Origin of the sequence: Streptococcus sp. (assembly GCF_041802885.1) — a bacterium.
GTDB lineage: Bacteria > Bacillota > Bacilli > Lactobacillales > Streptococcaceae > Streptococcus.
Map to the genome: position 1 here is coordinate 1 of NZ_JBHCHN010000040.1, position 51,365 is coordinate 51,365.

43 protein-coding genes and 1 pseudogene are annotated in these 51,365 nt (G+C 46.4%); 29 read left to right on the top strand and 15 right to left on the bottom strand.

The window, feature by feature from the left end:
* Positions 1 to 416: 416 nt before the first annotated feature.
* The 3 genes from ACEYCN_RS05490 to ACEYCN_RS05500 are packed head-to-tail and all read right to left on the bottom strand — an operon-like array spanning position 417 to position 1,390.
* Positions 417 to 608, bottom strand: a complete 192-nt coding sequence (locus tag ACEYCN_RS05490; RefSeq protein WP_373713294.1) for a hypothetical protein — start codon at positions 606 to 608, stop codon at positions 417 to 419.
* On the bottom strand, positions 601 to 819 hold the full coding sequence (locus tag ACEYCN_RS05495; RefSeq protein ID WP_029178733.1) for a helix-turn-helix transcriptional regulator: 219 nt from the start codon (positions 817 to 819) through the stop codon (positions 601 to 603). Before ACEYCN_RS05495 ends, ACEYCN_RS05490 begins: the two co-directional genes overlap by 8 nt.
* 1 nt (position 820) lies before the next feature.
* Positions 821 to 1,390, bottom strand: a complete 570-nt coding sequence (locus ACEYCN_RS05500; protein ID WP_373713295.1) for a DUF3796 domain-containing protein — start codon at positions 1,388 to 1,390, stop codon at positions 821 to 823.
* A gap of 189 nt (positions 1,391 to 1,579) precedes the next feature.
* On the opposite strand from ACEYCN_RS05500, the gene ACEYCN_RS05505 reads away from it, so the two are divergent.
* The 3 genes from ACEYCN_RS05505 to ACEYCN_RS05515 all read left to right on the top strand — a co-directional run bounded on the left by ACEYCN_RS05505 (position 1,580) and on the right by ACEYCN_RS05515 (position 7,698).
* Positions 1,580 to 3,463, top strand: coding sequence for a GBS Bsp-like repeat-containing protein (locus tag ACEYCN_RS05505; protein WP_373713296.1), 1,884 nt, complete (start codon positions 1,580 to 1,582; stop codon positions 3,461 to 3,463).
* Positions 3,464 to 3,545: 82 nt separating this feature from the next.
* Positions 3,546 to 4,298: a triose-phosphate isomerase gene (gene tpiA / locus ACEYCN_RS05510; RefSeq protein WP_373713297.1), complete on the top strand. Its 753-nt coding sequence runs from the start codon at positions 3,546 to 3,548 to the stop codon at positions 4,296 to 4,298.
* 76 nt (positions 4,299 to 4,374) lie between these two features.
* Entirely contained in the window at positions 4,375 to 7,698 is a 3,324-nt protein-coding gene (locus tag ACEYCN_RS05515; RefSeq protein ID WP_373713298.1) for a GBS Bsp-like repeat-containing protein, read from the top strand.
* A gap of 41 nt (positions 7,699 to 7,739) precedes the next feature.
* On the opposite strand, the gene ACEYCN_RS05520 is transcribed toward ACEYCN_RS05515, so the two are convergent.
* The 4 genes from ACEYCN_RS05520 to ACEYCN_RS05535 are packed head-to-tail and all read right to left on the bottom strand — an operon-like array spanning position 7,740 to position 12,298.
* Entirely contained in the window at positions 7,740 to 8,972 is a 1,233-nt protein-coding gene (locus tag ACEYCN_RS05520; protein ID WP_373713299.1) for an aminoacyltransferase, read from the bottom strand.
* Positions 8,969 to 10,186 carry an aminoacyltransferase gene (locus tag ACEYCN_RS05525; protein WP_373713300.1) on the bottom strand — a complete coding sequence of 406 codons (1,218 nt, stop codon included), beginning with the start codon at positions 10,184 to 10,186 and terminating at the stop codon, positions 8,969 to 8,971. The genes ACEYCN_RS05520 and ACEYCN_RS05525 overlap by 4 nt, the downstream gene beginning before the upstream one ends.
* Positions 10,186 to 10,995: a sugar-phosphatase gene (gene yidA, locus ACEYCN_RS05530; RefSeq protein ID WP_373713301.1), complete on the bottom strand. Its 810-nt coding sequence runs from the start codon at positions 10,993 to 10,995 to the stop codon at positions 10,186 to 10,188. The genes ACEYCN_RS05525 and yidA overlap by 1 nt, the downstream gene beginning before the upstream one ends.
* Positions 10,985 to 12,298 (bottom strand): HD domain-containing protein, encoded by a 1,314-nt coding sequence (locus ACEYCN_RS05535; protein WP_373713302.1) that lies wholly within the window; start codon positions 12,296 to 12,298, stop codon positions 10,985 to 10,987. Before ACEYCN_RS05535 ends, yidA begins: the two co-directional genes overlap by 11 nt.
* Before the next feature lie 107 nt (positions 12,299 to 12,405).
* Between ACEYCN_RS05535 and ACEYCN_RS05540 the strand changes: the two genes are divergently transcribed.
* Both ACEYCN_RS05540 and ACEYCN_RS05545 read left to right on the top strand, forming a co-directional pair.
* On the top strand, positions 12,406 to 12,792 hold the full coding sequence (locus ACEYCN_RS05540; protein ID WP_373713303.1) for a DUF1934 domain-containing protein: 387 nt from the start codon (positions 12,406 to 12,408) through the stop codon (positions 12,790 to 12,792).
* A gap of 285 nt (positions 12,793 to 13,077) precedes the next feature.
* On the top strand, positions 13,078 to 15,759 hold the full coding sequence (locus tag ACEYCN_RS05545) for a cation-translocating P-type ATPase (RefSeq protein ID WP_373713304.1): 2,682 nt from the start codon (positions 13,078 to 13,080) through the stop codon (positions 15,757 to 15,759).
* A gap of 48 nt (positions 15,760 to 15,807) precedes the next feature.
* Here the strand turns inward: ACEYCN_RS05545 and ACEYCN_RS05550 are convergent, their stop codons facing one another.
* Positions 15,808 to 16,209 carry a hypothetical protein gene (locus ACEYCN_RS05550; RefSeq protein WP_373713305.1) on the bottom strand — a complete coding sequence of 134 codons (402 nt, stop codon included), beginning with the start codon at positions 16,207 to 16,209 and terminating at the stop codon, positions 15,808 to 15,810.
* Between the two features lie 102 nt (positions 16,210 to 16,311).
* Between ACEYCN_RS05550 and ACEYCN_RS05555 the strand changes: the two genes are divergently transcribed.
* The 6 genes from ACEYCN_RS05555 (at position 16,312) to ftsX (ending at position 21,569) form a co-directional block, all read left to right on the top strand.
* Positions 16,312 to 17,040, top strand: coding sequence for a glycerophosphodiester phosphodiesterase family protein (locus ACEYCN_RS05555; protein WP_373713306.1), 729 nt, complete (start codon positions 16,312 to 16,314; stop codon positions 17,038 to 17,040).
* 70 nt (positions 17,041 to 17,110) lie between these two features.
* Positions 17,111 to 17,470 (top strand): TM2 domain-containing protein, encoded by a 360-nt coding sequence (locus ACEYCN_RS05560; RefSeq protein WP_373713307.1) that lies wholly within the window; start codon positions 17,111 to 17,113, stop codon positions 17,468 to 17,470.
* Positions 17,471 to 17,642: 172 nt separating this feature from the next.
* On the top strand, positions 17,643 to 18,764 hold the full coding sequence (gene queG, locus ACEYCN_RS05565) for a tRNA epoxyqueuosine(34) reductase QueG (protein WP_373713308.1): 1,122 nt from the start codon (positions 17,643 to 17,645) through the stop codon (positions 18,762 to 18,764).
* 58 nt (positions 18,765 to 18,822) lie between these two features.
* Positions 18,823 to 19,918 (top strand): peptide chain release factor 2 gene (prfB, locus tag ACEYCN_RS05570; RefSeq protein WP_373713309.1). Its coding sequence is split into 2 segments (ribosomal slippage): positions 18,823 to 18,894 and positions 18,896 to 19,918, totalling 1,095 coding nucleotides; the frame shifts between segments, so codons are not numbered across the junction.
* 36 nt (positions 19,919 to 19,954) lie between these two features.
* Entirely contained in the window at positions 19,955 to 20,647 is a 693-nt protein-coding gene (gene ftsE / locus ACEYCN_RS05575; protein WP_373713310.1) for a cell division ATP-binding protein FtsE, read from the top strand.
* On the top strand, positions 20,640 to 21,569 hold the full coding sequence (ftsX, locus tag ACEYCN_RS05580; RefSeq protein WP_373713311.1) for a permease-like cell division protein FtsX: 930 nt from the start codon (positions 20,640 to 20,642) through the stop codon (positions 21,567 to 21,569). The genes ftsE and ftsX overlap by 8 nt, the downstream gene beginning before the upstream one ends.
* A 31-nt stretch (positions 21,570 to 21,600) precedes the next feature.
* Here the strand turns inward: ftsX and ACEYCN_RS05585 are convergent.
* Positions 21,601 to 22,237, bottom strand: a pseudogene (locus tag ACEYCN_RS05585) (MBL fold metallo-hydrolase).
* Positions 22,238 to 22,352: 115 nt separating this feature from the next.
* Here ACEYCN_RS05585 and ACEYCN_RS05590 point away from each other — a divergent pair.
* The 5 genes from ACEYCN_RS05590 (at position 22,353) to proC (ending at position 28,751) form a co-directional block, all read left to right on the top strand.
* The gene (locus ACEYCN_RS05590) at positions 22,353 to 23,012 is read left to right on the top strand and encodes an endonuclease III domain-containing protein (protein WP_373713312.1); all 660 of its coding nucleotides are present in this window, start codon (positions 22,353 to 22,355) and stop codon (positions 23,010 to 23,012) included.
* A 33-nt stretch (positions 23,013 to 23,045) separates the two neighbouring features.
* Positions 23,046 to 25,538 carry a bifunctional DnaQ family exonuclease/ATP-dependent helicase gene (locus ACEYCN_RS05595; protein ID WP_373713313.1) on the top strand — a complete coding sequence of 831 codons (2,493 nt, stop codon included), beginning with the start codon at positions 23,046 to 23,048 and terminating at the stop codon, positions 25,536 to 25,538.
* A gap of 88 nt (positions 25,539 to 25,626) precedes the next feature.
* On the top strand, positions 25,627 to 26,703 hold the full coding sequence (proB, locus tag ACEYCN_RS05600) for a glutamate 5-kinase (protein ID WP_373713335.1): 1,077 nt from the start codon (positions 25,627 to 25,629) through the stop codon (positions 26,701 to 26,703).
* Positions 26,704 to 26,714: 11 nt separating this feature from the next.
* Positions 26,715 to 27,959: a glutamate-5-semialdehyde dehydrogenase gene (locus tag ACEYCN_RS05605; RefSeq protein WP_373713314.1), complete on the top strand. Its 1,245-nt coding sequence runs from the start codon at positions 26,715 to 26,717 to the stop codon at positions 27,957 to 27,959.
* A 9-nt stretch (positions 27,960 to 27,968) separates the two neighbouring features.
* Positions 27,969 to 28,751, top strand: coding sequence for a pyrroline-5-carboxylate reductase (gene proC / locus ACEYCN_RS05610; RefSeq protein WP_373713315.1), 783 nt, complete (start codon positions 27,969 to 27,971; stop codon positions 28,749 to 28,751).
* A gap of 37 nt (positions 28,752 to 28,788) precedes the next feature.
* Here proC and ACEYCN_RS05615 read toward each other — a convergent pair whose 3' ends face one another.
* Entirely contained in the window at positions 28,789 to 29,634 is an 846-nt protein-coding gene (locus tag ACEYCN_RS05615) for an AraC family ligand binding domain-containing protein (protein WP_373713316.1), read from the bottom strand.
* A 122-nt stretch (positions 29,635 to 29,756) separates the two neighbouring features.
* Here ACEYCN_RS05615 and ACEYCN_RS05620 point away from each other — a divergent pair, with 122 nt between their 5' ends.
* From ACEYCN_RS05620 to dexB, 6 genes are all read left to right on the top strand, one after another.
* Positions 29,757 to 31,922 (top strand): alpha-galactosidase, encoded by a 2,166-nt coding sequence (locus ACEYCN_RS05620; RefSeq protein WP_373713317.1) that lies wholly within the window; start codon positions 29,757 to 29,759, stop codon positions 31,920 to 31,922.
* A 9-nt stretch (positions 31,923 to 31,931) separates the two neighbouring features.
* Complete coding sequence (locus ACEYCN_RS05625) at positions 31,932 to 33,173, top strand: extracellular solute-binding protein (protein ID WP_373713318.1); 1,242 nt, start codon at positions 31,932 to 31,934, stop codon at positions 33,171 to 33,173.
* A gap of 84 nt (positions 33,174 to 33,257) precedes the next feature.
* Positions 33,258 to 34,130 carry a carbohydrate ABC transporter permease gene (locus ACEYCN_RS05630; RefSeq protein ID WP_373713319.1) on the top strand — a complete coding sequence of 291 codons (873 nt, stop codon included), beginning with the start codon at positions 33,258 to 33,260 and terminating at the stop codon, positions 34,128 to 34,130.
* Between the two features lie 10 nt (positions 34,131 to 34,140).
* Positions 34,141 to 34,971, top strand: coding sequence for a carbohydrate ABC transporter permease (locus ACEYCN_RS05635; protein ID WP_373713320.1), 831 nt, complete (start codon positions 34,141 to 34,143; stop codon positions 34,969 to 34,971).
* Between the two features lie 78 nt (positions 34,972 to 35,049).
* Entirely contained in the window at positions 35,050 to 36,495 is a 1,446-nt protein-coding gene (gene gtfA / locus ACEYCN_RS05640) for a sucrose phosphorylase (RefSeq protein WP_373713321.1), read from the top strand.
* A gap of 501 nt (positions 36,496 to 36,996) precedes the next feature.
* Positions 36,997 to 38,607 carry a glucan 1,6-alpha-glucosidase DexB gene (gene dexB / locus ACEYCN_RS05645; protein ID WP_373713322.1) on the top strand — a complete coding sequence of 537 codons (1,611 nt, stop codon included), beginning with the start codon at positions 36,997 to 36,999 and terminating at the stop codon, positions 38,605 to 38,607.
* A 48-nt stretch (positions 38,608 to 38,655) separates the two neighbouring features.
* Here dexB and ACEYCN_RS05650 read toward each other — a convergent pair whose 3' ends face one another.
* Positions 38,656 to 39,060 (bottom strand): TetR/AcrR family transcriptional regulator, encoded by a 405-nt coding sequence (locus ACEYCN_RS05650; protein ID WP_373713323.1) that lies wholly within the window; start codon positions 39,058 to 39,060, stop codon positions 38,656 to 38,658.
* Between the two features lie 165 nt (positions 39,061 to 39,225).
* Here ACEYCN_RS05650 and ACEYCN_RS05655 point away from each other — a divergent pair, with 165 nt between their 5' ends.
* The 3 genes from ACEYCN_RS05655 to ACEYCN_RS05665 all read left to right on the top strand — a co-directional run bounded on the left by ACEYCN_RS05655 (position 39,226) and on the right by ACEYCN_RS05665 (position 43,685).
* Positions 39,226 to 40,074 (top strand): DegV family protein, encoded by an 849-nt coding sequence (locus ACEYCN_RS05655; RefSeq protein WP_373713324.1) that lies wholly within the window; start codon positions 39,226 to 39,228, stop codon positions 40,072 to 40,074.
* A gap of 117 nt (positions 40,075 to 40,191) precedes the next feature.
* Positions 40,192 to 41,949, top strand: a complete 1,758-nt coding sequence (locus ACEYCN_RS05660; RefSeq protein WP_373713325.1) for an ABC transporter ATP-binding protein — start codon at positions 40,192 to 40,194, stop codon at positions 41,947 to 41,949.
* Positions 41,946 to 43,685, top strand: a complete 1,740-nt coding sequence (locus tag ACEYCN_RS05665; RefSeq protein WP_373713326.1) for an ABC transporter ATP-binding protein — start codon at positions 41,946 to 41,948, stop codon at positions 43,683 to 43,685. The genes ACEYCN_RS05660 and ACEYCN_RS05665 overlap by 4 nt, the downstream gene beginning before the upstream one ends.
* Positions 43,686 to 43,763: 78 nt before the next feature.
* Here the strand turns inward: ACEYCN_RS05665 and ACEYCN_RS05670 are convergent, their stop codons facing one another.
* The 4 genes from ACEYCN_RS05670 to ACEYCN_RS05685 form a co-directional block, all read right to left on the bottom strand.
* Complete coding sequence (locus ACEYCN_RS05670; protein WP_373713327.1) at positions 43,764 to 45,023, bottom strand: PLP-dependent aminotransferase family protein; 1,260 nt, start codon at positions 45,021 to 45,023, stop codon at positions 43,764 to 43,766.
* Positions 45,016 to 45,864 carry a Cof-type HAD-IIB family hydrolase gene (locus tag ACEYCN_RS05675; RefSeq protein ID WP_373713328.1) on the bottom strand — a complete coding sequence of 283 codons (849 nt, stop codon included), beginning with the start codon at positions 45,862 to 45,864 and terminating at the stop codon, positions 45,016 to 45,018. Before ACEYCN_RS05675 ends, ACEYCN_RS05670 begins: the two co-directional genes overlap by 8 nt.
* A 104-nt stretch (positions 45,865 to 45,968) precedes the next feature.
* A complete protein-coding gene (locus tag ACEYCN_RS05680; RefSeq protein WP_373713329.1) occupies positions 45,969 to 46,619 on the bottom strand; it encodes a hemolysin III family protein in 651 nt (216 codons plus the stop codon).
* A complete protein-coding gene (locus ACEYCN_RS05685; RefSeq protein WP_373713330.1) occupies positions 46,603 to 47,052 on the bottom strand; it encodes a DUF1836 domain-containing protein in 450 nt (149 codons plus the stop codon). Before ACEYCN_RS05685 ends, ACEYCN_RS05680 begins: the two co-directional genes overlap by 17 nt.
* 95 nt (positions 47,053 to 47,147) lie before the next feature.
* On the opposite strand from ACEYCN_RS05685, the gene yaaA reads away from it, so the two are divergent.
* The 4 genes from yaaA to ACEYCN_RS05705 all read left to right on the top strand — a co-directional run bounded on the left by yaaA (position 47,148) and on the right by ACEYCN_RS05705 (position 50,896).
* Positions 47,148 to 47,876, top strand: a complete 729-nt coding sequence (gene yaaA, locus ACEYCN_RS05690) for a peroxide stress protein YaaA (RefSeq protein WP_373713331.1) — start codon at positions 47,148 to 47,150, stop codon at positions 47,874 to 47,876.
* Between the two features lie 133 nt (positions 47,877 to 48,009).
* Positions 48,010 to 48,690 carry a response regulator transcription factor gene (locus tag ACEYCN_RS05695; RefSeq protein ID WP_373713332.1) on the top strand — a complete coding sequence of 227 codons (681 nt, stop codon included), beginning with the start codon at positions 48,010 to 48,012 and terminating at the stop codon, positions 48,688 to 48,690.
* Entirely contained in the window at positions 48,635 to 50,146 is a 1,512-nt protein-coding gene (locus ACEYCN_RS05700) for a sensor histidine kinase (RefSeq protein WP_373713333.1), read from the top strand. Before ACEYCN_RS05695 ends, ACEYCN_RS05700 begins: the two co-directional genes overlap by 56 nt.
* A 126-nt stretch (positions 50,147 to 50,272) precedes the next feature.
* Positions 50,273 to 50,896 carry a PepSY domain-containing protein gene (locus ACEYCN_RS05705; protein WP_373713334.1) on the top strand — a complete coding sequence of 208 codons (624 nt, stop codon included), beginning with the start codon at positions 50,273 to 50,275 and terminating at the stop codon, positions 50,894 to 50,896.
* The last annotated feature ends 469 nt before the right edge of the window (positions 50,897 to 51,365 follow it).

The window sequence follows — 51,365 nt, forward strand, 5'->3', positions numbered from 1 at the left end:
CGCAGCAGAACTTAGGGGCATTGATGCAGTTCGAACATTCGTGAGAACAGCGTACCTTGAAATCCTTAGTGATTGCAAGCCCATCGGGCGCAGCAGAACTTAGGGGCATTGATGCAGTTCGAACGTAGGTGAGAACTAGGTACCTTGAAACCCTTAGTGATTGCAAGCCCATCGGGCGCAGCAGAACTTAGGGGCATTGATGCAGTTCGAACGTAGGTGAGAACAGCGTTCCCTAAAAATAGAACGATTAGGCCCTTGAAAGGGCCGTAGAGTTTAGAGATGTTGATGCAGTTCGAACGCAGGTGAGAACTAGGTACCTTGAAACCCTTAGTGATTGCAAGCCCAGCGGGCGTAGCTGAATTAGATGATAAAGTAGAAAATCCCCAGAACTTCTGTTCTAGGGATTTTTGCCTTTTCTACAATTTTTCAGGTTCATTGATAAAGGAACGAACCACGGTGCCGCAATTTTTGCAGATTTCAAGGTAGAGAGTTTGACCGTTAAAGGCCATTTTTTTATCCGCAAGCGTTACGCTAGAATAGCCGTGTGGCTGTTTACACAGAATGGTGTCGGAAGCTCCGCAATAGGAGCAAGTCATGGATTTAGTCATTTTCTGCCTCCTTTTTAAGTTGAAAGAGTTCTTCGACATGGCAATCAAAAATTTCCGCAATTTTCAAGGCCATCTCGAGAGAGGGATTGTAGCGGTTATTTTCCAGATGGACGATGGTTTCCCGACGGACACCGACCAGTTGAGCCAGTTCCTGTTGGCTGATTTTTTTTGCTTTTCGGTATTCTTTGAGATTGGTGATGATATTGGCCATCTTAACCACCTCTCTTTTCAAAGAAGAAAAAGGCAAAGTCAAAGGCTAGAATCATGGCGGCGCTGAAAATCAGGATCATGCCAGCCTTGAGAGTGAATGGTTGGAAGAAGGTGATGATAGTGAGAATCATCAGGCTAAGAAGGACAAGGCCCAGGGTCAGGCAAGCGGCCTTGGCCAGATTGGTATAGAAGCGATCGTCTGGCTTCTCGTCCACCTTTTTAAAAGCAAAGTAGAGGAAGAAAGCCATCAACAAGAAGAGTCCAAATCCTAGGAAGACATCCTTGATCCAGCTAGGATTTGTAGCGGGAGTGATGACCCAGATGCCTTTACCATAGATTCCCATGGCACCAAGGAGTGTCACCGTATAGAGTTTTTCAGTCAAACCAAAATAGAATGTTTCTGGGTCTGGCTTGGGAAGTTTGGAGAAGAAGAGGAAGAGAAGGAGCAGGTAGATCAGAAAGCCAGTAAAGATGCTGTTTTTTATCCAAGTCGGCTCGGAAGCGGGCGTCAGAAACCAGATAGCCCCAGTTAAGATGAGGGAGGCCAGAGGCCAGACAAATTTTTTAAGCATGAGAATCATCCTTTATTATTTTTTTGAGCTAGTTTTAATTATTTTTTTAAAAATGTTATTTATTTCTAACTCTTTCTGTTATAAATATATCACACAGGAATCATTCTGTCAAGGAAAATGTTAATTTTTTATAACATCTTGTAAAAGCGCTCACTTTTGGTATAATAAAGGTATTAGGAGGTGATTGTGATGAAAACAGCAAGAAAATTTCTCTTCTTACTTAGCCTGAACTCAGTGGTTTTACTGAGCTTGGTTTCGGTGACTGTTGTCGCAGAGGATCTTTCAACAACTATGGAAACCAGTCAACGAACGGAGCAGACGGAACTATTGCCTGTGGATACAACAACCATTTCTGAGCAAACCTTGCCGAGTGAGGAAATGGTGTCAACTACATTGTCAGAACCGGCTACAACCAAGGAAGTTGAGACGGAACCACAAACAACAGAGGAGGCTGTGGAGGAAAATTCATCGTCTGAAACCAGGTTCCTTTATCGCCTTTACCACCCGGGATTACGTGTTCATCTCTATACCAAGGATCCCAATGAATACAATGTGCTTGGTGGGCGTGGCTGGCAACAAGAGGGCGTTGCCTGGAAGACATCCTTATCTCAAGGTGAAAAGGTTTACCGTCTTTTTCATCCTGGTTTACGAATCCATCTCTACACCAAGGATACCAATGAATACGCGCTCTTAGGCAATCGAGGTTGGCAGAAAGAAGGCGAAGCATTTCGTTCCTATGGTCAGCAGCCCATCTATCGTCTCTATCATGCAGGTTTACAGCGACATCTCTACACAACTGATACCAAAGAGTATCAGGTCTTAGGTTCCAGAGGGTGGCAGCAAGAGGGCATAGCTTTCTATGGCCTAGGAGCACCCGGTCAGCCACTTCCGCCAAATAATGGAAAACTATCGGGCAAAATAACGATTGAAAATGTTAATCATCAAAAAGGAAGTTTTGATGTTCGGATTTCAGGGATTTCCAGTCCAAAGGGGCTGAAATCTGTTTTGGTTCCTGTTTGGTCTGCGGAAAAGGGACAGGATGACTTGGCTTGGTATGAAGCCAAACCAGAAGCAAACGGAACTTACCGTGTGAGAGTAGAAGCACGGAATCATAAGTACAGCAGAGGAACTTATTACATCCACCTTTACTATAAAACTCTTGAAAACAGGGATGTTCTCATCACTTCTACCCAGCATACGGTGCAAATACGACAATCGATAGCCGAAGGGAAGGTCAGCGTCCAAAATATCAATAGCCAGCGTGGAACTTTTGAAGTGTATGTGACAGATATTTTCGCACCAAATGGCATCAAGGAAGTTTCCATTCCTGTATGGACAGAAACGAGGGGTCAGGATGATATCAGGTGGTATGCTGCCAAACGTCTGGCTAATGGTGTATATCAAGCCACCATTTACATCGCAGATCACCGGTATCAAAAGGGACTCTACCATGTTCATGCCTATATCAGGTCTGCGAACGGACAGCAGACGGGAATCGGTACTCAACGATTTAACATGCCTTTTGATGGTTTGCAGTATAATGGCAACTACTATCAAATTCACGGCAAATATGGTTACATACCTATCATCAATAAAAAGCATCCAATCAATGCGGCCTATAATCCCGGGGAAAATCCGACTGCCAAAGCCGCCTTTAATGCTTTGACCAATCAGATGCGTGCTTTGGGGTTTGGTATTTCTTATTCCTATAGCGGATTTAGGAGTTATTCGACCCAGCATGGACTTTACTGGAATTATGTTCGCCAATATGGACAAGCAGCAGCGGACCGCTTTTCAGCTAGACCAGGTTATAGTGAACACCAATCAGGTCTTGCCTTTGATGTGTTTGGTACGGGTGGCGGTCTTCTGGCCCAGCCAAATGCTGTACACTGGTTAGCTCACAATGCCCACAGATATGGCTTTATTGTTCGCTACCAGGCGGGTAAGGAATGGATTACAGGTTATATGGCGGAGGCTTGGCATATTCGCTACATTGGTCCAGAAGCAGCAGACATTTACCGTAGCGGCTTGTCTTTGGAGGAATATTTTGGAGTTGCTGGCGGAGGTTATTAAATTCAGTCAGAATAGACTTTAATATTTCCTGAAAATGTGCTACAATAGAGTTTGTAAAATAAATAAAAAAGAGGTATGTGAAATGTCACGTAAACCAATTATTGCCGGTAACTGGAAAATGAACAAAACTGCAGCTGAAGCTCGTGAGTTTGTTGCAGCAGTGAAAGATCAAATTCCTTCATCAGATGTGGTAGAAACTGTTATTGGTTCGCCAGCGCTTTTCATCGAAGGGATGAAAAAAGGTGTGAAGGGAACTGACTTGAAAGTTGCAGCCCAAAACTGCTACTTTGAAGATTTTGGTGCCTTCACTGGTGAAAACAGTCCTGCAACACTTGCAGCACTTGAAGTGGACTATGTTATCATTGGCCACTCAGAACGTCGTGACTATTTCCATGAAACAGATGAAGATATCAACAAAAAAGCTCACGCCATTTTCAAAAATGGCATGACTCCAATCATCTGCTGTGGTGAGTCTCTTGAAACTTACGAAGCTGGTAAAGCAGTTGATTTTGTTGGTGCTCAAGTTTCTGCAGCCTTGAAAGATTTGTCAGCTGAGCAAGTAGCTTCACTGGTGATCGCTTATGAGCCAATCTGGGCGATTGGTACAGGTAAATCAGCTACTTCAGAAGATGCGCAAAAGATGTGTAAAGCAGTGCGGGATGTTGTTGCAGCGGACTTTGGTCAAGAAGTTGCAGATAAGGTTCGTGTTCAATACGGTGGTTCTGTAAAACCTGAAAACGTAGCTGAATACATGGCTTGTCCAGATGTGGATGGTGCCCTTGTCGGAGGTGCTTCCCTTGAACCAGCAAGCTTCTTGGCACTGTTGACTTTCTAAATAAATCAAAAAAATATAACGAAAAAAACTTCTAACTTTAGAGCTAGGAGTTTTTTCAGCGGTAGAGGAGAAAAAATTGAAATTTAGGAAATGGATGTATCTGGGTGGGATTATTTCTGCCTTACTCACTGGGCAAATGGTCCAAGCAGATACTATTACGGCTGAGCCAGCCAAGCTGGTCCTACAAAATCAGACAGAGAATGCTGGTCAGTTAACCGTTGGTCTTGAAGGCGGTCAGGCCAAGCTCCGTTTTGCAACGGAAGGCCGTATTTTCCAATCTGTCAAGGCAAGAATCTGGACCGTGGAAGACTATTCAGATTTGGTTGAAGTTCCTCTCAGCATAGATGAAAGTGGTCAATTTGTAGCTGTTTTTCAGGGTGAGACGTTCATTGGCAGTAAGAAATATTTTGTAGATATCGAGGCAATTGACCAAACTGGCGCGGTATATGAATTAAAGGATTACAGTTTTGATTGGCAGGTGGACTCATCTACAACAAGTCAGCTTCAAACAACGACAACTAGTCAGATGACCACCGGTGAATCGACTTCTGCGGCGACTACCACCAGTGAAACTCCAATTCAAGAAACATCTTCTTTTGAGGCTGTTCAGGAAGTTGCCAAAGGCAATCTTAAAATTCAACCTAATGTAGCAGCTGGTACCATTGATATCACCGTTTATAATCTCTCCAATACATCAGGGATTCGTACGGTAAAATTACCTGTTTGGACGGAGGAAAATGGACAAGATGATCTTTTTTGGTATGTAGCTAACCGTCAGGCTGATGGAACCTATAAGGTCAAAATAGACAAAAAATACCATAAAAATGAGATGGGACTCTACAATATCCATCTCTACTATGAAGATAATAGTGGTCATTTGATTGGTGTGACCTCAAGTACAGCAACTTTGTCAGCGAGCGGAAAACTCAGTATCCAAAATGTTAATCATAGTGCAGGTACTTTCTATGTCATCATTCAACAAGTGGCTAGTCCTGTTACCATCAAGGCTGTCAAGGTTCCAGTTTGGACAACAGAAGGGGGTCAGGATGACATTCAATGGTATACGGCCACTCGTCAGGCTGATGGGACCTACAAGGTTTCCATTGATAAGAAAAACCATAAAAATGGAAGTGGTGAGTACAATATTCACCTTTACTATGAATTCCAAAATGCTCCAACACAGGGGATTGCAACAGCTCAGACAACTCTAACTCTCCCAACGACAGGACGTTTAAGCATTGCCAATCAAAATGTTAGTAAGGGTAGTTTTGATGTTATCGTTTCTAATGTAAAGAGTTCTCAGTCTATCAAATCCGTCAAAATTCCAGTGTGGACGGAAGCTGGTGGCCAGGATGATATCCGCTGGTATGTGGCCAACCGTCAGGCTGATGGGACCTACAAGGCGACCGTCCAAACTTCCAATCATAAAAATGGTCTTGGCATTTATCAAGTTCATCTTTACTACGAATACAGTAACGGTCAGATTGAAGGGGTTGCAACGACTCAAACTAGTCTATCCAATCAAGGAAGCATCAAAGTGAGCAATCTCGATCAGCAAGCCGGCAGTTTTGACTTAATTATTTCCAATGTTTCGGCTATTACCTCCATCAAATCGGTCAAGGTTCCTGTCTGGACAGAAGCAGGCGGTCAGGACGATATTCGCTGGTACACAGCCACCAAGCAGGCAGATGGAACTTATCAGGTCAACATTCAAAAATCCAACCACAAAAATGGTCTGGGAGTATACCAAGCTCATCTCTATTATGAACTGGCCAATGGCCAACTGGTTGGTATCACAGGAACAACTGCAACCTTAAGTACAAAATCATCTGCCCAGATTTCCTTTGCAAATATCAATCGCCAGGCAGGAACCTTTGATGTTGTGATTTCAAAAGCTGTTTTTGCTTCTGAGATTCAGCATGTGCAAGTTCCAATTTGGACAGAGGCAGGTGGTCAAGATGATATTCGCTGGTATACAGCCACCAAGCAGGCAGATGGCAATTATCGTTTGACTGTGGATAGTAAGAATCATAAGGATGGTCGTGGAGACTACCAAGTTCACCTCTATTTTAACTATAAAAATGGACAAACTGAAGGGATTACCAGTACGAAATTTACCCTTCCAGAAGGGGATGCAGCTGGGAATGTGACCTTTAGCAATCAGAATCAAGTGGTGGGAAGTTTTGACATCATTGTTTCTGGTATCGTGGCTCCAAAAGGATTGGAGGCGGTGCAAGTACCAGTCTGGTCTGATATGAATGGCCAGGATGATATTCAATGGTACACAGCGATTAAACAGGCCAATGGAACCTACAAGGTAACTGTTGAAGCTAGAAATCACAAATATCATTCGGGTATTTACCATGTTCATGCCTACCTCAAGCAAAAAGATGGCAGCCTGGTGGGAGTGGCTCAGACCAAAACAGCTGTTTCCATTTCTCAGACAGGTGTCAGTGCCAAGGTTTCTATCCAAAATATTGACAATACTTACGGTTATTTCAATGTTATTGTGTCCAATATTTTTGCACCTGCAGGCGTGACAAAGGTGCAAGTGCCGGTTTGGTCCAGCGTTAACGGACAAAATGATATCATTTGGTATGAGGCATACAGACAGCCAAACGGTGACTACCAGGCGACAATCCGTTTGGGCAACCACCGCTATGAAACAGGTACCTATAATGCCCATGTCTATATTGATAGTGGTGGTCAGCAGTACGGTGTCGGCACCTCAACTGCCAATGTGACCTTTACCAAGAAAACAGGTCAAGCCTTTATTGATATTAGCAGTCACAATGGGTATCTATCTGTCGCAGACTACAATGCTCTTAAAGTACAAGGTATCTATGGTGTTGTTGTAAAATTGACAGAAGGTACTAGCTACTTCAATCCCTACGCTCCTGACCAAATTAAAAATGCTCAGGCTGCTGGTTTGAAAGTGTCTGTTTACCACTATTCACACTTCACCTCAACCAGCACTGCGCAAGAGGAAGCTCGCTACTTTGCAGATGCTGCGAAGAGGCTGGGCTTGGCTAAAAATATCGTGATGGTCAATGATATTGAAGAATATAAGAGCCGAGACAATATTAATGCCAATATGAAGGCTTGGGAAGCTGAAATGCGACGCCTTGGTTACAATAACCTGATTCATTATACAGGGGCTAGTTGGATTGATGTAAACAATCTAGGTTACTCTGGTCCGATTAAAACAGGAGAATTTGGTCTTAGTAATTTTTGGGTGGCCCAGTATCCATATATTAATGGAATGCCAATCGAACAAGCTCGCCGGATGGCTTACTATGCAGCAGCAGCTGCTTGGCAGTTCACATCCAGAGCGCTTCTTTTGCAAAATCGTCCTTATTTTGACTTAAACATTGACTATACGGGTCGGTTTACCCAATAAACAGTAGAAAAAGATTGAAACAGAGGCTGTTTCAATCCTTTTTATCTTCCCAAGAGTTTTTTGATGGTTTGTAGAATCTTAAATTTAAGCGGATTGGGGTAATAGCGGAAGGTCCCCATCTTGCGAACAATAGAACCATTGAAGTTCTGTTTGAAGCGTAGGACACCATCTGAACCATCAAAGGTGCCTTGAATACCTAAGAAATTGTAGAAAGGAATCTTCAAATTCAGAGCCTTTCGCATGGCGTATTCCTGAAGGGCAACTGGGGCATAGAATTTATTAAATTCTGTCAGGGAACCACTGAAGAGGTAGACCATTTCCTGGGGGGTATAGATAAAGAGGCTGGCTGCTAAGTCGATGTCTTCGGTACCATATTGAATCATCCAGTCTTTGGCTTCTGCTAGGCGAACGGTGAAGGTCTCAATCTGGCTGGAAATCTCACGATGCTCATTTTGTTTCTTGCGGGAATTTGGAATCTTGTCCAGATCAGTTTGAATCAGGGCCAATTTTTCCTGTAATTTAGCCTGTCCATCCAGCAGATTACCATGGTAATCTTGAAAATTGATGCTGGCCATGAGAAAATCAGCCTTATCCCCAAAGCTATCATAAAAATCTTCATAGTAGTCCAAAGGTTTGTCCTGATATTCTCGACGGTCAGAAGTAGCAGCTGTAATCTTGCTGAAACGACTTAGTTCATGGCGTTTTAGGGCTCGAATCTTAATGCCAAAGCTATTGGTTTTCTTGACCAGGGGTTTACCTTTTTTACTGAAGGAAGCGATGAGGGTCTCCTGGGTCAAGTTGGATAAATCCTTGACATAATGCCAGTCCGGCTCGCCGCCTGGGTATCCTGTTTGCAGACCATCAAATTGGAAGCCCAGGCTGGTTAGTTGGCTAATCAGCTCGGGCTTTTCAGGACTGGTGGGCTGACCTTGTCCATCAAAGCTTTGATAGGTTTGGTAGGGCTTGAGGATGAGCTGCAGCGCTCCATTCTTCTTAGCGAAATCTTGGATTCCCTTGTAAAAATCAGTCAGATAGGCTTCATCAGCAATGACAGGACCAGAGTTGATTTCCATGTGAAGTCCACCAGTCATGGGCATGCTATAAAGTAGGCCAGCGACCTTCACTTGGCCATCCGTAATCAGGGCCATGGGGTGAACGGTCATTCCTTTTTTGGTTAAGAGCTTGGCCATTTCCTGAGTTTGGAGGAAGGAGTAGTCCTTTTGATGTTGGAGAAAATCAGCATACTCTTCCAGGGTTAATTGTTTCAAGGTCATTTGCGTTTACTCCTCAATTTCTTGCGGATGGTATAGGCAAGATTGGATAGTTTGTAAAGGGGGCTAACAGGTAGATTGAATTCCCCAATCATTTCTTCAATTTCAGGTTTGAACTTGGATTTGAAACTGTAAAGTCCACCAGAAAGATCATTTTCGACACCGCCCATGTTTTGCCAGTCATTTCCACGCTCGAAGGCATGGTTGGCTGTTTCAAACCAGGTATAGATAGCGGCCTGATAGCGGCGGAAGTGCTCATCCATACCGGCATAGATATTTTCAGAAGTGCTGCCAAATTCGAGAGCCAGAGTGCCTGATAGGGCCACTGTTTCTTTACCGTTTTTCATTTCCTCACGGAGGAAGTTGATTTCATCGGTCAGGCGCTCGATGTCCTTTTTAGTATTGTCGATTTTGCTTGGCTTGACTGTTTCTGGATAGTTTGCAAGGGCCTTTTGGGCTGTCTCCAGTTCTTGTTCCAAATCTGCCAGGCGATTTTTGAGATTGAGGGTTGTCAGGGTGATATAGGATTGCTGTGGGTAGGCATCCAGGAGCTTGCGGTAGTAATCAATGCCCCTTAGATGGATGGATTTGCGGTCTTCGGTCTTTTTCATCAAATCAGCAAAATCAGCCAGAAGTTCATGGGCCCCAAATCGGACCTGAACGCCCTTATTTTTGGCAGTTCGGATAGACTGGCGGATTTTTTTGGACAGGTTAGCTTCCGAAAAATCCTTGGCATAAATATTAGCCTGAAAGCGGGGCTGGATATTTTCTACCATATCTGTCGTGCGGCCCACCCACTCGCAGCCTGCGGTTTGCAAGTTACGGACGATGGTCTCTGCATCAGGATTTTGAACAGCTTCCTGGTCTATCTGATGGTGCTGAAAGAGGATAAAAGGGTCAAACTTGATAAAGAGGGCTCGTTTTTGTTTAGCCAGTTTTTTGAGGCTGGTTAGAACAAAGGTCACTAATTCCTGATTTAGATAATCCATGACAGGACCACGTGGGATGTAGAACATGGTCATGCCCAGAGGTAGCGGGCGAATGAGGATGGAAGCTGTTGCCACTAATTTTTCATCCTTGTAAAAGCCGATGCGTTCATTGCCCCAGTCGTCCTTGACCGTGGCCCAAGAACTGCTTTGGAGGAGGTTAGTCTGCGAGCTATTTTTGACAAACTGATCGTGTTCTTCCGCAGAGATTCCAATTTTATAAGCATACATTAGTCTAGTACCCACTCGCGAATAGCATGTGCTACGCCGCTTTCTTGATTTGATTTGGTAATATATTTGGCTATCTTCTTGAGTTCGGCTGTGCCATTTTCCATGACAACGGGGTTGTGAACCATCTCTAGCATAGAACGGTCATTTTCCTGGTCTCCGATTGCCATAGTTTGGTCCAAGGTTAGTCCTAGGTATTCAGCTAGGTACTGGATAGCTTTCCCCTTGCTGGCTGTTTTTGGCGTGATTTCCAGATAGAAGGGGGCTGATTTGGAGATATTGTACTTGTCGAAAAAAGTCTGCGGAATGAGCTTGATTTTTTCATCCAAGATGTCTGGTTCATCAACCATCATGATTTTGACAATCTCTTTGTCGGCCATTTCTTCAGGTGTCCTGTAGAAAACAGGAGAATCTACCAACATTGACTCATAAATGGTGTATTTACCAATGTTGCGATTGGCGGTATACATGCCTTGCTTGGTACTGGCATGCATGGGAAGTTTCAGTTTTCGAGCCAGTAATTCAATGTCCAGATAGTCATCGTAAGATAGGGTTTCTTTAACCACATCTTCTGCAGTTGCGGCATCCTGAACCAAGCCACCATTGAAGGTGATAACATAGTCGCCTGGATCTGTCAATTTTAGGTCCTTCAATATTTTCTGCACACCGCTGATAGGGCGGCCTGTTGCGATGACGACCTTGACACCAGCCTTTTTAGCATCTTGGACAGCATCAAAGACTTGGGGCGTGATGTCACGATTATCCGTCAAAAGAGTCCCATCTAGGTCAACAGCTACAAGTTTAATCTTCATTTTTTTCTCCTGGGCTAAAGTGATCATTGTGGATATAGCTTAAAAATTCTTCGTTTTTGGCAGCGAAAATTCCTGTTTCTTCCAGCATATCTTTTGGGAAGTAGAAACGGCTATCTCCATGGATGGTGCCTGAAAGAGAGGCAACGATAGGGGATAGTTGGGAAAGTTCGATTAAAGATTCATCCTTGCGGATCATCTCAATCTGTGTCCGTTTTTTGGTAGCACGAGGTCTATAAATATCATAAGGTAAGTCAAAATTATGGTGGACGGCAGTATAATACTCAGGGTCAAAACCAACATCCGCCACAATATTGCGGAGAATATCCAGCTTATCTTCGTCTTCTGCTGCAAAGGTCACAGATTTAAAGACTTTTCGATTGCTATAACGTTGGGCCAAGTCGGATAGGGTTCGGTCTGGTCCATCAACCCAGCTCTGAAAATAGGTATTCATAACCCCATCGTCCAGAGCCAAGTAATCGTTCAAGGTAAAGCGATGCTCAAAGAACGGCAGTAGTCTGGGTGAAGATTGGGCAAAGAAATCCTTTTCGGCTGCATAGAGGACCTTGGCGCGATTGAGCAGATTCTGTAAGAGGACTTCCATGGAGCGGCTGGCTGGGTGGAAGTAAACCTGCATATACATCTGGTAACGACTGACCACATAGTCTTCCACTGCATGCATACCGGATTCACGAAAGGCGATACCAGTCTCTGTCGGACGAATAACCCGTAGGATTCGGGTCAAATCAAACTGGCCATAATTGGTCCCTGTGAAATAAGAATCTCGCAGCAGATAGTCCATCCGATCCACATCAATCTGGCTGGAAATCAGTTGGACCACTTGCTTGTTGGGATAGGTGTGGCGAATGACACTGGCTACCTGGTCCGGAAAATCAGGCGCCACCTGTTTGAGGACGGCATGGACTTCTGTCTGCGGATTGGTCAGGATGGCGCAAGTCATCTCTTCATGGTCTGTATCAAAGAGACGCTCAAAGGTATGGGAATAGGCCCCATGTCCAATATCGTGAAGGAGGGCAGTTACCATCGTCAGAAGTGATTCGCTCTTATTCCAGGTCTCAGGATATTTTTCTTCAAATTTTTTGGTAATCTGTCTAGCAATCTCATAGGCTCCAAGGCAGTGAGAAAAGCGGCTATGCTCACCACCATGGAAGGTATAGGAAGTCGTACCTAGTTGTTTGATGCGGCGCAGTCGCTGAAATTCTTTTGTATTGATGAGTTTGTAAATGACTTCATGGTCAACATGAACATAATTGTGAACAGGGTCACGAAATACTTTTTCAATCATTCTTCTATTATAGCAAAGATTAGGGAAAAAATGAAAAGATTGCTAGGCTCAAAGATTTACGAAACCGGCCTTTTAGCTTATAATAGTTTTAAGAAGGAAGGACAGTTATGCAGATTCGCTTACGAAATGAAATCCAACTGGATGGTCAGATGGAAGTGGTGGACCAATCTTATCCAGTTGAAGCTACAAGTAAAAATGGTCATCTCTATCTCATCTTCATCAACGAAGAAATGGAAAAGACCGTCATCAAATGTGATACCGCCGAACTAGTCATGACCCGCTTTTCCAATCCCAAGTCCATCATGCGATTTATGCCGGAAAAAGAGTCCATTGTGGCTCTTCATACCCCACTTGGTCTCCAACACTTTGTGACAGATACCAAACACTACCATCTAGATCACACCCATCAGAGGCTAGAGCTCCACTATGACCTCAAACAATTAGAAGGTGATGGCATTTTTGCCTCCTACCAAATGGAGATTAGGTGGGGATGAGTTACCTTTGTAAAACGTTTTCAAGGGGCCTTCTTCTTGAAAAATTCCCTCATTTTGTTATAATTTAAAGTAAATCGAGGGAGTAGCTAGTAGTTTTTGGCCTGAACTAGAGTTTGGTTTTCTCTTTCTGGAGAAAAAGAAAACCCAAATTTTTGAAACAGCTAAAAATTGCGTTTATGTCGTCATTACGAAATCAACCATTTCCGGCATAATCTTAAACAGCGAGACTTGTTTTAATCAAACAGGTCTCTTTTTCATGAAAAAAGAGACTAGGAGGAGTGTACTTTGTCGAAAGAACAAAAAAAGGAACTGTTTTATACACAGTCTAAAGACCAGGTTTTGTCTGGCTTGGAGACGAGCGCAGATGGTTTGACCAAGGCTGAAGCCAAGCAACGTCTGACAGAATATGGCCGCAATGAATTGGATGAGGGTGAGAAACGCAGCCTCTTCATGAAGTTCTTGGATCAATTCAAGGACTTGATGATTATTATTCTTTTGGCAGCCGCAGCACTTTCTGTTATCACAGAAGGAATGCATGGTTTGACAGATGCTATTATTATTTTGGCCGTTGTTGTCCTCAATGCAGCCTTTGGTGTATACCAAGAAGGTCAAGCTGAAGCAGCCATTGAAGCACTCAAGTCCATGTCCAGCCCATTGGCGCGTGTTCGACGTGATGGGCATGTGGTTGAAGTTGATTCCAAAGAGTTGGTGCCAGGAGATATCGTCCTCTTGGAAGCTGGGGATGTGGTCCCAGCTGATATGCGCCTCCTGGAAGCAGCCTCTTTGAAGATCGAAGAAGCAGCCCTTACTGGTGAATCTGTTCCTGTTGAGAAAGATTTGTCTATCGAAGTAGCAGCAGATGCTGGTATCGGTGACCGTGTCAATATGGCCTACCAAAACTCCAATGTTACTTATGGTCGCGGTACAGGTGTTGTCACTAATACAGGTATGTACACCGAGGTTGGTCATATCGCAGGTATGCTGGCAAATGCTGATGAAACAGATACCCCTCTCAAACAAAACCTACATCAATTATCTAAGGTTTTGACCTATGTTGTTCTTGCAGTTGCAGCAGTTACTTTCGCTGTGGGAATGTTCCGTGGTCAAAAACCATTGGAAGGTTTGATGACAGCTGTCGCTCTTGCAGTTGCAGCCATTCCAGAAGGTTTGCCAGCCATCGTAACAGTAGTCCTTTCTTTGGGGACTCAAGTTCTGGCAAAACGAAACTCAATTGTTCGTAAATTGCCAGCAGTAGAAACACTAGGTTCAACAGAAATTATCGCATCTGATAAAACTGGTACCTTGACCATGAATCAGATGACGGTTGAAAAAATCTACACCAACGGTCAGTTGATTTCATCTGGTGCAGAGATTGCCATGGATAATAATACCTTGCGTGTCATGAACTTTGCTAACGATACCAAAGTTGACCCGTCTGGTAAGTTGATTGGTGATCCAACTGAAACAGCCCTTGTTCAGTACGGTTTGGACCATACCTTTGATGTTCGTGAAGCTTTGCTTGCTGAGCCACGTGTGGCAGAGTTGCCATTTGATTCAGACCGTAAGCTCATGTCCACCGTTCACAAACAAGCTGACGGGAACTACTTTGTTGCGGTTAAGGGAGCTCCTGACCAGTTGCTCAAGCGAGTCACCCAAATTGAAGAAAATGGAACTGTCCGTCCAATTACGGATGCGGATCGTGAAGCCATTCTTGGTACCAATAAGGAATTGGCCAAACAAGCCCTTCGTGTCCTTATGATGGCATATAAATATACTGATGTCATTCCAACTCTGGAAACAGAAATCGTGGAAGCTGACCTGATCTTCTCAGGTTTGGTTGGTATGATTGACCCTGAGCGTCCAGAAGCCGAGGAAGCTGTTCGAGTTGCTAAAGAAGCAGGTATCCGTCCTATCATGATTACTGGTGACCACCAAGATACAGCAGAAGCTATTGCGAAGCGCTTGGGGATTATCGATGAGAATGATACAGAAGACCATGTCTTCACCGGTGCAGAACTCAATGAGCTTTCCGATGAAGAATTCCAAAAAGTCTTCAAGCAATACTCTGTTTATGCTCGTGTATCTCCAGAGCACAAGGTGCGTATCGTGAAAGCTTGGCAAAATGAAGGTAAAGTTGTTGCCATGACTGGTGATGGTGTCAATGATGCACCATCCCTGAAAACAGCTGATATTGGTATCGGTATGGGGATTACAGGTACCGAAGTGTCCAAAGGTGCTTCAGATATGGTCCTCGCAGATGATAACTTTGCCACTATTATCGTAGCAGTCGAAGAAGGTCGTAAGGTCTTCTCCAATATCCAGAAAACGATTCAGTACCTCTTGTCTGCCAACATGGCTGAAGTCTTTACCATCTTCTTGGCAACCCTCTTTGGTTGGGATGTTCTGGAGCCTGTTCACCTCTTGTGGATCAATCTGGTCACAGATACTCTTCCAGCTATCGCCCTTGGTGTGGAACCTGCAGAGCCAGGTGTGATGACCCACAAGCCTCGTGGACGCAAATCTAGCTTCTTCGACGGAGGAGTTATGGAAGCAATCCTCTACCAAGGTGCCTTCCAAACTCTCTTGGTATTGGGTGTTTACTGGTTCGGTCTTCAGTTCCCAGAACATACGGAATACCATTTGATGCATGCAGATGCGCTGACAATGGCCTATGCAACTCTTGGTTTAATCCAGCTGGTACATGCCTTTAACGTTAAGTCAGTTTACCAGTCCATCTTCAAGGTTGGTCTCTTCAAGAATCGCCTGTTCAATATGTCGATTCCAATTGCCTTTGTCCTCTTGATGATTACCATTGTCCTTCCAGGATTTAACAAATTCTTCCACGTGTCAGTCTTGACACCAACACAGTGGTTGGTTGTTGTCATCGGAAGTATCCTCATGGTTGTCCTTGTTGAAGCTGTTAAGGCTGTGCAACGAGCACTGGGACAGGATGAAAAAGCCATCTAATCGAAATAAAAATCCCGAATCTTCTATTCGGGATTTTTTGCGCTTTCATCAACAAAACTCTTTTATCTTTATTTTTGGCCCGATTAAGGGCTTAAAGCAATAGTGAGGAAGTAGGAAGTACAGGCTGACCATTAAGGTGATAAAGAGGATATACAAAATAATTTTGATAGCCGGGTTTGGAATAAACGTACTGAGGATAAGAAGGTTAAAGGCTAGAACTTGTGCCCAGATAAAGAGCGGATGGCTGCAAAGGATGTATTTTTGATGGTCACTGACCAAGATTGCAGACTTGGGATCGCCCTTGATACTGAGATAGGTTGGGTAGGTAGGTAAATCAAAAGTTACCGTTTGTCCATTGGAAATGGTCGTTATTTCTTCCTCTTGTGCTAGCAGAGATAGTTTTCCCCATGATCCGAAAAATCCTGTTTTTCGCAGAATGGTCACAGCCATATTATCACCTCTTTTTCTTATTATATCACAGGAGAAGATAGACAGCATTAAATTTTTTAGAAAATGTGATACAATGTAGAAAATGAGGAGAAATGAGAGATTATGACAGAGATTGTAGCCCATCGGGGCAGTCGAATTAACCGGCCAGAAAATACACTTGCTGCCTTTGAAGAGGCAGTTCGTGTCGGTGCAGATGGTATTGAGTTGGATATTCATCTCAGTAAGGATGGAGAAGTCGTGGTCATTCATGATGAGTCAGTAGACCGAACGACAGATGGTTGTGGCCTGGTCAGTCAGATGACTGTAGCAGACTTGAAAGAACTGGATGCGGGGGCTTGGTTTGATGTGGTCTTTGCGGGACAAAAGATTCCAACTCTTTTGGAAGTTTTTGAACTGCTGGAGGAAAAGGAATTCAAAGGCTGTCTCAATATCGAGCTGAAAACGGGCAAAGAACCGTACCCAGGTATGGAGCAGAAGGTCAAGGACTTGTTGGACAAGAAAGATTGGCCTTTTGAAGTGATGTACTCTTCTTTTAGCTTGTGGGCTCTTCTTCGCATGCACCGGCTTGATCCTGAAGCAGAAGTGGCCTATCTGGTCAAAAAGAGTCATTTTTTGGTTTTTGTAGGCCGGTTTATGCCTTGGATAACAAGCCTACATCTATCTCATAAGTGGTATTTTCACCATCTCTTTCACTCCAGAAAACATTTGCGTCTCTGGACGGTCAATGACGAAAGGGTGATGAAGAAGGCCTTTCAATCAAATGTCAGAGCTATTATCACGGATAAACCAGAGACCGCTATTCGATTACGTAATCAGGAAAAGGTGAGTTAGTTTGGGTTTCTTCTTTACAAAGAAGTCCAGTATGTGTATAATAAACAGATAAATAAAAAAGGAGATTATGATGTCAGTTTTTTCAGATTCCTATTTAGCAGCCAATGCTGGTAACTTACCACCTGAAGCCATTCCTATGCTTCGTCAACGATTGGAAAACTTAACTGAGAGCCAGAAAGCCTACATTTTGTCTGCAGATTTGAAGAGTCCAACAACTGCCCTGATTTTTTCTATTTTCTTGGGCTACTTGGGTGTGGATCGCTTCTATATCGGTCATATTGGTTTGGGCGTTGCGAAGTTGCTCTTATCTTGGATGACCTTGGGGATTTGGCCCGTGATTGACTGGTTTCTTATCATGGGGGCTACACGCCAGACCAATTTCGAAACCTTAAACAATGCAATCAATGCAGCAACGATGTTCCAAGGTTAAGAGCTGTTTGAACAAAATTGTAAAATTATTGTAATAAGAAGAGGGAATCGTTACGGAACTGTAACCAAGAACCCTCTTTTTTTTGTTATAATACTCAAATGCCTTTCTGCTCAGTGGCTAGAAAAGGCTAGTTTCCATTGCTTTTTCTTCCTTTTTTGTTAGAATAAAAGTAATGAATCTAAAGGACAGAATTATACAATTATCCCAAGAAATAGGGATTTCAAAAATTGGTTTTACCACCGCAGATGATTTTGCCTATCTGGAAAAATCGTTGAAGGCTGGTGTGGAAGAAGGGCGAACGACGGGCTTCGAGCACAAAAATATCGAGGAACGACTGGATCCTAAACTCAGTCTGGCTTCGGCAAGGACCATTATTTCTATTGCGGTTGCTTATCCCCGTCGTCTTCCTCAACAACCCCCAAAAACGGCCTATCGTCGAGGGAAAATCACGCCCAATTCCTGGGGGTTGGACTATCATTATATCCTTCAGGATAAGCTGGAGCGTCTAGCTCGGGGAATTGAGGAGCTGACAGCTGACTTTGAATACAAGGGTATGGTGGACACGGGAGCTCTAGTAGATACCGCCGTTGCTCGTCGGGCTGGCATTGGTTTCATAGGGAAAAATGGTCTGGTGATCTCCAAGGAATTTGGCTCCTATATGTTTCTAGGGGAATTAATCACCAATCTAGAGCTAGAGCCAGATCAGCCTGTTGATTACGACTGTGGGGATTGCAACCGTTGTGTCGAGGCTTGCCCAACCTCCTGTCTGTTGGGAGATTCGACCATGGATGCCAGGCGCTGTTTGTCCTTTCAGACCCAGGACAAGGGCATGATGGACCTGGAATTCCGTAAGAAGATCAAGACGGTTATCTATGGCTGTGATATCTGCCAGATTTGCTGCCCCTACAACAAGGGCATTGACAGTCCGCCTGTGGTGGACATTGATCCCGATTTGGCCCAGCCGGAGCTGATTCCCTTTTTGGAACTCTCCAATGGCCAGTTTAAGGAGAAATTTGGGCTGATTGCTGGTTCCTGGCGGGGCAAAAATATCCTGCAGCGCAACGCCATCATTGCCTTGGCCAATGCCCATGATCGGTCTGCCATTCCCAAGTTGCTGGAAATCATCGATAAGGGACAAAATCCCATCCATGCCGCAACGGCTATCTGGGCACTGGGAGAGCTAATCAAGGAGCCGAGTGAGGAGATGGTTGCCTTTATTGAGAATCTCCAAAGCGATCATCCGGATGTTTTGGCAGAGCAGACAGCATTTGTCAAATTAGCCAAAGGGCTATAAATGTGATAAAATAGACAAGATAAGGCTGTTTACGCAGTCAAGAAAGAATGAGGTGTACATGGATACAGCAGAAATTCGACAGAAGATCGAAGAACTTGAGGCCAAATTGAACTCATTCAGGGGGTCTCTTTGACTTAGAAGGTCTGGAAGAAGAGATTGCCATCTTAGAAAATAAGATGACAGAACCTGATTTTTGGAATGATAATTTAGCGGCCCAAAAAACATCCCAGGAACTCAATGAGTTGAAGTCAACCTACAACAATTTCCATCAGATGATTGATTTGTTGGAAGAGTCAGAGATTCTAAGGGATTTCCTGGCAGAAGACGAGTCAGTCCGTGAGGAGTTGGTGGATAAACTGTCCGAGCTGGACAAGCTAATGACTAGCTACGAGATGACCCTGCTCTTGTCTGAACCCTACGACCACAACAATGCCATTCTGGAAATTCATCCAGGATCTGGTGGTACAGAGGCCCAGGACTGGGGAGAAATGCTCATGCGGATGTATATGCGCTATGGTAATGCTATGGGTTATAAGGTGGAAACTCTGGATTATCAAGCTGGTGATGAAGCCGGCATCAAGTCGGTCACCCTTTCCTTTGAAGGTCCAAATGCTTATGGTTTCCTGAAGTCAGAAATGGGTGTTCACCGCCTGGTTCGGATTTCACCATTTGACTCGGCCAAACGCCGCCATACTTCCTTTACCTCTGTAGAGGTGATGCCAGAATTGGACGACACCATTGAAGTGGACATTCGTGAAGACGACATCAAGATGGATACCTTCCGTTCTGGCGGAGCCGGTGGTCAAAATGTCAACAAGGTTTCTACTGGGGTTCGCCTGACCCATATTCCGACAGGGATTGTGGTCGCCTCTACAGTTGACCGGACCCAGTATGGCAACCGAGATAGGGCTATGAAAATGCTCCAGGCCAAGCTCTACCAAATGGAGCAGGAAAAGAAAGCAGCGGAAGTCGATGCCCTCAAGGGGGACAAACAGGAAATTACCTGGGGAAGCCAGATTCGGTCCTATGTCTTCACCCCTTATACTATGGTCAAGGACCACCGAACAGGATTCGAAGTGGCCCAGGTGGACAAGGTCATGGACGGGGATATTGAAGGCTTTATCGATGCCTATTTGAAATGGCGTATCCGCTAAAATCTGTAGAAAGGACTGTCATTAGACAGGAAACTTATGAGAATTATCGAAATGAGAGACGTTTCCAAGAAGTATGGAAATGGTACAACAGCCCTTAGAGGGGTATCTGTCAGTGTTGAATCAGGTGAGTTTGCCTATATCGTAGGCCCATCTGGAGCTGGTAAGTCAACCTTTATCAAGTTGCTTTATCGAGAGGAAAAAATTGATAAGGGAAGCTTGACGGTCGCAGATTTTAACTTGGCAAAAATCAAGAAAAAAGATGTACCGATGTTGCGTCGTAGTGTAGGGGTTGTCTTCCAGGACTACAAGCTCTTGCCACGAAAAACTGTTTTTGAAAATATTGCCTACGCCATGGAAGTTATCGGTGAGAAACCTCGCAATATTAAAAAGCGGGTGATGGAAGTCTTGGATTTAGTGGGTTTGAAGCATAAAATCCGCTCTTTCCCAAACGAGCTTTCTGGTGGGGAGCAGCAGCGGATTGCCATTGCGCGTGCTATCGTTAACAATCCAAAAGTGCTGATTGCGGATGAGCCGACCGGTAACTTGGACCCTGAAAATTCATGGGAAATCATGAACCTTTTGGAGCGCATTAATTTGCAGGGAACAACGATTTTGATGGCGACCCATAATAGCCAGATCGTAAATACACTCCGCCACCGCGTTATTGCAATTGAGAACGGTCGAGTGGTACGTGATGAACATGAAGGAGAGTACGGATACGATGATTAGACGATTTTTTAGACATTTTCTGGAGTCGCTGAAAAGCCTTAAGCGAAATGGTTGGATGACAGTTGCAGCTATTTCTTCAGTGACCATTACACTAATTTTGGTAGGTATTTTTGCCTCTGTTATCTTGAATACAGCCAAGTTAGCTACTGATTTGGAAAATAATGTCCGTATCAATGTCTACTTGCGAGAGGGTTCAACAGACCAGCAGGAAATGGTTGTCAATGATGTTGGCGAGACAGTTAAAAATGACAGTTATCTAGCCATCTTTAATGAAATCAAGGCCATGGAAGATGTCGATAAGGTAGTTTACTCGAGCAAGGATGAACAGCTCAAACACCTGACAGACACGTTGGGTGAAACTTGGAATCTCTTCTCAGGGGATGCCAACCCTCTCTTTGATGCTTACATTATTGAGACCAAGACACCAGAGTCGGTGAAAAAAGTGGCAGCAGCAGTTGCCAAAATTGACGGTGTTTCTGAGGTGCGCGATGGTGAGGTGGAAACCGAGCGAATCTTTAAATTGGCTGACTTAGTTCGGACCTGGGGCTTGGTGGCAACAGCCCTCCTTTTGGTGACAGCTATTCTGCTTATCTCCAATACCATTCGGATTACCATTATCTCCCGTAGCCGCGAGATTCAAATCATGCGTCTGGTTGGAGCCAAGAACTCTTACATCCGCGGTCCCTTCCTTTTGGAGGGTGCCTGGGTTGGCTTGCTGGGAGCCATTGCCCCATCAGCCTTGATTTATTTCCTCTATCAGATTGCCTATCAATCTGTGGCACCAAGTTTGGCCACCCAGAATCTTTCCTTGATTCCAATGAATATTTTTGTTCCAATCATGATTGGAAGCCTCTTCCTAGTAGGAATTGTCATCGGATCACTGGGTTCCATGATTTCAATGAGTCGCTTCTTGAAGATTTAAACATGCAAAAAGACCCGATCGGGTCTTTTTCTTATCGTAAAAAGGGATTGAAGACTTTTTCGTGGCTGATGGTGGTATCACGGCCATGGCCGGGGTAGACCCGATAATGGCCAGGCAGGATCAGAAGCTTGTCCTTGATGCCTTGAATCAGTTGGTCAAAGTTTCCAGTAGGCAGGTCATAGCGACCGATAGTTTCTCGAAAGAGGGCATCGCCTGTGATGACCAATTCCTCTTCTGGAAAGACAAAGGAAACACCGCCCCAGGAGTGGCCAGGTGTTTGGACCACCTGGAACTGGAAGCCGTCCAGGTCATAGGCTGTATCATATTGAAAGAGCTGCTCGGCTGGTTGGCAGATGACATCTGGCAGGTCATCGTGTCTGGGTTGGCCAGAGAGATTGTCCAATGGAGAGTAGAGCCAGCTGGCCTCATTTTCTGACACATAAACGGGTGGTTGGCCAAAGCTTGCTCGAACTTTCTCCAGACTCATGATATGGTCGTAGTGAGTATGGGTCAGTAGGATGGCTGTGATGGGCTTGTTGAGCTCGCGGATGCTGGCTTCGATGGCGGGCCAGTCACTGCCTGGGTCAATCAGGATTAGGCGGCGGTCATTTTCAAGAATATAGGTGTTTTTCGGCTGCGATGGCATTGGTGATGCGATGTAAATTCATGGAAAATCCTCCTCAAGGATAGTCTACCAAAAATTGGGCATTTTGACAGGATTGAGGGCTCTCCATTCAGGCTTGGCTCATTTTTTGATAAAATAGGAAGGGAAAGGATGCAAAGATGGAACTGACCTTGTATGAACTCTATCAGAAAATGTTGGCCCATATGGGACCGACCAATTGGTGGCCTGCTGACAGTAAGGAACAAATCATGATTGAAGCGGTGCTGATTCAAAATACGACGGAGGCTAATGCGACCAGGGCTTCTCAGCTTATCAGGGAAGCAACAGCCTATGATTTTGAAAATATTGTACAATTAGATACCAAAATCTTGGAAGACTTGGTGCGGCCAGCAGGTTTTATGAAAAACAAGAGCAGGGCTATTCAAGGATTGGCAAAATGGTATCTTGACCATGATGCAGACCCGCAAGTTATCTGTGAGACTTATGGCTCTGATCTGAGGACTGTCCTCCTGAGTCTGCATGGGGTGGGGCCGGAGACAGCAGATGTTCTTCTGACCTACATTTTTGACCAGCCCCAGTTTGTGGCTGATAAGTATGCCAGAACCCTCTTTGGCCTTCTGGGGGTAGAGGGCCTGGGTGATTACCAGACCTTGGCAAAGAGGCTGCATCGACTGCCAGCTCCCTTTACCTTTGCGGATGCTCAGGAATTTCATGGACTCATTGATGAGTTTGGCAAGGCCCATTTTCGGCCTATGGAAAAATTTGAGTCTAGTTTTTTGGCTGGGGATCGGTTGAAACTCGAAAAATCTGAGTCCTAAAAACAGTCAGAAATGTGATATAATTTGAAGAGTATGACAGAGAAAAAAATTGGACATCGCTATGCCATTGTGGACTTGGAAGCTACGGGGACAGGGAGCGATGCAAAAATTATTCAGGTAGGCATTGTCATCGTCCAGAATGGTCAAGTCGTCCAAACCTATGAGCAGGATGTCAATCCCCATGAGGACTTGACGCCACAGATTCAACTCTTGACGGGGATCAGTAACAAGCGTTTGCGAAAGGCTCCTGATTTCAGCCAGGTAGCCGAGGAAATCTACCGCCTGATTGAGGATGCTGTTTTTGTGGCCCACAATGTCAAATTTGATGGCAATCTGCTGGCGGAAAATCTATTTTTTGAGGGCTTTGATCTCCACACACCACGAGTGGATACGGTGGAGTTGGCCCAACTCTTTTTTCCAACCTTGGAGAAATACAGTCTCAGCCATCTGGCAGAGGACTTGGACCTGGACCTGGAACAGGCCCACACGGCTATTTCGGATGCCATGGCCACGGCCCAGTTGCTCTTTAAAATTCAGGCCAAGATTGCTAGCCTGCCCAAACAGACTGTCAGTCAGATTTTGGATTTTGCCGACCATCTGATTTTTGAAAGTCGGCTGGTCATCGAGGAAGTCTATGCTGGCATGTCGGAATACTGTAGCGATGCCTACCAGAATGTGCAGGGTCTGATGCTGAAAAAAGAGCTTCCGCAAGAAGAGATGAGGCTCTTGGCTCAGGATTTTTCGGAAAATCTGGCCCTGCTGGGTCTGGATGAGCGGGCACCGCAGAAGGCTTTTGCTAGTCTGGTGGAGGAACGCTTGGAAGATGATAAGAAGGTGCATTTTATTCAGGCCCAGGCTGGCATCGGCAAGACTTATGGCTATCTCCTGCCCCTTTTGGCAGCTAGTCAGGAGCCCCTTTTGGTTTCAGTGCCCAGCCTGGTCCTGCAGCAGCAGATTATGGAAAAAGAGGGGAAAAGTCTGGTTGATGGCTTTGGACTATCTATTCAATCCCTGAAATCCTCCAGGCATTTTCTCAAGTTGGATACCTTTTGGCAGACCCTGCAACGGGATGACCCCAACCGCCTCCTCAACCGTCACAAGATGCAAATCCTGGTCTGGCTCTGCGAGACGGAAACGGGTGACTTGGATGAATTCAAGCTCAAGATGCGCTACCAGCCCTATTTCGATGAGCTGCAGCACGATGGTTCCTTGGGGGCTCAGTCCCTCTTTGCGGACTGGGATTTCTGGCGTCGCCTGCATAGAAGGGCCCGCACGTGCCAGCTTCTCCTGACCAATCATGCCTATTTGCTCCATCATCTCAAGGACCAGGCCTATCTGACGGAAAATCGAATCTTGGTCATCGATGAGGCCCAAAAACTACTCCTGACAGCAGAGTCTCTGGCCAGCCAGAGCCTGCCCATTCAGCCCCTGCTGCAACAATTGCAGAGTGGTAAGGATAAATCGGAGAACTTATTGGAACAGCGGCTCTACGAAAGCAGTTTTTTTGAGTTGCAGCAGCTGGTGCTTAACTATCAGTACCAGGGCCAGTCAGAGGTGGCTAGCCAGGATTTGGAGCAACTTAGGCAGAACTTGCAGGAATTGGATATGCAGGAAAATAGGCTTTTGGATTTGAGTTGGTTTTTGGATTTTTACGATCATTTTTGGATAGAAGATGAGCCGGCAGATGGGGAGTCCCGCTACCATTTGCGGGCTAGTCAGCTGGACTTGCTGGATTTGGCATCGCTTTTGCCCCAGACCAAAACCTTCTGTATCTCTGCCACCCTATCCATCAGTAAGCGGGTCAATTTGGCGGATTTGCTGGGCTTTCAGGACTTCACCATGGATGAGCTGCCCAGTCAAAGGAGCCAGCAGCAGGAGATTTTCCTCTTGGAGGACCTTCCTGACCTGGTGGAAATGGACCTGGCAGAACAGGCAGTATTTTTAGCAGACTTTGTCCAGGACTGTCTGGTCTTGGCCCAGCCCATCTTGCTTCTCTTTACCTCCAAGGCTCTCTTGGCGGCCCTCTCAAACCTCTTGGATGAAAAAGGGTTGGGACACTTGGCCCAGTACCGAGATGGCAGTGAGATGGTGGTGAAAAAGCGCTTTGAACGGGGAGAAAGTCAGCTCTTGCTGGCAACAGGCGCCTTCTGGGAGGGAGTCGATTTTTCCAGTCAGGAGCAAATCATCCAGGTGATTCCCCGCCTGCCCTTTGATAATCCGCGGGATTCCCTGGTCAAAAAAATCAATCATGTCTTGAGGGAAGAAGGCAAACAGCCCTTCTATGATTACAATCTGCCAGTCATGTTGCTCAAGCTCAAGCAGGCCATCGGTCGGACCAAGCGCCATGATGGACAGGTATCAGCAGTCATCCTCTTGGACAATCGCTGTCAAAACAAGCGGTATAGCCGACAAATCAAGCGCTTTTTGAAGGATGAGTACCAGGTCAGCCACAGTTCCCTGACGGATTTACCTGAAAAATTGGCAGAATTTTTTTGCAAAACACAGCTAAATAATCACAGGAAATGAAAGAATGGCGCCAGCCGTTCTTTTTATGGTCTAAAATGCATATTTATGGTATACTTTTTGGAAAGATTCTATGAAGAGAGGGCGCATGATGAAAGAGAAAATCCTGGTTTTTAAGGTGGGAACCAGTTCCTTGACCCAAAAAAATGGTAGTCTGGACCGGATCAAGATTGCCCGTATCACCAATCAACTGGCCCAGCTCCACCAAGAGGGTCACCAGATTGTTCTAGTCACATCGGGTTCCATTGCGGCTGGTTTTCGCCGTTTAGGCTTTGAAAAAAGGCCGACCAAGATTGCGGAAAAACAGGCCAGTGCAGCAGTTGGCCAAGGGCTCTTGATTGAAGAGTACACCCAAAATCTCATGAAGGACGGTATCGTGTCCGCCCAGGTCCTTTTGACCCAGGATGATTTTGCGGATGCCAGACGCTATCAAAATGCCTCCCAGGCCCTCCAGGTTCTTCTGCGCCAGCGGGCTATCCCCATCATCAATGAAAATGACACCATTGCCATTGAGGAAATCAAGGTGGGTGATAATGACACCCTGTCGGCCCAAGTTGCCTCTCTGCTCAAGGCGGACTTGCTGGTTCTCTTGACGGATGTGGACGGCCTCTATACGGACAATCCCAATACCAATCCCCAGGCCAAACATTTGGACAGAATCGAAACCATCACAGCTGACCTCTTTGAGATGGCAGCAGGAGCCGGTTCGGCCAATGGAACGGGGGGCATGACCACCAAGTTGCAGGCAGCCCAGATTGCGACCAAGTCTGGTGTTCCAGTCTTTATCTGTTCCTCAAAGGAAGACACAGCCCTTCTGCAGGCAGTTAATCAGACCAATCGCGGCACCCTCTTTTTGGCGGATGACCATGCCATGAACCAACGCAAGCAATGGATGGCCTTTTATGCCAGAACCGACTCCTCGGTGGAAATCGACGCAGGAGCGGAAAAAGCCATGCTGGAGCAGGGGCGCAGTCTCCTGGCTGCAGGTATCAAGCTGATTGAAGGGGATTTTGAGGCGGGCAGCATCGTCGCTGTTTATAGCCAAAAAGACCACCGCCTGATTGGCAAGGGTCGGGTCAAGATTTCATCTGCCGACTTGCAGGCCATGTGTGCAGCTGGCCAGCCTGAGGGCATTTTTATCCATCGAAATGATTGGGTCACACTCTAAGGAGGTATACCATGACCACAACACAAGCATTATTAGATTCACTCTTGGCCCACAAGGCGGCCATCAATTTGGCTTCGACTGAGCAAAAAAATCAAGCCTTGGAAGCCATGGCCAATCAACTGGAAAATCAATGTGACTTGATTTTGGCGGCCAATGCTCTGGATATGGAAGCGGCCAAAAACTCCTCCATTTCAACTGTCATGCTGGATCGGCTGCTCTTGAATGAGGAGCGGATTCAAGATATGGCTGCGGGGATTCGGGCCTTGATTGCCCTGCCAGATCCAGTTGGTCTGGTTCTGGAGGAATCCACTGCCCCCAATGGCATGGTTATCAGCAAGCAGTCCATTCCCTTTGGTCTGATTGGAATGATTTATGAGAGTCGTCCAAATGTGACCTCTGATGCGGCAGCCCTGGCTATTAAGAGCGGAAATGCCGTTATTCTGCGGGGAGGCAAGGAGGCTTTTCATTCTGCCCAGGCCATCGTAACAGCCCTCAAGGCTGGTTTGCAGGAGGCGGGCATTGCGCCAGAAGTGGTCGAGCTGGTTCAGGATACCAGTCGAGCATCAGCTACTGAGCTGATGACTGCCAAGGGGAAGATTGACCTCTTGGTGCCACGTGGTGGGGCGGGTCTCATTCAAGCGGTGGTTGAAAATGCCATCGTGCCTGTTATCGAGACAGGAACAGGCATCTGCCATATCTATGTGGACAAGGAAGCGGACTTGGACAAGGCCCTCGCGATTGTAGTCAATGCCAAGACCAGCCGCCCTTCTGTCTGCAATTCACAAGAGGTTCTCTTGGTCCATGAGGATGTTGCGGAGAAATTCTTGCCAGCTCTTGAAGCAGCCTTTGCAGGAAAGGTAGAATTACGGGCTGATGCAGCTGCCCTAGGCTACCTCAAAGAGGCTGTGCCAGCAGGTGAGCTGGACTTTGACACGGAATTTTTAGACTATATCCTGGCTGTCAAAATCGTCAAGGATGTGGCGGAAGCAGTGGCCCATATCGGTCAGCATTCGACCGGCCACAGCGATGCCATTGTAACGGAAAACCAGCAGGCAGCAGACTACTTTACCCAGCATGTGGATTCAGCAGCGGTCTATGTCAATGTGTCCACCCGCTTTACCGATGGGGGACAATTTGGTCTGGGCTGTGAACTGGGTATTTCGACCCAGAAGATGCATGCCCGTGGGCCAATGGGCTTGCGTGAAATGACCACCTACAAGTACATCATCAAAGGTAATGGACAGGTTCGGAACTAAGGAGACAGTATGAAAATAGGATTTATTGGACTGGGCAATATGGGGGCTGCCATCTTAGAGGCAGTGGCCAAGACAGGTCCACACGAGCTTCTGCTCAGCGATCACAATCAGGAAAAACTGGCCATCTTGGCAGACCGTTTTCAGGGAAAAGCTACTGACAATCAGGAAATTGCCAGCCAGGCCCAGGTCATCTTTCTGGGCCTCAAGCCCCACTTGGTGGGGCCGGTCCTGTCAGAATTGGAAGCATCCATTGCTGAGAACCCAACCGCTGTCTGGATTTCCATGGCAGCTGGTGTCCGTCTGGACCAGTTGGCGACCTACCTGCCAGCTGAACAAATCATTCGGATGATGCCCAATACACCTGTTGCCATCGGCCAAGGCATGACCACTTTTGCAACCAGCCAAGCAGAAAATGCCCGTCTCTTTGAAGACTTGATGGCCCAGTCAGGCCTGGTCAAACAATTGCCAGAAAACCTGATGGATGCCGCCACAGCCATCGCAGGCTGCGGACCTGCCTTCATCTATGAATTGATAGAAGCCATGACAGCCGCAGGGATTCAAAATGGCTTAACAGCCCAGGTTGCACAGGACTTGGCCAGTCAAACGGTTCTTGGGGCGGCTCAAATGGTGCTGGAAAGTGACCAACACCCTGCCCAGTTGAGAGACCAAGTCACTTCGCCAGGAGGATCGACCATTGCTGGTCTGGTGGCCTTGACCCAGGCCGGTTTCCAGGCTGCCACCATCCAAGGGGTCAACCAGGCCCTGGAGCGGACCAAAGAATTAGGACAATAAAAAAATAGGACCGTCAGGTCCTTTTTTGGTAATATCACTAGTCCGAATGCGATAAGGGTGGGATTTTTCGGCATTGGCTGGGGGACATCTGATAGAAGTGGTGAAACACTTTTGAAAAATAGAGGGGGTCCAGATAACCGACAGAATAGGAAATGACTTTGATAGGCTCGCTCGTATTTTCCAGGAGCTGCTTGGCCCGTTTCATCCTGGTATGGAGTAGGTATTCCTTGGGGCTGAGGTGGTAGAACTTCTTGAAAAGGGTTGTCAGATAGCTGCGATTGACATTGAGGTCATTAGCGATGGTTGAAATGGACAGGCCATCCAGATTATAGTGTTTTTCGATGATGTGGCGGCATTCCAGGCAAATTTGCTCAGCCTGACTCAGCTGTTGGACCGTCTGATTAGGACAGAGGCCACTGATTTCAAAGAGAAGGGCATAGGCCAGGCTTAAGAGTTCCAGATGCTTGTTGGCAGTTTGGACCTTGGACTCGGCCTTGGTAATCAACTGGATAATCTGCTGGGCCAGTGGCTTGGTATCCAAGTCCTCTTGATGGTAGAGATAGGCCTTGAGACCGAAGTTGGACAGATTAAAATAGTCACTGGCCTTGTTGCCACTCATGCCAATCCAATAATAGGACCAGGGGTCCTCTTGATCCGCCTGATAGAAGGTGACTTCATTGGGTTTTAACAGAAACAAGTCTCCTGCAGAGAGGGGAATTTCCTGATTCTTGTAATAAAAGATTCCCTTGCCCTTGGTGATGTAATGGATGACAAAATGTTCCCGGATGGCAGGGCCAAAAGAGTAGGAAGGTGCGCAGTCTTCATAACCATAAAAGTCAATGGAGAGGTCGCTGCTATCGGATTTTAGTTCAGAAAAGAGCATGATGGTTGTCTCCTTCAAAGTATCATTTCTAACATTTTACCATATTGTACTAACAAAATTCCATTTTTTAAAGCGCTTTCATCTGGTAAAATGAAGCCAACAAATAAAAAGAAGGAGTCGCTATGATTGAATACCAAGAGGATTTATCCTTATTTCACTTGAAGTCTAGGGACTTCTCTTATATCCTGCAAGTTTTAGATGAGGGATATGTAGTTCACCGATATTTCGGGAAAAAAGTACAAATATTTAGTCCTGACAACAAAATAACATATCTGGACCGGGCCTTTTCTCCCAATCCGACCAGCCAGGACAGGACCTTTTCTCTGGACACCCTGGCCTTGGAGTACAGCAGTAATGGTTTGGGAGATTTCCGAACTTCTGCCATCGAAGTGCGAAATGATAAGGGAACGGCGTTAGATTTGCGCTATCAAGGGCATCGAATCTTCAAGGGGAAAAAAGAGTTGGCAGGTTTGCCTGCCAGTTTTGGGAATGAAGATCAAGTTGAGACCCTGGAAGTAGACCTCTATGATCAGTTGACAGATGTGACCGTTACCCTGACTTACAGCCTCTTTGAGGAAGCCAATTTCCTGGCTCGCTCCGCCTTGATTCAAACCGGCAAGCAGGCTGTCCAGTTGGAAAAAGCTCTGTCGCTGACTCTGGATTTGCCCCATAAGGACTTTACCATTCACAGTTTGACAGGCCGCTACGGCTTTGAAAAAGAATGGACCCAGACGCCTCTGACCCAGGGCAAGTATTCGGTGTCCAGTATTCGCGGAGCTTCCAGCCATTCCAGAACTCCCTTTATAGCCCTGGCAGATCCCGCCACTACGGAGGATAAAGGGGACATCTATTCAGCCCAGCTGGTTTATAGCGGAAACTTCACAGCCTTTGTCGAGACCACAGCCATTCATACCAGCCGGCTTGGGATTGGCCTCAATGATGAATTCTTCAGCTGGCGCTTGGATGCCCATAGTCAGTTTCAAACACCAGAAGCCCTGCTTTCCTTTACAGATCAAGGATTTACAGGTCTGACCAGGGACAATCAAGGCTTTGCCCGCCAGCATATTGCCCGTGGGAAATGGGCCCAGAAGGAGCGCCCTATCCTTATCAATAACTGGGAGGCCACCTACTTCCATTTTACGGAAGCCAAGATTATCGAGTTGGCCCAATCTGCCAAGGAGACAGGCATCGAGCTCTTCGTCCTGGATGATGGCTGGTTTGGCAAACGCAATTCAGATACCTGTTCCCTGGGCGACTGGGTTGAAAACCGCCACAAGTTGCCATCAGGTTTGGCTGGTTTAGTGAAGAAAATCAATGATCTGGGGATGGCCTTTGGTCTCTGGTTCGAGCCAGAAATGGTTTCAGAGGACAGCGACCTCTACCGAGCTCATCCTGACTGGGCCATCCAGATTAGTGGCCGAGGTCATACTTACAGCCGGGAGCAGCTGGTCTTGGACTTGTCCAAGGAAGAGGTTTGCGATTATCTGATTGAAGCTGTTTCGGCAGTTCTGCAATCAGCTCCCATCAGCTATGTCAAGTGGGACATGAACCGCAATATCACCAATATCCCTGAACATCAGGCCAACCATGAAAAACATGAGTTTTATCACCGTTATATTCTAGGTCTTTACAGGGTCTTGGAGGAACTCAACCGCCGCTTCCCAGACATTCTCTTTGAATCCTGTTCGGGGGGCGGAGGACGAAATGACCTGGGCATGCTCTACTATATGCCCCAAGCATGGGCCAGCGACAATACGGATGCTATCGGCCGCCTGTCTATCCAAGAAGGGACTGGCCTCATCTTCCCAGCTATCAGCGTCGGTTCCCATGTTTCAGCCGTTCCCAACCATCAGACAGGTCGTGTGACCCCCTTGGCCACGAGGGGACATGTAGCTATGCTGGGAAATCTGGGCTACGAATTGGATCTCCATGCCCTGCCAGAGCGTAAGTTGGATGAAATCGCCCAACAGGTGGAGACCTACAAGTCCATTCGGCGGACTGTTCAATTCGGTGACTATTACCGCCTCAAGAAAACGGGCAACACTTACGCCTACAATTATGTCAATGACGATAAGAGTCAAGTTGTTTTCACCTTCGTCAAGGTTCTCTCTCAGCCAGAAGCACCCCTGATTCAGGTCAAGCTCAAGGGCTTGGATGCCGAAGCTCTCTATTATTCTAAGGAATTGGGAGCCAGCTTTTACGGAGATGAGCTCATGAACATCGGGATCACCATTCCCCCTGTTCAAAAAGATTATTACAGTGTCCAATATATATTTCATAAACAATAGGAGGAACATATGAAATTCACATCTTTACTTAAAGCTGCAACAACTGTTGCCTTTGCCAGTGTCTTGGTTGCTTGTGGCAATTCATCATCCAGCTCATCCAGCGTGACGGAGGTAGAATTTTTCTCTCAAAAACCTGAAATGCAGGTTACTTTGCAGGAAATTGTGGATGATTACAACAAGTCTCAAGATGAGGTCAAGGTAAAATTGACCAGCGTCCCAGATGCAGGAACCGTCTTGAAGACACGGATTGCCAATGGTGAAGCGCCTGATGTCATCAACATCTACCCACAGAATGCCGACTTTAAAGGCTGGGCAGCAGATGGTCAATTTGTCGATTTGACAGATGAGTCTGACATTCTTGGCAACCTCAATGATGGGGCAGCAGAAGCCTATGCCGTAGACAGCAAAATCTACAATGTTCCCCTGACTACCAACGTGTCTGGTATCTACTACAACAAGGATGCCTTCGACAAACTAGGAATCGAAGTGCCAAAGAGTTTGGCAGAGTTCCAGGATATTGTTAAGAAAATCAAGGATGATGGCCAAACCCCATTTGCAGAAGCCTTGGGTGATCCTTGGACAGTCAATGGTTATGCTCAGTTGGCCTGGATCCAGTCTGCTGGAAGTCCCCAAGCTGCCAATGACTATCTGCGTTTCAGCGACAAGGGAGCTATCAAGTCTGATGAAGTCACCAAAAATGTAGCAGCTTACCTTGACCTCTTGGCAGGCAATGGCCAGTCCAATTCTGATGGTGCCCTCTATGCCGATACCGTTGCAGTTTTCGCTGAAGGCAAGGCCCTGATGATGGCCAATGGCTCATGGGCCCTGACCGTTATCAAGCAACAAGAGCCAGATTTTGAAGTTGGATTTTTCCCAATGCCAGGTTTGACTGCAGATGCTCCTGTGATGACAGTAGGTGCAGCAGATATGGCTGTATCCATTTCAGCAGATTCTGAAAATATTGATGCTTCAAAAGACTTTGTCAAATACCTGAGCTCCACTGAAGCCATGCAAAAATATTATGATGTAGACGGTTCACCAACCTCAGTCAAGGGTGTTGAAACAGAAGGAAAATTTGAAGAATTGGCGGATGTGGCAGCCCTGGCCTTCACAGACCAGCAAGCCATCTGGCTGCATTCAGAATGGACTTCTGAAGAAACCTTCTGGGATGTGAATGTATCCTACATCAAGAACAAGGACTTGACTGCCTACACTGATGCTTTGAACACATTCTTTGACACAATGAAATAAGCTCTTTGTTGCGTCATGTATTGGAAGGAGAGAGTCTGGATGGAAAACCAGGCTCTTTGCCTTAGTGAACTAGGAGGACACTCTATGAACAAACAAGGCTTTCTCAGTAGGAACTGGGCCTATCTCTTTGTGGCCATACCGGTTGCTCTTCAGCTGATTTTCTTCTTTTATCCCTTGATAAATGGCGTCTTTTATTCGCTGACGGACTGGACAGGCTTAACAAAGAATTTTAATGTCATCGGTCTGGACAATTATGTCGAGATTTTCCAGGACCAAGCCTTTTACAAAAGTTTAGGATTTACCATTCTCTTTACCATCGGCCTGGTGGTGGGTGAAATTGTCATCGGACTCTGGATTGCCAGCCTTCTCAATCGCAAGATTCGGGCAGTCGGCTTCTTTCGGACCTGGTATTTCTTCCCAGCCGTTCTATCAACCGTTACCATCGGTTTGATTTTTAGCCAGCTCTTTAACTATGGTATTCCACAGATTGGGGAGCTTCTGGGCATCGACTGGCTCAGCTCCAACCTCCTTTTCCAAGAGAATACCGTGTTTTGGTCGGTCCTCTTTGTTGCCCTTTGGCAGGGTCTGGCCATGCCAGTGGTCATTCTCCTGTCGGGTCTTCAGTCCATTCCAGAAGACATCAAGGAAGCAGCAGCCATCGATGGGGCCAACAAGCAGCAACAGTTCTTCCAAATTGAGCTGCCCTTCTTGCTCCCTTCTATCAGTATGGTCTTTATTCTGGCCATGAAATCCGGTCTGACAGCCTTTGACCTGATTTACTCCCTGACCAAGGGTGGGCCAGACGGGGCGACCAGAACCCTGGGACTCCTGGTTTATGAGAATGCCTTCAACAACAATCAGTTTGGCTATGCCAATGCCTTAGCGGTGGTGCTCTTTGTCATTATCACCATTATTTCTGTGGTGCAAATCACCCTCTCTAGAAAATATGAAGTGTGAGGTTACAAGGATGAAATCAAAAAAACAACACAATATTGTTACCTACATCATATTGATAGCCGGGATTTTACTCATGTTGGTTCCGCTGGCAGTTACCATTATCAGCTCCTTCAAGACCACACGGGAAATCACAGGGAATTTCTTTGGCCTGCCAGAAGAATGGACCCTGGCCAACTTTGAGAGGCTCTTCAATGATGGTATTACCCAGTATTTCCTAAACTCAGCCTTCCTGACCGTGGTCAGTGTGGCCTTGATTATTCTGGTCATTCCTATGGCAGCCTATTCCATTGCCCGCCATATGGAGCGCAGGAAGATTTTTGCCATCATGTACACGCTCCTGATTCTCGGGATGTTTGTTCCCTTCCAGGTCATCATGCTGCCTATGGCCAAGCTCATGAGTGACTTCGGCATGACCAACCTGCTGGGCTTAACCATCCTTTACCTGACCTATGCTATCCCACAGACCCTCTTTCTCTATGTGGGCTATATCAAAACCATTGTACCAACTGAGATGGACGAAGCAGCAGCCATTGATGGGGCTGGCAAATTTACCATGTACCGCAAGATTATCTTCCCCCTCATGAAGCCTATGCATGCGACCGTTTTGATTATCAATGCCCTCTGGGTTTGGAATGACTTCCTCATGCCCCTTCTAGTGCTCAATAAGGATTCTAGCACCTGGACCATGCCCCTTTTCCAATACAACTACCAGGGCATGTACTTCAGTGACTACGGTCCATCCTTTGCCTCCTACGTGGTCGGGATTATCCCCATCCTCATCGTCTACCTTATCTTCCAAAAGAATATTATCTCAGGTATGACCAGCGGATCGGTCAAATAAATTCTGATGCAAGATGTCATAGGATGATGCATTATTATTATTAAAATACAGTCAGTTCATATAGAAACGGAGTGAGCCATGGCCATTACAAACAAGACAATGTTGATTACCTACTCAGACAGTCTGGGTAAGAACCTCAAGGAGCTGGATGAAATCCTGACCAAATACTTTGGGGATGCCATCGGCGGTGTCCACCTTCTGCCCTTTTTCCCATCGACCGGGGACCGTGGTTTTGCCCCAGTGGATTACGATGAAGTAGACCCTACCTTTGGTGACTGGGACGATGTCAAGCGTCTGGGAGAAAAATACTACCTCATGTTTGATTTCATGATTAACCATATCTCCCGCCAGTCCAAATACTACAAGGATTTTCAGGAGAAGAAGGACGAGTCCGCCTACGCAGACCTTTTCCTGCGCTGGGAGAAATTCTGGCCAGAAAACCGCCCAACCAAGGAAGATGTGGACCTGATTTACAAGCGCAAGGACAAGGCACCTATGCAGGAAATCATCTTTGCCGATGGCAGCAAGGAACACCTCTGGAATACCTTTGGGGAGGAGCAGATTGATCTGGATGTGACCAAGCAGGTGACCATGGACTTTATCCAGAAGACCATCGAAAACCTTGCTTCCAATGGATGCGACCTCATTCGCCTGGATGCCTTTGCCTATGCCATCAAGAAGCTGGACACCAATGATTTCTTTGTAGAGCCTGAAATTTGGGACCTCTTGGATAAAGTCCGTGATATGGCCGCAGCAGCAGGAGCAGAGCTCTTGCCAGAAATCCATGAGCATTACACCATCCAGTTTAAGATTGCCGACCATGATTATTATGTCTATGATTTTGCCCTGCCCATGGTGACCCTGCACGCCCTCTATTCTGGCAGGACCCATCAGCTGGCCAAGTGGCTCAAGATGAGTCCCATGAAGCAGTTTACCACTCTGGACACCCATGATGGCATCGGGGTGGTGGATGTTAAGGATATCTTGACAGATGAGGAAATCGACTTTGCCTCCAACGAGCTTTACAAGGTTGGGGCCAATGTCAAGCGTAAGTATTCCTCTGCTGAGTACAATAATCTGGACATCTACCAGATCAATTCGACCTATTATTCTGCCCTGGGCGATGATGATCAGAAATACTTCCTAGCCCGCCTTATCCAGGCTTTTGCACCAGGAATTCCTCAGGTCTACTATGTCGGCTTCCTGGCTGGTAAAAATGACCTAGAATTGCTGGAAAGCACCAAGGAAGGCCGCAATATCAACCGCCATTATTACAGCAGCGAAGAGATTGCCCAGGAAGTGGAGCGGCCTATTGTCAAGGCCTTGCTCAGCCTTTTCACCTACCGCAATCAGAGTCCAGCCTTTGACCTAGACGGCGGCATCGAAGTGGCGACACCAGATGAGTCCAGCCTAGTCATCACCCGTTTCAATGCAGACAAGTCAGTGGTGTCAGAAGCCACGATCAACCTAAAAGACCTGACCTATTCCGTTTTGGAAAATGGACAGCAGGTTGAGTTTTCATAAACAAACCTCCTAGAATGTCCCCATTTTTGGGGATTTTTTTAAAAAAGGGTCACTTCCAATCCTATCCTATTTTGGCGAGAAGCCTTAAGCTTGTGCAGGTTGCACAAAGGGTTTCAACAAGTTACCTATTGAAATTTCTGAAACCGCTTGCTATACTGGTATCAATTCATTAACCTCCTAGTAATTGGGAGTGGGAAAGAACTCGACAAGTCAATAAAGAGTTCCCCTCACTTCCAAAATGGCAGGTTCGGGCTAAAATAGTCCACTGGACTATTTTACTCCCACCCCCGCACAGCTCAAAAGGTTTGGGAAACCTTTGGAGGTTACAAATAGAGCGAACTCTGTTCGCATCAGTCGTAGTGGTCAGATTTGGAGTGTAGAACACGAACAAATCTGCCAATCAACCACTGCGTTAAAGTGTTATTACGAACTCTAATAAACGAGGCTGGACTTAATGCCTAGCCTCTAATAACTGTTTCTGGACCTAGAAAGGAATCAATCATGAAAAAACACTGGTGGCACAAGGCGACTATTTACCAAATCTATCCCAAGTCCTTTATGGACAGTAATGGTGATGGGATTGGGGATTTGAGGGGAATTATCAACAAGCTGGATTACCTGCAAAAACTGGGTATTACGGCCGTCTGGCTCTCTCCTGTCTACCAGTCCCCCATGGATGACAATGGTTATGATATTTCCGATTATGAAGCCATTGCAGAGATTTTTGGGGATATGGCCGATATGGAAGAACTCCTGGATGAGGCTCAGAAGAGGGGTATCCGTATCATCATGGACTTGGTGGTCAACCATACCTCCGATGAACATGCCTGGTTTGTCGAGGCCCGTCAAAATCCAGACAGTCCCAAGCGGGATTACTATATCTGGCGCGATGAGCCCAATGCCTTGGTTTCTACTTTTTCTGGCTCTGCCTGGGAGTATGATGAGGCCTCTGGTCAGTATTATCTCCACCTCTTTAGTAAAAAGCAGCCAGATCTGAACTGGGAAAACGAAGAACTGCGCCAGAAGATTTACGATATGATGAATTGCTGGATTGACAAGGGAGTGGCTGGTTTTCGGATGGATGTCATTGACTTGATTGGGAAAATCCCAGACCAGGAAATCACAGGAAATGGCCCCAAGCTCCATGACTATCTCAAGGAAATGCACCAGGCCAGCCTCTTGAACAAGGACCTGCTGACAGTGGGCGAAACCTGGGGTGCTACGCCTGAGATTGCCAAGCAGTATTCCAATCCAGACAACCAAGAACTGTCCATGGTCTTCCAGTTTGAACATATCGGACTCTTGTTCAAGCCAGATTCGCCGAAGTGGGATTATGCCAAGGAGCTGGATGTGGCAGCCCTGAAGCGGATTTTCACCAAGTGGCAAACAGAGCTGGAGCTGGGCCAGGGCTGGAATTCCCTCTTCTGGAACAACCACGATCTGCCTCGGGTCCTCTCTAGCTGGGGCAATACAGGTCCTTACCGCGAAAAATCAGCCAAGGCCCTGGCTATCTTGCTCCACCTGATGCGGGGGACACCCTATATTTATCAGGGGGAGGAGATTGGGATGACCAACTATCCTTTTGCGGATTTGAGCCAGATTGAGGATATTGAGTCCATCAATTATGCCAAGGAAGCCCTGGAAAAGGGTCAGTCCATGGAATCTATCATGGACAGCATTCGCCAGATTGGACGGGACAATGCCAGAACACCTATGCAGTGGACAGACGGGCATCAGGCTGGTTTTTCCAGTGCTGAAAAGACCTGGCTGCCGGTCCATCCCAATCATGAGGACATCAATGTGGAGGCAGCCCTGGCCAATCCAGACTCCATCTTCTACACCTATCAGAAGCTGGTGGCCCTGCGGAAAGAGGAGGACTGGCTCATTGATGGGGACTTTGAACTCTTGGAAACAGCAGACAAGGTCTTTGCCTATCAGCGGACGACAGGGGATAAAAGCTATCTAGTTGTGGTCAATCTGTCTGATCAAGCCCAGCCCTTTGAGTTCGAGGTTTCCAGCAAGGAGACCATCATCAGCAATACCCAAGAGGTCAAGGTTCTGGAAAGCAAGACCCTCCAAGCCTGGGATGCTTTCTGTATCGCCCTTGATTAGAGATTACGCAACAAACCGATTGGATGCCATATCCAATCGGTTTATTTTCTATGAGCGGCCTGTCTTATCCTTCCACCATTGGCCAAGGTTAGCCAGGGCAGGATTGTCGGATACTTTTTCTTTTTGGTGCTGGAGAAAATCGGTGACGGTTTGGGGTACTCCGTTTTTCTGAACCTTGGTCTGCAAGTCCTTCCACTTGTCCATCCATTGGTGGGAAGCCCGTTCGTAGGCTAATTCCAGGATTTCTTCCTTGGACTTGTAGTTGCGGTAAAAGGCATTGCGAGAAACACCAGCTTTTCTGACCAATTCTGAAATGGAAATCTGTGGTAAATCCTTTTTTTCCATCAGGTGCAAGAGGGCCGTTTCAATGGATTCACGGGTAATCTGATTGGCTTCCTGGTTGGATTGGTAGAGGTTTTTCAAGGATTTCGGGGAAATGTTTCTCTTGGTCATTGTTTCTCCTTTGCAAAGATAAATCAGGACTTGGTTGGCTCAGATTCACTGTGACATCCGAAGACCAGGTCAGGGTCTAGGGATACTTTTCATGTTATAATAATTGTAAAAGAAGATAGTGACCTTGTCAATTAAAAGTCATTTATCTTAGAAAGTTGGATGAAAATGACAAAATGGAAAATTGTGGCGGATTCGGGCTGTGACTATAAGGAATTAGCCAATCTTGCCCCTGATACCCTCTTTCAATCCGTTCCCCTCTCCATTCAAATCGAGGGTACGGATTATGTGGATGATACCAATCTGGATATTGATTACATGATGAATGCCATGTATGGCTCCAGTAAGGCCGCAACCTCAGCCTGTCCCAGTCCGCAAGCCTACGCTGCAGCCTATGAAGGGGCTGAAAATATCATTGTGGTCAGCTTGACGGGGACCTTATCAGGCAGCTTCAACAGTGCTAGAGTGGCCAAGGAGATGTTCCAAGAAGACCATCCTTCTGTCAATATCCACCTTATCGACAGCCTGTCTGCTGGCGGGGAGATGGACCTCATAGTTAATGAAATCAATCGCCTGATTGGCCAAGGTTTGGAATTTGAGCAAGTAGTCGAAGCCATCACCGCCTACCAAGCCAAGACCAAGCTGCTCTTTGTCCTGGCCAAGGTGGACAATTTGGTCAAAAATGGCCGCCTCAGCAAGCTCTTGGGCACGGTCGTTGGCCTTCTCAATATCCGCATGGTGGGGGAAGCCAGCCAAACAGGCACCCTGGAATTGCTGCAGAAGGCGCGTGGCCATAAAAAAGCAGTAACGGCAGCCTTTGAAGAGCTGCAAAAGGCTGGCTATGCAGGCGGACGAATTATCATTGCCCATCGCAATAATGACAAGTTCTGCCAGCAATTTTCAGAGCTGATTTTGGCCAGCTATCCACAAGCGGATATTGAGCTGGTAGCCACCTCAGGCCTCTGCAGTTTCTATGCGGAAGAAAATGGTCTCTTGATGGGCTACGAAGTAGGTTAATAGGAATGGAAGAACTGGTTATGAAACCAGTTTTTTTCATGACCAAAATCGGGGGTCAATCCTTGCAAATCAGCCTGGTCAGGCGTATAATGAGAAGACTGATTTAAAGGAGATAAGATGTACTTATTAAGAAAATTAGCTTGGTTTTTCAAATTGGAAAAGCGGCGCTACTTAACTGGAATCGTTGCACTTGGCTTAGTCAGTGTTTTTAATTTGATTCCACCTCGTGTCATGGGGGAGGTCATCGATAAAATTGACAGTCAGGTTCTCACGACACCTGAATTATTTATCAATGTTCTCTACCTGGTCCTATCTGGTTTGGCCATGTATGGCTTGCGCTATGTGTGGCGCATGTATATTTTTGGGACGGCCAACCATCTGGGACAGATTTTGCGCTATCGGCTCTTTGAGCATTTTACCCGCATGTCGCCTTCTTTTTTTCAACGCTTTCGGACGGGGGACTTGATGGCCCATGCCACCAATGATATCAATGCCCTGGTCATGACGGCGGGTGGGGGTGTCATGTCGGCAGTAGACGCCTCACTGACAGCCATTGTGACCCTCTTTATCATGTTTGTCGTGCTGGATTGGCGGCTGACCTTGATTGCCATCTTGCCCCTGCCCTTTATGGCTATGGGAACCAGTGCCTTGGGTCGTCGCAATCATGCAGCCTTTAAGTCCTCCCAAGAGGCCTTTTCAAAGCTCAACAACCATGTGCAAGAGGCAGTCTCAGGTATCAAGGTGACCAAGTCCTTTGGCTATCAGGAAGCAGAAGTAGAGGCTTTTGCTCAGACCAATCAAGATGTTTTTGAAAAAAATATGAGGGCCGCCAAATTCAATGCCCTCTTTGATCCGATGACTGTGACCTTCGTTGGTCTATCCTATGTTTTGACCCTTCTTGTGGGCGGCCTTTTCATTTCCAGAGGGGAATTGACAATCGGTGAGCTGGTGACTTTTGTCACCTATCTGGACATGCTGGTTTGGCCCCTGCAGGCCATGGGTTTCCTTTTCAATGTCATTCAGCGGGGCTCGGTTTCCTATGAGCGGATTGATAGCCTCCTAGCCCAGGAATCAGATATTGTGGAAGCTGCACATCCTCTGCCGAGTATTCAAAATGGGGACCTGGTCTATGCCATCAACCATTTTTCTTACGACCAGCAAGAAACCTTGTCTCAGATCTATTTTTCTCTGAAAAAGGGGCAGACCTTGGGCATCGTTGGACCGACGGGTTCTGGGAAAACGACCCTGCTCAAGCTCCTTTTGCGGGAGCGGGATGTGGATGCGGGTTCTATCTCCCTTGATGGGCATGATATTCGCCAGTATCGACTCAAGGATCTTCGCAGTCTCATGGGCTATGTGCCCCAGGACCAAATCCTCTTCGCCATGTCCATTCGGGATAATATCCGCTTTGCCAATCCAGATATTTCGGATGACTTGGTGAAAAAAGCCGCCCAACTTTGCGGTGTCTATGAGGACATTGAGGCCATGCCAGAGGGATTTGACACCATTATCGGAGAGCGGGGTGTTTCCCTATCTGGCGGTCAAAAGCAGCGGATTGCCATGAGTCGGGCCTTAGCGGCCAATCCAGATATCTTGATTCTGGATGATTCTCTTTCCGCGGTTGATGCCAAAACAGAGCACCATATCGTGGAAAATCTGAAGCAGGAACGGCAGGGCAAAACCACCATCATCACTGCCCATCGGCTTTCGGCCATTGTCCATGCTGATCTGATTTTGGTTATGGATAAGGGGACCATCAAGGAGGCTGGAACTCACCAAGAATTGATGGACTTGGGAGGCTGGTACTATGAGACCTACCAATCCCAGCAATTAACAGAACGGTTGACAGCCAGTTTGGAAGGAGGGAAGTCATGAAAAAATCTGTCTTCATGCGGTTGATGGGCTACCTCTTCCGCTATAAATGGTGGACGCTGACGGCTCTTGCCTTCATTCTCCTGACCACCCTGACCAGGACTGCCATTCCTCTGGTGGCCCGTTACTATATTGACCACTTTGTCAGCAATCAGGCCGCCCAATCAGGACTTTTCCTGCTACTGGGCTATTACCTGCTCTTTTTGATGCGGGTCCTCTTTACCTATCTGGGAAGCTATACTTTCTCCCGAGTGGCATACAGCATCGTCCGCGATATGCGGCAGGAAACCTTTGCCAACATCCAAAAGCTGGGGATGGCTTATTTTGACAAAACGCCTGCCGGCTCCATCGTGTCTCGGATTACCAATGATACTCAGGCTGTGGCTGATATGTTTGGGACGGTCTTTGCTAGTTTTATTTCTTCTTTCTTCATTTTTACAGCCACCCTTATCACCATGCTCCAGCTCAACTGGCAGCTGACCCTCTTTATCCTGCCTTTCTTGCCCGTCATCTGGGGTTCCATTTGGCTCTATCGCAAGCTATCCAATCACTTGGTCATGATGACCAGAAGCAAGCTCAGCGATATCAATGTCAAGTTATCCGAGTCCATTGAGGGCATGCGGATTATCCAGGCTTTCCGTCAGGAGGAACGCCTGATTGGGGAATTTGAGGCTATCAACCAAGAACATCTGGACTATGCCAATCGCTCGGTCAATATCAATTCCCTCTTTTTGCGGCCAGCTATGTCGGTGCTCAAGGTTCTGGCCTATGCGGTGATTTTGACCTTCTTTGGCCTAAATTGGCAGTCAGCTACTTTTACAGCCGGTCTCATGTATGCCTTTATCCAGTACATCAACCAACTCTTTGACCCCTTGATTGAAGTTACGCAGAATTTTGCGACCCTGCAGACGTCCATGGTTTCCGCTGAGCGGGTCTTTGCTATGATGGACCAAAGGGCCTATGAACCGATGCAAGCCTCATCTGATTTGGAAGTGAGTCAGGGCAGGATAGAGTTTCGCCAGGTCAGCTTTTCCTATGATGGGAAAACAGATGTCCTGAAGGATATTTCTTTCCAAGTGCAGGCTGGGGAAACCATCGCCTTTGTCGGCCATACTGGCTCTGGCAAATCCTCCATCATCAATCTCTTTATGCGCTTTTATGAATTTGATCGGGGGCAGATTTTGATTGATGGGGTGGATATTCGGGAATATAGCCAGCCAGCTCTGAGAAAGGCTATCGGTCTGGTGTTACAGGATCCTTTCCTCTACCATGGTACCATCGAGTCCAATATCCGGATGTACCAGGATTATCTGACCAGGGCTGATGTCCAGGCGGCAGCGGAATTTGTTGATGCGGATGCCTTTATCTCTGAATTGCCTGATGGCTATGACCAGGCTGTGACCGAGCGGGGCTCCACCCTCTCATCTGGCCAGCGCCAGCTCATCGCCTTTGCCAGAACGGTCGCTGCCAAGCCTAAAATTTTGATTTTGGACGAGGCAACTGCCAATATCGACTCAGAAACGGAAGAGGTCATCCAGCATTCCCTCAAGAAGATGCGAAAGGGCCGGACCACCATTGCCATCGCCCACCGCCTCTCGACCATTCAGGATGCAGACTGCATCTATGTCCTAGACAAGGGCCGTATCATCGAATCTGGCACCCACGACCAACTCCTGGCCCTCGAAGGCACCTACCAAAAAATGTACCAATTGCAAGCTGGGCAGCTGCAACAAACATAAAAAGCAAGGAGATGGGGGAAATCAGGACTGATAATCTTTAATTTTTGCATAAAAATAGTGTGGAACACTTGTGCCACACTATTTTTCTATATACTCTCCAATCTTATTTAATTGTCCCTGCAACTCCTCCCCATAGGCCAAGATGAGGTAGACCTGCCTGTCTGTCTCAACCAGCTCGAAGGGGATGGAACTGTGCTTGAGAGAAGCGGTCAGCTGATCAGGTTGTAATTCTAAAATCAGTTTTTCTCGGCTAATCTGATAGGGACAGTTTAGTTTAGCTGATTCAAGGAGTTTTCTCATCTCTTCTGCTTGTTGAAAATGCCGATTTTTCAAGTGCTGGGTGTTGCGGGCAAACATGCCATTGTCAATGTAGAGGGAGAGGGCCTTTTGCATAATCAGGTTGGTGTCATAGTCAATCAGACTTTTTTCCTCCAAAAAGGCTTGGACTAGAGAAGGAGGCAGAACCACGCAACCGATCCGCAGGGCTGGAAAGAGGGTGGTAGTGAAGGATTTGAGGTAGATGACTCGGTTTTCCGTGTCCAGATAATGAAAGGGGACAGTCCTGCTGCTATCAAAATCTGCCAGATAATCATCCTCGACGATATAGACTTGATAGGTCTGAGCCAGGCGGACAATCTCCTTTTTTTCCTCCAAGGTATAAGAAGTCCCAAGTGGGTTGTGGAGGCGGGGAATGGTGTAGAAGAAGGCAATCTGGCCGGTCTTGAAAATCCGCTCTAACTCGGCCAAATCAAGGTCAGCAAAGGTCCGCTCAATGCTGACAAAGGGCAGATTCTGTTTTTCTACCAAAGCCTTCATGCGGTCATAGGTCGGACTTTCCAGCAAAATCTTTTTCCCCTTACTGCCAAAATCCATCTTAGAGAGGATGTAGAGGGCCTGCTGGGTACCTGCTGTGATGACCAGTTGGTCCTGTTTACAGTAGACATCATAATCCATGAGCAGCTGATGGCTGGAGGCAATCAGGTCCTCCAGGCCTTCTTGCTGGTGGTAGTAGTTGAAGAGGTAATTTTCACGGCCAATCAGGCTCTCATTGAGGCAAATCCGAAAATCTTCATAGGGGAGCTGTTGGAAATCAGCAGGATTGAGGTCAAGCATCTCCTCCTGAAAATCCTTGTCCTCCAAGATATAGTAGCCACTTTTTTCCACAGCATAGATGGCATTTTGGTACTTGAGCTCCAGCATGGCCTTTTGGACCGTATCCTTGCTGCACTGGTATTTGTCGCTGAGTTTGCGAATCGAAGGCAGCTTTTGCCCCCGCTTAAAGTCCCCCTTCTCGATGCCCGTCAGGATATCCTGGATGATGGTTTTGTACTTATTCATCTCTTTTTCTTTCAATATAAAGCCCATCCGGATGCAGGACATGGTCCAGAATAGCCTGGGCGACACCGGATTCCTCATTGCTTGCCGTCACAAAGTCAGCCATTTCCTTGACCGCATCGTTGGCATTGCCCATGGCGATGGACAGGCCAGCAAATTCCAGCATTTCCAGGTCATTGTTGCCATCCCCGATGGCCATGACTTCCGTAGCCGAAATGCCCAAATCCTGGGCCAAATCAGCCAGAGCTTTTGCTTTGCTGACGCCCATGGGAAGGGCTTCAAAGGCATAGTCGAGGCTGCGAACCGTGTTAAATTCCTGGGCCAGCAGGTCTTCAAAATGGGCCTGAAAGGCATCCAAGATAGGAGTCTCTCCCATAAAAATGGGAACCAGAACGGGAATCTTTTGGCGTTTGAAGCTGGCCAAGTCTGTATGGAAAATCTTGGAAAATTCGATTTCAGAGTCCTTCCTAGCCTGGGCATTGATTTCCTGACCCAGGATATAGTTGGCTTCTGGTGTGAAGAGGACCAGATTGAGCTGGGGAAAGTCGGCCAGAAGGGCTTCTAAGGCATCCAGTCGGTCCGACTCCACCCCCTCGATGCGCAAGAATTGCCAGTCCTTGCTGGACATGGTCAGGCAGCCATTGTTGCCGATGACATATTCTTCTTCGGTCAGGCTGAGCTGATTAAAATAGGGCAGGATGCCAGACTTGGGCCGACCAGTGCAGAGGACAATTTTGATGCCGGCCTGGGCAGCTTCCTGCAAAGCAGCCTTGTTCTTTGCTGAAATTTCCTTATTATCATCTAAAAGGGTGCCATCCATATCGATGGCAATCAGTTTTATCATAGGATTTCTTCACTTTCTCATCTGTCTGGGGACAGTTAGTTTACCTCATTTTAGCTTATTTTATAGGAAAAAGCAATGTTAAAAAGACTTGGAAAACAAGTCTTTCAAATCATATAAAAGATAATGGCGATATACTGAAGAGCGCTGGCCAGGATGATGAAAAAGTGCCAGATCATGTGGAAATAGGGCTTTTTCTTGGCATAGAAGAGGGCGCCCACAGTATAGGAGAGACCGCCTGCCAACATGAGGAGCCAGAAGGCCAGGCCAGTGTGTTGGACAATGGCTGGAAAGATGAAGACCACCAACCAGCCCATGACCAGATAGAGGATGAGGCTAAATTTTTCATTGACATTCTTGGCAAAAATCTTATAAAGAATGCCAAAGATAGTGGTTCCCCACTGGATGATGAGAATGAGATAGCCAATCCAGTTGTTCATAATGGCCAGAACCACTGGCGTATAGCTGCCCGCGATGGCGATGTAAATCATGCTGTGGTCAATGATGCGCAGGATATACTTGTGGGTTGAGCCATAGGACATGGAGTGGTAGATGGTAGAGGAGAGAAACATGAGAAAGAGGCTGATGACAAAGACCGAGGCCCCAAAAGCCTGGAGGGCGCCGTGGAGGGTGTAGGTGTGGATGGCCGTATAGGGCAAAAGTATCAGCATCCCAAAGGCCGCAACGGCATGGGTGACCGCATTTCCCACCTCTTCACCGAAAGAGAGTTGCTTGGATAGTTTAAAGCTCTTGCTCATCTGATGCTACCTCCTTTAAATGGTCAACCAGGTCCATGGCTTCCTTGTAGGACAAAATGGCCTGGCAGGCCTTGACAATCAGGTCTGGGGTCTGCTCACTAGATCTCCCTTCCAGACAGTCGATGAAGGCGTCATAGAGAAGGGAAGCCTCAGCTTCCTGATAATGCAGCTCAATCATCTGGGCGATGTCAGAGATGGCAAAGACGGATTTGCAGATGGTCAGGACGATCAGGCGGGCAATCTGCTTTCTGCCGTATTTCTTTTTATGGGGCTTGGGCAGGTAGCCATGTTTGACATAATTGTTGATCATGGCGGCCGTCAGGGGCTTTTCATTCTGGCTGAGCAGGCCCGCTGTTTCTTGGTTGACATAGAGGAGAACCTGGTCCAAGTAGAGGTCCAGGCTGGGCAGTTGGTCCCATTTGGCTAAAGACATCATTATCCCTACCTTTTAATCTAGTTTTAATAACTAGATGATAACATCTTCTTAAATCATTGTCAAGAAAAAAGGGGATGTGGTAAAATGAGACTATGAAAATCTTGATCCCCAATGCCAAAGAACTCAATACCAATTTGGAAAGCCAGTCCTTTCAAGGCCTTACTAGGGCCAGCCAAGAAATTTTGACCGTCATCAGCCAGATGAAGCTGGAAGACTTGGCGAACTTTTATCAGCTCAGGCTGGATAAGGCTCAGCTGGAGTTGGACCGCTGGCAACGCATTGCCAATGGTCAGGCTAGGCTCTATCCGGCCTGGCAACTCTATGATGGTCTCATGTACCGTTACATGAGCCGGCGGGATTTGTACCCAGCAGAAGTGGCATATTTGGAAGAACATGTCTTTATCGCAACAGGCTTTTATGGGGCCATCAATGTTTTTGATTGGATCGCTCCCCATCGGCTCGATTTTCAAGGCTCCTTGAAGATTGGCCAGACCAGCCTCAAGCAGTTTTGGCGCCAGCAATATGACCAGCTGGTTCAGGATGATGAGCTGATCATCTCCCTCCTTTCTTCGGAGTTTGAGGCTGTTTTTTCACCAGCCATTCAAAAGAAAATGACCAAGATTACCTTCATGGAGGACAAGGATGGCCAGCTCAAGATTCATTCGACCATTTCCAAGAAAGGTCGTGGCCGCCTGGTATCTGAAATGTCTAGACAGCAGGTAATGAGTTTGGAAGCTCTGAAATGTTTGCAGCCAGATGGCTTTGTCTATCGGGAGGATTTGTCTACAGAGCATGAAATCGTGTTTGTGAAGACAATTTAGCTAGGCTTGGAGCAATCCTGGCCTTTTATGATTGAAAAAATCTGAGGCAATTTTGTGGCAAGAGAGAGAGTCAGACTGTTTTTGCTGGAAATTGTGATATGATGAGAAGAGAAAATGGTGAAGGAGAAAGTTGATGGTCAAGGTTTATATTGCAGATGATGAGAAAAATATCCGAGAGCTCTTAGGAACATTTTTGAGCAAGGAAGATATTGCTGTCGAACTTTTTGAAACGGGAGACCAGCTCTTGCTGCGTTTTATGGAAGAAGAGGCAGATGTGGTCGTGCTAGATGTCATGATGCCTGGAACGGATGGCTTTGGCACAGCCGCAGCGATTCGCAAACGTTCAGATGTGCCCATTATTCTCTTGACTGCACGCGATAGCGATAGAGATTTTGTAGAAGGTTTTTCCTCCGGAGCGGATGACTATTTCACCAAACCTTTTTCGCCTATCCAGCTGACACTACGGATTAAGGCTATCTTGTCTCGGAAAATCAAGGAGATTTCTCCAGCGGATACCCTCAGTTTTCAGGGGCTTCAGTTATCAGATAAGGACCGTGCTGCTTATTTTCAGGGACAAGCCATCAAATTGACCAATACAGAGTTCGAATTGTTGAAACTCCTCATGCAACATCAGGATAAGGCCCTTTCACGCGACGAACTTTTGTCCCAGGTTTGGGGTTACGAGAGTGATGTGGAGACACGGGTGACAGATGATACTATTAAACGCTTACGAAAGAAACTAAGGCAGGTAGAAAGTGATGTTCAAATTGAAACAGTTTGGGGCTACGGCTTCAAGTTGGCTAAAAAAACTTAATCCCTACAGAAAAGATGGTTCTAAAAGCTTAAAGGCAACCCTTTTTGTTCAACCCTTAGCCATCATCTTCTTATCATTAGGACTGATATTACTGATTTTTAATCTAAGTCTGAGAACCTTTGTCAATGATGAGGTCAATACAGCTGTCCAACATCGCTATGACCAACTGGACAAGCTCTATCTGGGTCAAACGGTTGAAGACAACCAGCATGATAGTATCTTTTCAACAAGCTATGTGATTGTCGATGAACAGTTCAAAACTCTCTATATTTCAGCCAGTCAAGATGACATTTCAGCCTCCAGTATTTCTAATCAGGTGGTCAATTACTTCACAGAGCATGATGAGGACTGGGAATTATTGGACGAGGCAGAGGAGGAGGAACTGGAAATTGAGGAACCTGAGTCAGGAAGTCAGCCAGTCTTTGTTCCTCTGAATGGCCGAAATTATGCAGTCAAAATCCAGGAATATGAAGGGCGGTTAGAGGACTATTATGTCCGTCAGTCGGAATCTTCTGAACAGACCTATTATATCTTGGTTTTTGCCAATATTAGCCCTGTTCAGAAATTTTCAGCCTTGGTCAATTGGATTTTGACAGGCTTGACTCTGGTCATCGGGCTCCTGGCCAGTGGTCTGATTTTCCTGACTTCGCGCAAACTAGATGATGCCTTTTTCAGCTTGAAAACCTATATCTCCAAGGTTGGGCAACGGGAGCAAAATTTAGTATTAGAAAGACTGCCTTACGATGAGCTGAATCAAGTTGGCCAGTCCGTCGAGACGATGAACCACATGATTGATGCCAACCAGCGCAGCCAAAAGATTTTTTTCCAAAATGCTTCGCATGAACTTCGGACACCGCTCATGTCTATCCAAGGCTATGCGGAAGCTATTGGAGAGGGAGTTGTCACAGATCCTCAGGCTGCCGCAGCTATCATTCAGGAAGAAAGCGCAAAGATGAAGCAGCTGGTAGATGATATCTTAACCCTTGCCAGGGTGGAAGATTTCCAGCAAGCTCTGGAAGTGGAAGATTTATCCCTGTCTGACCTCCTCTATGATGTTAGTTGGCGTCTCAAACCAAAGGCAGATTTGGCTGATCTGCAGTTCGTTCATCATTTTCAAGACTCAAAAAATCAGATTCAAGCAGATGAAGCTCTGCTGGAGCGCGCTATTTCTAATATTCTCCACAATGCTTTGCGTTTTGCCCGAAAGACTATCACCTTGACGACCAAGCAGGTGAAAGATGGCTTTGAAATTCGCCTGAGCAATGACGGACAACCTATTAGCCCAGAAGATATGGAGCATGTTTTCGAACGTTTCCACAAGGGAAAAAATGGCAATTTCGGTATCGGTCTGGCCATGACCAAGGAAATTATCGAGCGCCACGGTGGCTCTATTTCTGTCCAATCAGATGAGGCAGCAACTACCTTTATCATCTTTCTTCCAACTGTGCAGAAATGAGGCAAAAGAAATGTCTCCGTTTGCCACCATTTTGCCACACTTTTACACCAAAAAAACCGAGAAATCTGTCTCGGTTTTTTATATACTAGGTTCATAAAGAAAAATAAACAAAAAGGAGTTTTCCAAATGGAACTAACAAACAAAGTGAAAAAAATCATCATCGGTGGTCTTGCTGGCTCAGCAATTTTAATTGCCGGAGGAATCTATGCTTACCAACATGTAGGTTACAGCCTGTCGGTAGCAGAAGCGCAAGAAATCGCCTTTGAAAATGCAGGAGTGAGTCCGTCAGACATCACCTTTAAGGAAGTGGACAGGGACCGTGAGGACGGTAAAGCAACTTACGATATCGACTTTACAACAGCTGATGGGGACTACAGTTACACCATTGATGCTCAAACAGGTTCAATCCTAGACCGCGATTTTGATGAAAATGGCTTCGCCACTAAATCCTCTACCAACACAAGCCAATCCAGCGATAAAGCATCACTTGCCAGTCAATCAGCTGCAACAACCGCTCCAGTGACCCCTAAAGTTTCAGAGAACCAAGCCAAGGAAATCGCCCTAAAAGATGCAGGTTTGGCGGAAACTGCTGTTTCCAATCTCACGGTAAAACTTGATGAGGATGATGGGCAAGTACACTATGATGTGGATTTTGATGATATGGCCCAAAAATTGGACTATGATTATCAAATAGATGCTGAGACAGGAGCTATTCTAGAGAAGTCTAGTGAGACTTTGGATAACAATTAGGAAGTGTCTATCTTAAAAAAGCAAGAGCAAACTCAATTAACTTGCCTTGCTGACCCTAGATTGGTCTCTGATTATTTTCCTAATCCAATTTTGATTTTCATTGAAAATAAAAAAGAGAGTGGGACAGAAATCGGTAATTTCGAAGAAATTCGATTTCGTCAACAAGTCTTTATTTCCAGTTGTTGACCTAAAACGGTCTATCCCCAGACCTTGAATGATGCGAGCTGACTACGGTCAGCCTATATCTCCCACTTCAAAAGGTCTCCCAGACCTTTTGAACTCCCACCTCCGCACAGCTCCAAAGGTTTGGGGAACCTTTGGAGGTTGGAAATGGAGCGAACACCGTTCGCATCAATCGTATAGGGCTGTAAAAGCTGATTTATCAGCGCATTTTGACACAAACTCCGTTTGTTTCATTTCCGACCTCTAACAATCTCCCAGATTGTTAGAGCCCACTCAACCACTGCGC

Excerpts from the sequence above, each read along its gene's own strand:
- ACEYCN_RS05595 (WP_373713313.1), top strand. The coding sequence starts at position 23,046 with ATGACAGAGAAAAAAATTGGACATCGCTATGCCATTGTGGACTTGGAA.
- ACEYCN_RS05675 (WP_373713328.1), bottom strand. The coding sequence starts at position 45,864 with ATGATAAAACTGATTGCCATCGATATGGATGGCACCCTTTTAGATGAT.
- ACEYCN_RS05490 (WP_373713294.1), bottom strand. The coding sequence starts at position 608 with ATGACTAAATCCATGACTTGCTCCTATTGCGGAGCTTCCGACACCATT.
- ACEYCN_RS05555 (WP_373713306.1), top strand. The coding sequence starts at position 16,312 with ATGACAGAGATTGTAGCCCATCGGGGCAGTCGAATTAACCGGCCAGAA.
- gtfA (WP_373713321.1), top strand. The coding sequence starts at position 35,050 with ATGGCCATTACAAACAAGACAATGTTGATTACCTACTCAGACAGTCTG.
- ACEYCN_RS05630 (WP_373713319.1), top strand. The coding sequence starts at position 33,258 with ATGAACAAACAAGGCTTTCTCAGTAGGAACTGGGCCTATCTCTTTGTG.
- yidA (WP_373713301.1), bottom strand. The coding sequence starts at position 10,995 with ATGAAGATTAAACTTGTAGCTGTTGACCTAGATGGGACTCTTTTGACG.
- ftsX (WP_373713311.1), top strand. The coding sequence starts at position 20,640 with ATGATTAGACGATTTTTTAGACATTTTCTGGAGTCGCTGAAAAGCCTT.
- ACEYCN_RS05665 (WP_373713326.1), top strand. The coding sequence starts at position 41,946 with ATGAAAAAATCTGTCTTCATGCGGTTGATGGGCTACCTCTTCCGCTAT.
- queG (WP_373713308.1), top strand. The coding sequence starts at position 17,643 with ATGAATCTAAAGGACAGAATTATACAATTATCCCAAGAAATAGGGATT.
- ACEYCN_RS05705 (WP_373713334.1), top strand. The coding sequence starts at position 50,273 with ATGGAACTAACAAACAAAGTGAAAAAAATCATCATCGGTGGTCTTGCT.
- ACEYCN_RS05560 (WP_373713307.1), top strand. The coding sequence starts at position 17,111 with ATGTCAGTTTTTTCAGATTCCTATTTAGCAGCCAATGCTGGTAACTTA.
- ACEYCN_RS05695 (WP_373713332.1), top strand. The coding sequence starts at position 48,010 with ATGGTCAAGGTTTATATTGCAGATGATGAGAAAAATATCCGAGAGCTC.
- ACEYCN_RS05680 (WP_373713329.1), bottom strand. The coding sequence starts at position 46,619 with ATGAGCAAGAGCTTTAAACTATCCAAGCAACTCTCTTTCGGTGAAGAG.
- ACEYCN_RS05590 (WP_373713312.1), top strand. The coding sequence starts at position 22,353 with ATGGAACTGACCTTGTATGAACTCTATCAGAAAATGTTGGCCCATATG.
- ACEYCN_RS05525 (WP_373713300.1), bottom strand. The coding sequence starts at position 10,186 with ATGTATGCTTATAAAATTGGAATCTCTGCGGAAGAACACGATCAGTTT.
- ACEYCN_RS05700 (WP_373713333.1), top strand. The coding sequence starts at position 48,635 with ATGTTCAAATTGAAACAGTTTGGGGCTACGGCTTCAAGTTGGCTAAAA.
- ACEYCN_RS05500 (WP_373713295.1), bottom strand. The coding sequence starts at position 1,390 with ATGCTTAAAAAATTTGTCTGGCCTCTGGCCTCCCTCATCTTAACTGGG.
- ACEYCN_RS05540 (WP_373713303.1), top strand. The coding sequence starts at position 12,406 with ATGCAGATTCGCTTACGAAATGAAATCCAACTGGATGGTCAGATGGAA.
- ACEYCN_RS05655 (WP_373713324.1), top strand. The coding sequence starts at position 39,226 with ATGACAAAATGGAAAATTGTGGCGGATTCGGGCTGTGACTATAAGGAA.
- ACEYCN_RS05620 (WP_373713317.1), top strand. The coding sequence starts at position 29,757 with ATGATTGAATACCAAGAGGATTTATCCTTATTTCACTTGAAGTCTAGG.
- ACEYCN_RS05660 (WP_373713325.1), top strand. The coding sequence starts at position 40,192 with ATGTACTTATTAAGAAAATTAGCTTGGTTTTTCAAATTGGAAAAGCGG.
- ACEYCN_RS05550 (WP_373713305.1), bottom strand. The coding sequence starts at position 16,209 with ATGGCTGTGACCATTCTGCGAAAAACAGGATTTTTCGGATCATGGGGA.
- ACEYCN_RS05650 (WP_373713323.1), bottom strand. The coding sequence starts at position 39,060 with ATGACCAAGAGAAACATTTCCCCGAAATCCTTGAAAAACCTCTACCAA.
- ACEYCN_RS05605 (WP_373713314.1), top strand. The coding sequence starts at position 26,715 with ATGACCACAACACAAGCATTATTAGATTCACTCTTGGCCCACAAGGCG.
- yaaA (WP_373713331.1), top strand. The coding sequence starts at position 47,148 with ATGAAAATCTTGATCCCCAATGCCAAAGAACTCAATACCAATTTGGAA.
- ACEYCN_RS05685 (WP_373713330.1), bottom strand. The coding sequence starts at position 47,052 with ATGTCTTTAGCCAAATGGGACCAACTGCCCAGCCTGGACCTCTACTTG.
- ACEYCN_RS05625 (WP_373713318.1), top strand. The coding sequence starts at position 31,932 with ATGAAATTCACATCTTTACTTAAAGCTGCAACAACTGTTGCCTTTGCC.
- proB (WP_373713335.1), top strand. The coding sequence starts at position 25,627 with ATGAAAGAGAAAATCCTGGTTTTTAAGGTGGGAACCAGTTCCTTGACC.
- ACEYCN_RS05520 (WP_373713299.1), bottom strand. The coding sequence starts at position 8,972 with ATGACCTTGAAACAATTAACCCTGGAAGAGTATGCTGATTTTCTCCAA.
- ftsE (WP_373713310.1), top strand. The coding sequence starts at position 19,955 with ATGAGAATTATCGAAATGAGAGACGTTTCCAAGAAGTATGGAAATGGT.
- ACEYCN_RS05635 (WP_373713320.1), top strand. The coding sequence starts at position 34,141 with ATGAAATCAAAAAAACAACACAATATTGTTACCTACATCATATTGATA.
- ACEYCN_RS05670 (WP_373713327.1), bottom strand. The coding sequence starts at position 45,023 with ATGAATAAGTACAAAACCATCATCCAGGATATCCTGACGGGCATCGAG.
- ACEYCN_RS05615 (WP_373713316.1), bottom strand. The coding sequence starts at position 29,634 with ATGCTCTTTTCTGAACTAAAATCCGATAGCAGCGACCTCTCCATTGAC.
- ACEYCN_RS05505 (WP_373713296.1), top strand. The coding sequence starts at position 1,580 with ATGAAAACAGCAAGAAAATTTCTCTTCTTACTTAGCCTGAACTCAGTG.
- proC (WP_373713315.1), top strand. The coding sequence starts at position 27,969 with ATGAAAATAGGATTTATTGGACTGGGCAATATGGGGGCTGCCATCTTA.
- dexB (WP_373713322.1), top strand. The coding sequence starts at position 36,997 with ATGAAAAAACACTGGTGGCACAAGGCGACTATTTACCAAATCTATCCC.
- tpiA (WP_373713297.1), top strand. The coding sequence starts at position 3,546 with ATGTCACGTAAACCAATTATTGCCGGTAACTGGAAAATGAACAAAACT.
- ACEYCN_RS05535 (WP_373713302.1), bottom strand. The coding sequence starts at position 12,298 with ATGATTGAAAAAGTATTTCGTGACCCTGTTCACAATTATGTTCATGTT.
- ACEYCN_RS05495 (WP_029178733.1), bottom strand. The coding sequence starts at position 819 with ATGGCCAATATCATCACCAATCTCAAAGAATACCGAAAAGCAAAAAAA.